Source organism: Flectobacillus roseus, assembly GCF_030056595.1.
GTDB lineage: Bacteria > Bacteroidota > Bacteroidia > Cytophagales > Spirosomataceae > Flectobacillus > Flectobacillus roseus.
The window spans coordinates 1-57,671 of sequence record NZ_JASHIF010000016.1 but is presented as its reverse complement, the minus strand read 5'-3'; the positions used below and the strand labels follow the sequence as shown (position 1 = coordinate 57,671).

Below are 57,671 nucleotides of genomic sequence, written 5' to 3'. Positions count from 1 at the left end.
GTACATAAAATACCTTTTACTTCCTCACTAGGGTCTCCAACGATAAGACCTGCATTATCATAACTTTCTTGTAAGGATAGTGGAGCTAATCGCTCCATATAATTTGTAATATCTTTTATTAAAATCATATTAAGTATGAGTGATGAATTGTGAATTAGAGCTGTACGAAGGATTTCCAACTATTGCGGATTTGGGATTTCTGATTTCGGAAATTAAAGAAAATCATCTTTGTTTTTTACAAAATACAGAAGGTTACAGTTCGGAAATAAAGTAAAATACCTTTGTTTATTATAAAATATAGTAGATTACACTTCCGAAATCCAACATCCGATATCCAAAATAATTGTCTTTATAATCCTTCGTATAAAACTGATATACAATTAAACATTTCGTTGAATCAAATCCCAGAGATTACCATACAAGTCTTCAAATACGGCTACTGTCCCATACACTTCTTGTTTGGGTTCTCTTACGATTTTGATTTGATGTGTTAATAGGTTTTGATAATCTCTTTCAATATCATCGGTATATAAAAACATAAATACTCGTCCTCCTGTTTGATTGCCTACTCTAGTCTGCTGCTCTTCATTGGCTGCTTTTGCTAGTAGTATGGCACATTCTTTGGCTCCTTTTGGTTTTACCAAAACCCAACGTTTTTCTGGGCTCATGACAGTATCTTCGATTAAATCGAAGTGTAATTTTTGGGTATAAAACTCAATCGCTTGGTCATAGTCATCCACGACAATAGCGATATGGGCAATGTGTTGATTCATATCAAGTTGTTTTACAAAAAGCAGTTTAATCTTTTTCGTCACGGGTGAATAAATTCACCTACTAAGTGGAATAACTAAGGTCATAACGACTTAAAGAGTGAGCATTTGTTTCTTTTTCAAAATTACTGGAAAATTCATCTACTTCTATCAACAAAGAAAAAAGGCGAGAAAATCCCGCCTTCTTTAAATCGCCACAAATATATACTGTCAAATGAAGATTTCTAGTCTTGTCTCACGACACTTCCTCCTGAAGTTTTAGCATCTACGACTGGAGTGCCTCTAAAATATACCGAGCTTGCTCCTGATGCTACCACATTTAGATAACGAGAGGCCATTACTCTTACTTTACTAGCTCCAGATACATCTAAGTATGCCTCCTCACTTCTCATCGAAAAACCATTAACTAATGATGCCCCGAATACACCTCCAGAGATCTTTTGGGTATCACCCAATACATCCATAGTAGATGCGCCAGAGAGATTAAAAGTAAAATATTGTATATCAGAGTTTAGGTCTAGGTATGAAGAAGCTTCAAGGCTAACATACATATCTCTTTCATCGAAACCATATACCTTACCTGTGCTTGCACCATACAATTCGATAGAGCGCAATGATGGCATTACGATATCAAAAGTAACCTGATAGCGGTTATTACGTGGATAAGGATAGTTCGCAATTAATACCCCGTTTCGTACATAAACATTAAGGTCATTTATATCTATTGCATCCCCACGTACATAGATACTGAAGGTGTTTCCAGCTCTCACATTTACTTTAAATCCACTACCCATCTCGATACCATCAAAGTTACGGAGACGAACTTCCCTCTGGATTTCTTCAAATCTTGGCCTAATTTCTTCTCCTCGGAGAAAACATCCTGTTAAAGTAAATATCATTAAGCCTATAATGCTTAGGAATAGAGTTTTCATTGAAGTTTTCATATTAACTATACGTGTTTATGCCTTTTTTAAGGGCGTTTTGATTAAGAAGTTTTTCTGAGGTTCATTTGTCTTACTGACAAATCAATCGTATTTTACCCCTAGAATATTTTATACGTTAACATTTCATTAAGAAAAAAGCGGATAGGGGCTTGCTGGAAACTACAAAAAGGCATACTTCTATTACTCAACATCTCAATAATTTTAAATAAGTAGTTTATGAAAGTAAGGCCAAGCGTAGCGATTATCGAAAACAACCACCTACTATTGATGCGTTATGAATATGGTAACGCACATGTATTTAATTTGCCTGGTGGTAACACCGACCCTGGAGAAACACTAGTAAGTACTTTAGAAAGAGAACTCAGAGAAGAGTTAGGAATAGAAATAGAGGTTGGTCCGATGTTATTGACGGGAGAGGTCATTTTACCACAACAAAAAACAGATGTATTGCACTGTGTCTTTATTGCTCAGGTTATTGGAGGAATTCCGATTTTGAATCCTTCAGAGACGAGTGCTTTAGAAATCAAATGGATTCCTCTGTCAGAAATCAATCAGTTGGAAATGTATCCTAACGTTGGAGCAGAATTACAAGATATCCTTTTTCAGAATCAACTAGGAAAATATGTCGGAAAAATAAACCAGAAATGGCACTAATAAGTGTTGAGTTTTGAATTTTGAGTGCGGAGTTGGGACTGCAATAAGGATTTCAATCTATGGCAGATTTAGGATTTCTGATTTCGGAAATAAAGTGAAATACCTTTATTTTTTACAAAATTCAGAAACTTACACTTCCGAAATCCAACATCCGAAATCCGAAATAGATGGCTTTACAACTCCGCACTCAAAATTCAAAACTCCTTAAGGTTATAGTCCTAAGATTTTTCCACCATCTACAGGTAAGCTTACTCCTGTAATATAAGATGCTGCTGCTGAACATAGAAATGCTACGGCAGCACCAAATTCCTCTGGTTCGCCAAATCTTTTAGCTGGTATATCTACCTGTAAAGCTTTTTCCACTTCTTCTCTCGTCGCCCCAGTGGTATTCATTCTTGATTCTATTAAAGAATCCAATCTTGCAGTTTTGGTCGAGCCAGGCAATACATTGTTGACGGTAATTCCAAAAGGCGCTAATTCGCCTGCCAAGGTTTTTGCCCACGATGCTACAGCTCCTCTAGTGGTGTTAGATACGCCAAGTCCACTAATAGGCTGTTTGACCGAGGTAGAGATAATGTTGACTATTCGACCAAATCCTGCTTTTTTCATAGAAGGCACACATGCTTGCACGAGAATATGATTACAAATAAGATGATTTGAATAGGTTTGGGTAAACTCCTCAATCGTTGCTTCTAGGATTGGACCTCCTTTGGGGCCTCCAGTGTTATTAACTAGAATATGTACCTCTGGAAATTGTGCTAAATGTTGCTTTACACCTGCTTTGACTTGTTGAGGATTGGAAAAGTCAGCTACAAAATAGCGATGTTGCTGTCCTAGGCTTGTGTCCAAATCGAGGATTGCTTTTTGTAAGGATGTTTCGTTACGAGCAACCAATGTTACATTGGCTCCTAATAAAGCTAACTCTATTGCCGACGCCTTGCCTAATCCTTGTGTACTTCCGCAAACAATGGCATTTTTATTTCTTAAATCTAAATTCATTCGAGTTTCCTTTTAGTTACAATTTATGATGCTGAAATTAGCATTCGTAGTTTTTTGTTACAAATGCAGATATACGCATTGTTCTTTTTACAAAACAAAAACTGTTAATTTTTCATTATGCAGTAAAGACACAACGCATTGAGTTTTCTTGAAAAATCTCAAAAAACCTTAATTCTCTACTGAAACCCAACTCTCTCTTGCCCTATGCCAGACTTATCATATCGAAGCAATCAGCCCGAACTCATCGACGATTTTGAGCTTGATAACGATGCTCTTCGCCAAAACTTAGAAGAATTGGCGCTCATCAATCAATATCTTGGGGGTAATCAGGTTACTATTGGTGGACTAAAAGCTTTATTGAAAAATCATGATAAATCTAAAGCAATTGTAATTGGCGATTTGGGCTGCGGCGGTGGAGATATGCTGAAATTAATGGCTCGCTGGCTTCAAAAAAAGGGATATAAAAGTAAGCTCGTTGGTATCGATGCCAACGATTTTATGATTGATTTTGCCCAAAAAAGAACTCAATCTTTTCCCGACATTAGTTATTTACACGAAAACGTTTTTGCTGAAAGTTTTCAACAACATACTTTTGACATTGTAGGGATGACGCTTTTTTGTCATCATTTTACAGACGAACAGCTCATTCGACTTTTTGAATTACTCAAAAAACAATGCCGTTTGGGTTTTGTCATCAATGATATTCATCGCCATTGGTTTGCTTATCATTCGATTGCTTGGATTACTAAGCTTTTCCTCAAATCTTATCTTGTGAAGCACGATGCCAAACTATCGGTCTGGCGAGCCTTCAAAAAGTCGGAGATCGTTTCGTTACTTGAAAAAGCAGGCATTCATCATTACCGTATTCGCTGGCGCTGGGCATTTCGTTGGGAAATTGTGGTAGTGACTCCCCAAGAATAATTTTTCCAAAACCAAAACCCTGTTGGAAAGTTATACACTAAAAAACATATTGAAATGAGTATTATAGTTTGGTATCGCAACGATTTAAGAGTACACGATCATGAGCCTTTGTGGAAAGCTTCTCAAAAAACCACAAACGTATTCCCTGTATATATTTTTGACCCTAGGCAATTTGAAGAGCTCTCTATTGGTTTTTCGAAAACAGGATGGCTTAGGACGCAATTTTTAATAGAGTCTGTTCAAAACCTTCGAAAAAACCTTCAATCAATTAGCTCTGGGCTAATTGTTAGGGTAGGGAAGCCTGAGGAAATTCTTCCTAGACTAGCTATTGAATTAGAGGCAGAGGCAGTCTATTGCTCAGAAGAAGTAACATCTGAAGAAACTAGCGTAGATGCCCAAGTAGAAGACGCCTTGAAAGCAATGGGAAAATCTATGTCCTTTTTTTGGACTTCTACTCTATTCCATATTGATGATTTACCTTTCGATATTGACCAGTTACCAGACGTTTTTACACAATTCAGAAACAGAGTGGAAAAATCTTGTCATGTGCGCTCTTGCTTTGATACGCCTTATGCCCTTTTGTTCAAAACGAATGTAAGTATCGGTACAATGCCCACAGCTGAAAGTTTGTTGGGATACTCTTCCGATGCTACTACTCATTATGTGGGCGGTGAAGATGCAGCCAATCAACGTTTGAAAGAATACTTCTGGGAGCAAGATTTACTAAAAGTTTACAAAGAAACGCGCAACGAAATGCTTGGTATGGACTTTTCCTCAAAGTTCTCCGTTTGGCTAGCCAATGGTTGTATTTCGCCAAGGTATATCTATCAGCAAGTTCAAGAATATGAATATCAACGGGTCAAAAATGATTCAACATATTGGCTAATTTTTGAGCTACTCTGGCGTGACTATTTCCGTTTTGTCTCGATGAAATATGGTAATAGAATTTTTTCAGCAAAAGGTATCAAACAAGATCAGCACGTTCAGTGGAGTCAAAATAAGAGAATATTTAAACTTTGGAAAAATGGAGAAACGGGTATTCCTTTGATTGACGCCAATATGAAAGAACTTCTTGACACGGGATTTATGTCAAACCGTGGAAGACAAAATGTGGCTAGTTTCTTGGTAAAAGATTTAAAAATAGATTGGACTTGGGGGGCTAGTTGGTTTGAAAGCCAATTGCTCGACTATGATGTATGCTCTAACTGGGGCAACTGGAATTATGTAGCTGGAGTAGGCAATGACCCTCGCGAAAACCGTTACTTTAACATTTTGACACAAGCGACTCGTTACGATAGTCAAGGCGAATATGTGAAACATTGGCTACCCGAATTGGCTTCGGTTCCAGCTGATAAGGTTCACTTGATTTCGGTACTGCCACCTGTAGAGCAACAAAAGTATCAAGTACATATCGGCGTAAATTACCCAAAAGCATTGTTTGATGTAAATCGTTGGCGAAAAAAGTAGTTGAGTCGCTTAATAGGATGTTGGCATTTTCTTAAATTCCATATAGACAGATTACCATTCATCCACAAAAAAAGCATCTCAACGAGAAATCGTTTTCGCTAGTCTTTTTTACAATACATTTGATGAAGAATCGATATTAGTACGACATTAGGTTTTGGATAAAGCTTTTTTTTCCTGATATAAAATACTTAACTTGTCAAACCTAAATCGAGACTTATATTTGGAAAGTGCCGTCTAAGTGGCATATCCAATGGGTAACCTATCCACTCGGAGTTTATCCACAATTTTAACTTTAAAATTTACCAAGACTATGTCAAAAGGAACCATCATTGCATTAGTTGTTGCAGCAGTTTTAGTATTCTGGGGAATCGGTGTAAGAAACGGAATGGCTACAAGCGAACAAGATGTAGAAGCATCTTGGGCAAAAGTACAAACTGCATATCAGCGCCGTGCTGACCTTATTCCAAACCTTGTAAAAACAGTACAAGGAGTAGCAAATTTTGAAAAAAGTACATTAACAGACGTAATCAGTGCTCGTGCTAGTGCGACTCAAATCAAGTTAGACGCAAGTGACCTTTCGCCTGAAAACATGAAGAAATTCCAAGAAGCTCAAAGCCAATTGAGTGGCGCACTTTCAAGATTAATGGCGGTAGCTGAAAACTATCCAACCTTGAAGGCGACCGAAAACTTCTCGGAGCTTCAAGCACAATTGGAAGGTACTGAAAATAGAATCAAAGAAGAACGTGACCGTTTTAATGATACTGTAAAGGAATTCAACAATAAAGTGGTAACATTCCCAAACAGCTTGATTGCAGGTTTCTCTGGTTTTAGCAAGAAAGGCTATTTCGAAGCTGATGCTTCTGCTCAAAAAGCACCATCGGTAGATTTCTCTAAATAATCCTCCGAAACAGCTAAATTTAAGTAACTACTCAGCTATACTATTGTTGAGAAAGTGCTTAAATTTAGCTGTTTTCTTTTTTCCAATATTCTTATGCTACTTTCTGAAGAACAACAAAGTATCATTGTCGAAGCTATCAAAGCTGCTGAGAAAGAAACTTCGGGTGAAATCAAAGTTCATGTCGAACAATTCTGCCCAGGAGACGTGCTCGAAAGAGCCAAAGCCGTGTTTGCTCAGCTCGAACTTCACAAAACAGCACAACGAAATGGCGTGTTGTTTTATCTGGCGACCGTCGATCGCAAATTTGCTATTTTGGGAGACAAGGGCATTAATGACGTTGTTCCTGCCAATTTTTGGCAAGACATCCGCAATGATATGCAATCTCATTTTGTCATGAATCAGTTTGCAGCTGGTTTTGCTGTAGGTATTCAAAAATCGGGAGTTGCACTCAAGCAATTTTTCCCATATCAATCGGATGATATCAATGAGATTTCGGATGAAATTTCATTTGGTGATTAATTACAAGTATTACAGCAAAATTAGATTTGAGTTTTTGTTGAAGGCATAAGGCAAAGAGTGTTAAAGTATTTTTAGTAACGATGTATATGTTTTTTGCCGATTGCCCAGAGCCGAAAGCCGTAAGCTAAAAAATTAAATTTTATTTTGCGTACTAACTTAAGTGATTGTGCAGAATTAGATTTAATTAATTGAAGATGTAAAGTATTGGTAATTGAAATTTTACATTCACAATTCACAACTCATAATTCGGCATTCATACTTAAAATGCCATCCTATCTAATCAGTCATGTCTAGAAAAATACAACAATATTTAGCAGTACTTATTTTGTCTTTATCGTTTTTCATCAAAGCGATTGGTCAAGATATTCCTGCACAGCCTAACCCTCCTCTTTTGGTAAGTGATTTTGTCATGAAACTCAAGCCAGAAGAGCGTAACGCATTAGAACAAAAACTACGTGGTTATCGAGACTCCACATCTACCGAAATTGCCATTGTCATTGTAAAAAATACGGGCGAGTCTGACCCGTATGATTATGCTATGAAAATTGCTAAAACATGGGGAGTTGGAGCAAAAAATAAAAACAATGGGGTTTTACTTTTATGGGCTACCGAAACACGCAAAATTCGTATCGTAACAGGTAGGGGCATTGAGGACGTTTTGCCTGATGCTATCTGTAAAAGAATCATCAATACTATTCTTGTTCCGAATTTTAAGCAACAACAATGGTATCAAGGTCTCAATGAAGCTACCGATGAAATGATTCAGCGGGCAAGCGGTGAATTCAAATCTGATGCGACCTCAGATGATGACAGTCCTCTAGGCTTTTTTATCATAGTTATTCTCATCATTGTATTTATTGTCATTTCTATCATTATTTCAAAACGTGGCGGCGGCGGTGGTCGTGGAGGCTACCGAGGCGGTGGCTGGACTCCTCCAATTATCATTACTGGTGGCTCGTCATGGGGTAATCGTAGCGGTGGTGGCGGAGGTGACAGTGGTTTTGACTTCGGAGGCTTCGGCGGTGGTGACTTCGGTGGCGGTGGCGCTGGCGGAGACTATTAAGTAGGAGTGTTGAATTGTGAATTAGGGTTTTAGGAAGGATTTAAAAAACCGTTTATTGGGGATATCAGATGTTAGATTTCGGAAGTGTAATCATTTATGTTTTGTAAAAGCAAAGGTTTTTTTCTTTATTTCCGAAATCAGAAATCCCAAATCCGCAATTATTGGAAATCCTTCGTACAATCCTAATCAAATATCCGACATCCGAAATTTTTTCAATCCTTCGTAGACCACTCGATGGGGAATTTGTAATTTTGTACATAAAATAAAATTATGCGAGAAATATGACTAACCACGGGGTTAGGTGTATCTCTCAAAAATCCCAAATCAGTCTCCAAATTGCCATTAGGCTTCATTAAATTTTTGAGAATCAGTGCTAAAAAATATCATTTCACAAGAGCTTAACGAAGCTCAACTTGTTCTCCAAAAGTTTTTATCGGACGAACATAATATCCAACAAATTGAGGCAGCAGCGCAATTAATGGCTGATGCTATCAAAGCAAACAACAAGATTATTTCTTGTGGAAACGGTGGCTCACATTGCGATGCCATGCACTTTGCAGAAGAACTTTCGGGTCGCTATCGTAACGAACGCCGTTCGATGCCAGCAATCGCCATTTCGGATGTTTCACATATTTCTTGCGTAGGCAATGACTACGGTTTTGAATATATCTTTTCTCGCTTTGTAGAAGGCTTAGGCAATGCAGGAGATGTACTTTTGGGCATCTCAACGAGTGGCAACTCTGCCAATGTGATTCGTGCCGTAGAAGCTGCCAAGGCAAAAGGTATGAAAATCGTGATTTTATCAGGAAAAGATGGTGGAAAGCTAGCTGGACAAGCAGATGTAGAAATCATTGTTCCTCATTTTGGCTATGCTGACCGTATTCAAGAAGTACATATCAAGGTAATTCATATTCTGATTTTACTTATCGAGAAATTGGTTATTGGGGAGTAGTTATCTGTTAGAGGTTAATCGATCATCTAGGACGCTAGCAGTCGATGCGTCATGTTTGCGTCTCAAGCCAAGTGGAATCTAGCACAGTAGCATCAAAAAGCGGTTGGAAAATATTTTCTGACCGCTTTTTTGATACTATGATTTTAGTCTGATACTTCCTTAAACGCAAGCATTGTGTCTCTACTAGTAAAAAAATCACTCATTCGCCAATCACTAAATCAACCGTCCATTTGCTCATTTAACTCACAATTTTTAACTTATAGTTCGTTGTAAAGTAATAGTGCTCCAATTATTCGGTAGCACTTGAAGAAAAAAGTATAATAGTACTTTTATTCAATGAAATAAACATGTTGACTAATGCTTACGGCCTATTGTCTAAAGCATTTGCCGTACATATTTTATCTAACAACTATGAAAAAGCTAAGCCTTACCCTATTGGCCGTCTTAACAGGATTGTTAGGTCTTGCCTATACCTTACCCTATTTTTTCAAAGACCAAATTCAGGAGCAAGTCAATAAAGCCATTATCAAACAAGTGAAGGGGAAAGTCTATTACTCCGATTTGAACCTCTCGCTGTTTCGCCATTTTCCCTATTTAGCTATCAATATCGAAGATTTTGGTATTATAGGTCTTGCCCCATTTTCCCAAGATACTTTGGCTCAAGCGAAGGGTTTTGAGTTATCTTTTGATGTAATGAGTTTAATCAAAGGGCAAAAAATCATACAAAACATCCGCCTTGAACAACCTAAGATTTACCTCAAAATCCTAAAAAATGGTCAGGCGAATTATGACATTTTTGTGCCGTCTAAAGATACGGGTAGTACTTCAGGAAAACCTTCGGAAGGGGTTCAGTTACAAATCCAAAATTGGCAAATTGTAAAAGGAACAATTTTATACAAAGACCTTCAAAAAGACTCCGAAATACTGTTGACAAATATAGAACACAACGGTAGTGGCGATATCAACAAAAAGATTTTTGACTTGGCTACTAATACTGAAATCAATCAGGCCTCGGTAGTTTGGGAAGGGAAAAACTATTTCAATAAACGTAAATTAGCGTGGCAATCATTAATTCAGGTTAATCAATCTGCCAAAAGCTATTCTTTTCAAGATACTCGCATTCGTCTCAACGATTTTGAATTATCATTTTCAGGGAAAGTACAACAACGGGATTCTACCTACACGATGGATGTAGCATTTCAGACTCCTGAAACTAATTTCAAAAACTTGGTTTCGCTCGTTCCAATGATTTATCAAAATCAGTTTGACGACTTGAAAGCAGAGGGCGAAATTCAATGTACTGGACAGGTGAAGGGACTATATTCTTCTCAGTCAATTCCCTCATTTCACCTAAATGTACAGGTGAAAAACGGTAGTTTTCAATATCCTTCTCTGCCAACTGGCGTTAGTCAAGTTTGGGTAGATTGCGATATTAATAACACAAGTAATCAACTAGATAGTACCCAAATTGCGCTTAATCGTTTTGATTTATATTTTGGGAAAAACCCTATCAAAGCAAAAGCTAAAATCAAAGGGTTATCTCGTAGTGTCGTTGATGCTGACGTAAAAGGTGAGTTTCAGCTAGAAGAACTCACGAAATTATTCCCTATCGAAGGAACTCAGTTGAAAGGTCGCTTTGGGGTTGATCTTCATAGTAAAGGCACGTATGATTCGCTTACGGGACAATTTCCAGTAACAAATGCTCAAATGCTTTTAGAAAATGGGTATATCCTTTCAAAGCAATTTGCCAAGCCCATTGAAGATATTCACTTTAAGGCAAACTTAACCAACCAAGATGGAACGCTAAAAAATAGCTTATTAGCTATTCAGGAAGCCACTTTTCACGTTTTAGATGAAACCTTCCAGGCCAAAGGTTCAGTACAAGATTTTGATGCATTTAAGTGGGATATCACTGCTAAAGGCAAGCTTGATTTAACACAAATCACCAAGATTTTCCCTGTAGAAAACACGACACTCAAAGGAAAAATCGATGCGGATATCCGTACGCAAGGGAATCTCAAAGATTTGAAAGCGAAGCGATATGGTAGTTTGAATACAAATGGACAAATGGCCGTATCCAATTTTGAATACCGTTCAAAAGAATTACCTCAAGGTATTAAAATCGATCAAGGGCAAGCGAAGCTTTCACCTAATAGTCTTACTATTACTCAGTCCAAAGGCTATTTAGGAAGTAGTGATTTTGAAGCTACAGGTACAATGAACAACTACGTGGCTTATGCACTGACGAATGATGTCTTGAAAGGTAATTTTCAGATAAAATCAAATCATTTCAACGTCAACGAATGGATGAGTTCTGAACCCAAAGCCACTACTTCGGGTCAAGCACCAAATCCCAATGCACATCCTAGTGTCGTGGAGGTTCCTAAAAACCTACAATTAAGCCTTAATACCCAAGCCAATGAGATAGTTTATGATAAAATGGCCATGAATAATGCCAAAGGTATTATTCGTATCAATAACGGAACTATTCGTCTTGAAAACACCAATTTTGATGCATTAGGAGGACGTTTTGCCACAACGGGTAGCTATGACCCAAGTGATATTGCTCACCCTAAATTTGATTTTGGGTTAAACTTGGAAAAAGTAAATTTCACAGAGGCTTACCAGCATTTGAGTGTCGTGAAATACCTTATGCCTTTAGCGCAGTTTATGGTTGGAGAGGTATCTTCTCAATTTAAAATCAATGGAGAGTTAACACAAGATATGATGCCGAATTTTGCCACATTAAACGGTTCAGGTTTATTAAAACTCTTGAAAGCTAGCTTACAAAATAGTCCATTAATCGAAAAGTTAGTAGCAAATACGAAGTTGACCCAATTAAAAGACCTGCAATTGAACAATGCACTTATGCAGGTTCAAATCGACCACGGTACTCTAAAAATTAAGCCATTTACCGTTAAGTGGAATGACTACGCAGTCAATATTGGCGGACAACACGGCATCGTTGGCGATATGGACTACAAATTAGCCTTCGATATACCTAGTGGCAAAGCTGGTCAAAGCTTTAATAACTTGTTTACACAATGGACAGGAAAAGCCTTAAATAATGTTCCTAGAGTCAAATTTGATTTGTCATTAATAGGCACACTCAAATCGCCTATTGTCCGTTTTGATAACAGCAGTACAGCACAAAATTTGAAAGATGTTGTTACCTCCGAAATCAAATCTCAAATTGATAATGCCAAAAATCAAGCAGTACAACAAGCCGAAGACTTACTAAAGGCAGAAAAAGAAAAGCTTTTAAAAGAAGCACAAGACAAACTTAAAACAGGTCAGGGAGATATTCAAGCGCAAGCCAAAGCAACGGCAGATAGCTTGAAAAAAGCGGCATTAGAAAGAGCCAAAAAGCTATTGGAAACTCAGAAAAAAGGAGTACTTGATGGTATTTTCAAAAAACCTCAACCTGCTAAAAAAGACTCGACAAAATAGATAAAATTTAGTGAATTGTGATTGAGCGAATGAGTGATTATTGTTAATTTCCATTGCACTTTGTTAGACACAATGCTCTGTATCTAAAGAGGATATAGTATCAAAAAGGTGGTCGAAATTAGTTTTTCAACCACCTTTTTCATGAGTAATAAATATTTATTTCAAACTTCATTTCCCGAAGAGGAGAACGTAGCCAAATAAATGGCTAGGCTCTTTTTAAAATAACCCAAAAATTCAAGATGAATGGTAGTAATAATAATTGCTCATCAGAACTGTACGAAGGAATTCTAACTATTGCGGATTGGGGATTTCTGATTTCGGAAATAAAGTAAAATACCTTTTTTTTACAAAATATAGAAGTTTACACTTCCGAAATCCAACATCCGATATCCGAAATAAATGGTTTTTATAATCCTTCGTACACTCCTAATTGCTCATTCACAATTCACTCAATATTATACCTAAAAAAGATTTAACTGTTCATTACTACCCAATTTATCGGTATAATAGTCATTTACGTCTTTGTACTCGTCAGGAAGTTGTTTGCGCGAACAAGTAAGTCCAAAGTGGCTAAATATCTTCTCTAGTTCATCGGCGGCTTTATGTCCAGCCTTATCATTGTCCAGATAAAAAATCACATTCGCACGCTTAAATAGTTTTGCCCAGTCTTTCTTGAAAACATTAGCTGTTCCTAAACTTACGGCAGTTTTGCCAGCCTGCACCAATCGCATACAATCAAAAGCTCCTTCGGTAATATACACATCCTGATCAAGCTTGATTTTGTCTAAAGCATCAGCATTAAACAAGGTAAGAGGATGTTTGTACAAAAACTGATAACGTCCGTGCCCTTCGGGCGGTGGACCTAATACGCGCCCTTGCAAATACACAATTCTTCCATTTCGATAGTATGGGATAATCAAGGGATGTGCATAGAAAATCAAGTTGTTTTTATCATTAAAAAGCCCCGATTCTTGCAAGTCTAGCGTCGAGAAACGTTGTTTGAGATACCAACTCACATTTGCATAATCTTTGACCATAAAAAGCCTAAAATCCTGAATTGTTTTATCTGTAAACCCTCTTGACTTTATATATTCCAGACCCGATTTGGATAGTTCGTTGGAAGGTTGCTGCAAACAACAATCTCTAAATGCTTCATAAATTTGAGAGTGGATTTCTTCTACAGGCTTTTCTTTCTCTTGTAACTTTTTGACATCTACAGTTTGTAATGTATTTTTTGCAGGAAGAGGTTTAGCACTTTTCTGATACTGTTGAGGCGAATATCCAGACAAATACGTCTGAGCCATCGTTTGAATTGTATCTTTAATACTCAACTGTCGAATTTCAGAAAATAGCGTAATAGAGTTACCCGTCTTGGCGCAACCAAAACAGTAAAAGCTATTAGTATGGGGATATAAAACTAGAGATGGCGTATTTTCCTCATGAAATGGACAAACCATACGATTGCGGTTTACCTCCAATCCTAGGTCTTGTGCTACCTCTAATATCGAAACCTGACTTAATTCGTCTAGAACTGTCATAGCTATAGGGGGAATTTTGAAGAAGGGTAAATAGACTTTCAGCCTTTAACAATTTTACTTCAAATATAAAAAAACGACAGCCTCCGTGAATCACAGAAGCTGTCGTTTTTGATATTAATAAGTACTTTCTTTCTAAAACTATTGAAGGAAAGATACTTTCAAGTCGTTTAATCTTGCTTTTACTGAAGTATCGATTTGACGGTCGTTGATACGAAGTACATAACCACCAATCAATTCAGGGTTCACTTTTTCAACCAATTCAACAGTCTTACCTGTAGCTTCAGTTACCAAACGAATGAATTCTGCTTTTTGAGCATCTGTCAAAGGAGATACCGTAGTAACCTCTGCTTTTTGGATACCTTTATAGAGAGCATATTGACGTTGGAACTCTTCAGCGATAGCAGGAAGAAGTTTTTCACGGTTTTTCTTAGTGATAATTTCAAAAATCGAAAACGTTACAGGGTCAACTTTATCTTTGAAGATAGCAGTCAAAATACCTAATTTCTGTAAGTGTTTTACGATTGGGCTTTTCAAGGTTAAAACAAGTTGGCGGTTTTCATCGCAAACTTGGTCGAAGAATTTCATATCTTCATGAACTTTTTCAACTACACCTTTTTCAGCGGCCAAACCAATCAATGATTTAGCATATCGGAAAGCTACACTTTGTTCTGACATTTCTCTTTACGCTTTGAGTTGCGAGCTGTTAAGCTCATCACTGAATTAGTTTAATTTAGCATCAGATAATAAATCCGTAACCAATTTTTCTTGAGCAGAACGATCTGCCAATTGAGTACGAAGAATTTTCTCAGCAATTTCCAATGAAAGAGCAGCAGTCTCTTTCTTGATTGAAGCCACAGCACTAGCTTTTTCTTGTTCGAATGCTACGCGAGCTTTTTCGATTTCAGCGCTAGCTGCTTTTTGAGCTTCAGCTTTAGCATCAGCAATCATTTTATCAGAAGCTTCTTTTGCAGCTTTCAAGATACCATCACGTTCAGCACGAGCCTCAACTAATAACTTTTCGTTACCAGCTTTCAACTCAATCATTTCTTCACGAGTTTTTGCAGCCAAAGCCAAAGCGCTTTCGATAGACTCTTCACGCTCATGCAAAGAAGCAATGATTGGTTTCCAAGCGAATTTTGCTAATACAAAGAACAAAAGGCCGAAAACTACCAACTGCCAAAAGATCAGACCTAAATCAGGAGTAAGTAATTCCATATTAAATAAATGTTTTTGCGATTGAAAAGCAATTCTTGTATTGTGTAATTAGGAAGTGCTTTTATCAGGGTTTACTATATGATTTGGAAAATGAATTTTCTCAAAAAACTTCGTGCTATCGGCCTAATGCGTAATAACACGAAGATAATTTTGTGCTATATCAAAATAGAATAAGATAGAAACTAATTTTCAATCAAACGGCTATTCCGATATCCTTGGTTAGCTACGAATTATTTGTTAGCTACCAAGAAGCAAATAACTGCTGCGAAAAGAGCAACCGCTTCAACGAAAGCAGCTACAACCAACATCGCACCTTGGATCTTGCCAGAAGCTTCTGGTTGACGAGCGATTGATTCCATTGCACGACCACCGATGTTACCGATACCTAAACCAGCACCGATTGCTACTAAACCAGCACCGATACCTGCTAAACCTGTACCTAAAGAAACTTCAGCTAAAATTGACAAAAGTGACATGATTGTTATTTGTTTATGTAAGTGAAAAAAATTATTTACTAATTAAAAATATGAACTTAAGTACTAATGTGCTTTAGGCTATATGCCTTAGGCATTAGGCAAAAAAACTTTTACTATCATATAAGGAATGCTTCTATTCCTTTAGCTTATGGCTTAAAAGCCTATAGCAGATAATATTTCAATTTTGCCAGCTAACTTAAATCTTAGTGATGATCATCGTGGTGATGCTCTTCAACTGCTGAACCAATGTAGCTTGCAGTCAACAACGTAAAGATGAATGCTTGCAAGAACGCTACTAATAATTCGATAATGTTCATGAATACTGCAAATGCACTAATTACTGGTGTTACCATCCAAATTTTCAAGATGAAAATCAAACCAATAAAGCTCAACATGATGATGTGACCTGCTGTAATATTAGCAAACAAACGAATCATTAATGATACTGGCTTTGTAAATACACCGATAATTTCTACTGGAGTTAAGATAACCAACAACCATTTCGGAACGCCAGGCATTGCAAAAATGTGTCCCCAATAAGTGCTTTTACCATTTAAGTTGGTAATCAACAACGTAAGTACCGACAATACTAGTGTTACAGCAATGTTACCCGTTACGTTAGCTCCACCTGGTAATAAACCCAAAAGGTTATTAATCCAAATAAAGAAAAACAAGGTTAACAAGTACGGAAGGAATCTTCTGTAGTGTTTTTCTCCGATGCTGTTTTTAACAACTTCATCACGAATAAAGATGATAATTGGCTCTAACCAAGACTGTAATCCTTTTGGAGCTTTAGTGCCTCTTTCTTTGTAAGCATTACCAACACTGATAAAGATCAAAAGTAATAATACAGCACTAACCAATAAAGAAGCTACGTTTTTAGTGATTGATAAATCCAAAACATGAGAGCCATCTTCAGCGTGCAACTTGCCGTGCTCCAAGATTAATCCCTCATAAGCTACTGGGTTGCCGTGCTCATCTTCCAATTTGCTAGAAGAAAATACTTTTACACCATCTTTCGTATAAGCAATTACAGGAAGGTGAACACCAATGCCATGTGCAAACTCCCATTTGTGGTCGTCAGCAATGTGGTGCATAATCATGTGACCTAAGTCAACTTTGCCTTCTTCGTGTGCTTCAGCACCAGCAGCGTGTTCGGCAGTTGCCTCTACGCCATGAACTGCTACTGTTGAATCAGCCGTAGCGGAAGTTGCTGAGTGATGCTCGGATTGTGCAAATACTGAAGTAGCAAATAAAAATAAAAATGCTACAATATTTGAAAAATATAATTTTCTCATCTCGACGTGGGGGATGAACGTATAATGGTTTATGATTTTGACTTTCTAATTCGTATGCTTTACTCCACCTGAAAATCAACAACTTATACTAATTATTAACACAGGGCCTATGAAAAGTGTCGCAAGTTACGATACAAATCGTAGATTTCAAAACCTGTATAACATAAATAGAGTACAAAAAAGTTGCTAATAAATGTATATATGTCAGGAGTGCTCTTATATATGAAGAATCCTATAAATGCTAGACTCAAAATTAAGCGAGCACCAATACTTCCCATGTAAAACTCAATAAAATGCTTTCGGTCGTTGGCAAAACCTTGCTGCATCAATAAATGATTGAAATAGGAAAGTGTTGCATAAAATGCAAGCATGAACCACTTATCAGCATGAACATATTCTGATAAACCAATGTATGGAGCCAAAAAGAAGATTAGACCAACTATAACAGTCAGTATGATGATGCGTAACATTGTAGGTTCTGAATTTTTCCGCAAAGATACGTAAAACCTTCATTCAGAAATGAAAAAGGGGAATAAATTACTGCAATTTATTCCCCTTTTATTGTATAAGATTATCTTATGGCTTTGAGCTTTTAGCTATGATATTTAAGTTTAAGGAAATACTGAACCTATAAGCTCATAGCCAAGAACCAAATACCTCTTGAATATACTACCTTACCAAATATTCATTTTGAGCAACACCAACTCGCCCTTGATTTGACATTCCTTCCAATTTGATGGTCATATTACCCTTAGCATCGCTATTCCAGAAGCTTGTTGTAGCTTTACCAGAGGCATCTGTCGTGATATTGGCATTCCAATATAATGTTGAGCGATAGTCTGGACGAACGTGCTCTGGCTTAGCTTGCCCATATTGTGGGGCAAAAAACTCTCTGGTCATGGCATAACCCATGCGTTTCTGAATTTTTACACCTTCTGTATTAGACTTGCTCCAGTCATAATTGGCGTTCCCTTTTCTCGTCAATACCGAAACAACCCCATTACCTCCTCTTACTCCAAAAATAGCAGCATCAGCTCCTTTCAATACATCTATACTTTCAACATCGCATGGTGGCAAGGTATTTATCACATCACTACTTACTTGCATACCATCAATCAAAAATAGTGGATCATTAGAGGCATTAATAGAGCCTTGACCTCTGATAAGTACTGAGTATGTACCCATACCTGTTTGTACTACTTGCACTCCCGGAATTCTGCCTTGTAACATTTGCAAGACACTAAACATACCTCCACAAAGGGTATCATCCACCTTGAGTGTATTGCTCGCTTGTCCATAAATTTTACGATTATCCTCTGGTTCTTTTTTGGCAGTTACCGTTACTTCTTGAAGCATTTGTACTTTTTCAGTAATGAGCTTCTTCTCAAGTTCTATGGATTCTCTTGAGTATTTTAAGAAAGTCGCAAAAGCATTTGGGTCAAATATGCGCACCTCATTAGGAATTTGAAGCGGTCTTGTTTTGGGTAACGAAAGAGCCTCGTCTATCGTTAGGGTCAAATTACGAGCACCATTTGCCTTTACAGCCTGAAGATACACATCAACACTATCTGTAAAATCTAAGTTATAAAAACCATATCTTCCCAATGAATCCACACTTGTCATAGCTATAATTGGGTTTTCTTTAGGTTTTTTCAACATTAAAGTCAAAGTAAGTTTATCCGTCACTTTACCATTAGGACGCACTGCTTTACCTGTAATTTCTAATCCTTGCTCAACAAAGTAATCCATTTTAGGTTTGACATCATTCAACATTTGTTGCCAAGTAAATCGGCGCCAACCTTGCGTCATCATTAGCAAGTCAAGATGTAAATGACGGTTTTCTTGTGTGTTGTCAAAATAATATTGTGGTTGCTCTACAGAGCCCTGTATTTGTTGATAATACTGTCCACTCAACGATTCTTTGACTTCTGAGTTTAGCAACACGTAAGTCAATATATTGTCAGCATAAGGCTCACCTTTTACTTGTGAGGCATCAGTAACGGCTACAGAAAAAGTCCCTTGAACAGGTTTGCCTTCGGCGTCTTTTACTTCGATATTCAAATCTACTTTCTCGCGACTTTTATATTCTGCTTTATTCGAAGAAACATTCACCTGTAATGCTCTATTTCCATGCTCAACAAATATCAACCTTTCACAAATGGGTAATCCTTCGGGCGAAAATAAAGTAATCTGCACTACCCCGTCATCAGGAATTTGATTTTTAGGAATATTGGCCACAAAACTCCTACTTGATTCTGAACCTTTCGCAATCATACAAACCTCTCCGCGTTGTTGCACAATGATAGGTAGTTCTTTGTCTTGTCCAGCAGGTTTGGGGCTAGAGTTCTGAATATAGAGTCGGATTTTATCCTTGTAAGTCACATTATCTACACTCATGATGTAGCCGCTTTTTTGAGGTTGGGGTAACTCTTGTTTGATATAGCTCCCATCTGATTTTCTTACATAGGCCGAATAAGTATTATTAGTTTCAGGATGAAAATTGAATACTCCATGCCCTAAATGAGCTGTGCTAAACACCCCAACGGTATCTTTATCATTGGCCAAAACGAAACCTGAGGTTTCGACACCTTTTCCTAACTTATTCACAATTTTGAAGGCTAATCTACTTTCTAGGTTTTCAACCAGATATCCGCCTTCTGGGAAAAAGCTAATAGAAGCCACCTCATTGAGAGCCTGAGCTTTATTTTCGTTCATGGAAGACATATTAGTATTTTGCCATACTCGCACATCTTTTTCAAAAAATAAAGATTCTGAAAAATTTCGCATATAATTGGTGTAGGCTCTTATGCGATAAAGGTCGTTTACAAGAGTATCTGGCAATTGAATATCGCCCACCGAAACGGCCAAAGCTTTTAGCACCTTGTGAACTATGACTTTACCCGTAGCTGGCTGTACCAAATCTACATATAGCACTCGACTCACCGAATCCACGCCATTAGACGAAGCATCGAACAAATAGCCTTTTAGCCACATTGTTTCGCCAGCCATGTAGTATGGTTTATCCAAATGGAGATACACTTTTTCTTGAGGATACGAATAGCGGTATTTAGTTAAAGTAGCACGAAGTTTTTCATAAACAGGTTGCTCTTGTGCATGTGAAGTGTTAGTAAAACACAGCAAGCTTAATAAAGTAATAAAGCAATAGGTTAAATTGTTTTTCATTGCAATTGGTTTGATTTAGAACGGTAAAATGGTTCGAACTAGCGATTTAAAAAAAGAAAAGCGAATCTACAACGATTTCTTGATGACTGGTAGTGTCTGAGGCACAACAAAAAAAGGAAAGCATAATGCTTTCCTTTTTTTGTTGTTATAATTTGTTACTTGACTTCATATTGAAAATTGGCAACCCCGACTCTGCCCAAGTGTGAAACACCTTCTACTTGAACACTCATTTTACCTCTATTATCGCTATTGAAGTAAGTCACAGACGCCTTTCCTTCGTGGTTTGTTACGATATTTGATTTCCAAAAAATGGTAGAACGATAATCTGGATTAACGTGCTGGGGCTTTGCTTCGATATATTGTGGTGACTCAAACTCTCGTTCCATAGCATATCCTAGAAGCTTTACGACCTTTACTCCTGCTGGAGCAAATTTTATTCTATTCACATTATTAACATTACTCGTCCTAGATAGAAAAGATAGAACACCATTACCGCCTAATACCCCATAAATTCCTGCGTCAACGCCTTTTAATACATCTACTTTTTCGATTTCACAAGGTGTAAGATTATTGATCACCTCCAATGAAACTTGTAATCCATCCAACAAAAATAATGGTGTAGCTTTTAGAGCAACAGATCCTTGTCCAAAAATATACACGGTGTAGGTACGTTCACCATTACTGTACACTTGCACCCCAGGAATACGCCCACTAATCATTTGTAGTACATTGAATGCTCCTACACAAATAGATTCATTTATTTTCAAAGTATTTGATGCTTTGATGTATAAATTTCGGTTGTCAATCACTTCTCTTTTTGCCGATACCGTAACCTCTTTTAGTTCTTGTGTCTTGTTGAGAATATCATTTTTTTCGATGGTTAAAGCTTCACGAGTTTTTCTAAGGAAGAACTCAAAACCCTTTTCATCAGGATAACGGATATCTTTAGGAATCTGTAGAGGGGTACTCCAGTACAAATCCAAGCCTTCGTCAAGATTAATACTAATGTTTCGAGTACCACTTCCTTTCAATACCTGAAGGTATGCTTCAGTTGAGTCAGTAAAGTTGAGAGAATTATATTTGAAGTTTCCAGAAGCATCGACTAGAACCGTTTTGAAAACAGGTTCAGTATTCGGCTTTGCCATCATCAAACTCAAATTGATATTTTCTGAGACTTTTCCGTTGGGACGCAAGGCTTTTCCTTTAATAGTCAAACCATCCTCAATATCATACTTCAATTCTGGAAGTGTATTCCCTAACATTTGGTTCCAATTGAACCTACGCCAACCCTGAGTCATCATCAGTAAATCGAGATACCATAATCGATTAGCATTTGATGATTCGAAATAATAGCGAGGTTGCTCGATTGTACCCGTAAGCTGAGTATAATTTCTACCAGAAAATTCTTCTCTAATATCCGAATTGAGTAGTAAATACGTTTTGATATTCTCAGCAAAAGATTCATGTTGTACTTGCGCATCATCTGTTACGGCCATCGAGAATGAGCCTTGTACAGGCTTCCCTTGCTCATCTGTTACTTCTAATTCTAGCTCTGTTTTACCTCTTGTATTATGTTGACTATTCTTACTTTTTACCTTTACTTGTAATTGTTTATTTTGTTCTACAAAAATCAGTCTCTCAGCTAATGGCTTTCCGTCTGGTGAAAATAAAGTGATCTGTGTAATTCCATCGTCCAAGATTTGGGTTCTAGGAATATTTACTGTGAAGCTTTTTTCTGAAGAAGACCCTTTTAGCACCATACAAACTTTTCCTCTTTGTTGAATAATAATAGGGAGTTCTTGCGAAGTTGTGGTAGGACTTGAATTTTGTACAAACAATCTGATTTTATCTTTAAAGGTTACATTGTCTATCGTAATGGTGTAGCCTACTTCCTGTGCTTTTGGTAACATTTGAGAGAAATAACTACCATCTCCTTTTTTAATAAAAGCTGTATAGCTTTTGCCTGCCATTGGCTTAATATTGAATACGCCCATTCCTAAATGAACCGAATGGAAACTAGCGACTGTATCTTTGAGATTATCAAGTACAAATCCTTCGACATCAAAACCTTGCCCTTTTTTATTTCTTGACTTAAATGCTACACGAGATTCTATATTTTCAACAAGATTACCACCTTCAGGAAAAAATAAAATTGTAGCTACAGAAGAGGGCATTTCTGACGTAAATTCTGGATTTCCAGTGCTTGGACTATCTTGGAAAATTTTAATATTTTTCTCAAAAAAAAGATTTTCAGAAAAGTTTCTCATATACTGGGTATACGCTCGAATATGATAAGTATCTGCACTTAAGCTATCGGGTAATTGAAAATCACCCGATGCCACACCCGATGATTTTAGCTTTTTTTGTAGTACTACCTTTCCAGTAGCTGAATGTATTAAATCAACATACAATACGCGACTTGCAGAATCCAATGTATGATAGGAGGCATCAAAAAGATAAGCTTTGAACCAGATGGTTTCACCTGCAACATAGTAGGGTTTGTCGAAATGCAAATAAACTTTTTCTTGTGGATATTGTTCCTGCGTTTTGCGCAAGGTGCTTACAAGATGGTTATAGACGGCGTCAGATTGAGCGCTAACAGATACACCTAAACCGCTAATCAATAGCAGCAAGAGCGAATAGTAAATAATTCGTTTCATAAAAATGGAATGGATTCTATTTTGGTTCGAACTAATAGGTAGGCGAGAAATTACAAAGCTGGCGCCTTCATAATTAGCATTCACTAAATGTACAATTAATTATAAAAATAATTACAACAATCGCACTTATTAACATATCCTTAACAAATTCAACATTCAAATGTGAATCAATCCGTAAAACACTTGCATTTTCGAGATTCTAGCTATTATATTTGCAACATCAAGTCAATTACTCTTCACAAAAGGTAGTAGTTGATTTATAAAGAAGAAGGGAGAGAATAGGCTCTATGAACTTCTGGCAACCTACTGATTCGTAAAGGCAAGGTGCTAATTCCTACCCAATAAGTTAATCATTATTGGGAAATATAAACCAATTACGAAACTAATCCAGCTACATTTTTACATTCTGCTGTTCAGTATTCGTCAGGTTTACGATGTATCGTTTCACTGTCACAATTCATTGTGGCTATATGTCTGTACGCATCCATGAAAAAATTTATTCCAATTACCGTAGGCAACTATCTCGTTGTCCATGGGTATGACGAGCACAATCGAGAAATTATCGAAAGTGTCGAGGTAGAAAGAGCAAGTCTAAAAATTGTAGCAGTCGACCGCATTCAGTCTCTAAGCGAAAAATATATGTTGGTTACAGGGGCATTTGGTCGTTTGATGTACTGGGAATATGAGGAGTCTTTTGAGGAGATTTCAGCCAAACTGATGGAGAACTAAAGAAGTTGGGGTTAATGATGAGTTGTTTCTTTCATTTTTAGGTTAAAACAACAAATCGTATCATTTTCAACTAAATGTTCTCTTCTTGATTCTTTATTATTATCAAAAACAGCATCTCAATTCGTGTTAAATACGTCAATTTTTAAACATCATGCTCCTTTCAAACTCGAAGCAGGAGGAGTTTTGCCAGAAGTTGAATTAGCTTATCAAGCGCTTGGACAGCTCAATACTGACTGTTCGAACGTGATATGGGTATGCCATGCTTTTACAGGTAGCCAAGATGTAGCAGATTGGTGGCAAGGTTTGGTCGGCAAAGGCAAATTGTTTGATCCTGAACAATACTTTATTATCTGTGTAAATGTGTTGGGATCACATTATGGAAGTACAGGACCTCTTTCGATTAACCCAGAAACTGGTGATCCATATTTTCACACTTTTCCAACTATTACGATTCGTGATATTGTCAACTCTTTTGATTTATTGAGAGAGCATCTGGGTATTTCAAAAATCAAAACTTGTGTTGGTGGATCTTTGGGTGGTCAGCAGGCTGTAGAATGGGCTATTTCTCAACCTGAGCTTATCGAAAATTTGATTTTGATTGCGACTAATGCCCAACATTCTCCTTGGGGAATTGCGTTCAATGAGTCGCAAAGAATGTCTATTGAAGTTGACCCTACTTGGACAGAAAGCCACCCTCTGGCTGGTATTAATGGCATGAAAGCCGCTCGTGCAACAGCTTTGATTTCATATCGTAACTACGAAACTTATGGTGTAACCCAAGCACGCCGTGAGGAAGGTCTGGACAAAACCTATCGTGCTGTCACGTATCAGCGTTATCAAGGTGAGAAACTGGCACAACGATTCAATGCATTTTCGTACTATGTATTATCGCAAGTAATGGATTCGCAAGATGTAGGTCGTGGAAGAGGTGGAGTAATTAATGCCCTTGGGCAAGTCAAAGCAAAGACACTTGTTATGGGTATCAAATCCGATGCACTGTTTCCTATTAATGAGCAAGAATTTTTAGCAAAACACATTCCTGACGCTACATTTCAGGCTTTGGACTCGTTATATGGCCATGATGGCTTTTTAATAGAAAATGAATTGATTACAAAAGCCATTAAAATTTGGCAGAAATTTATTAAATTGGATGTCAATCCAATGTACTCTTTCTTCAAGGCTCTTGAAGACCGTCCAAGAACATTAGTAGCTCATGATTAATGAGTTTTGTATAAAAAGTTACAAGCTAGCAACAGCTTCGAAAAAATTGTTTACTACCTGACTACATATATTTTTCTTTACCAAAAAAGCTGGCATCACTGCCAGCTTTTTCATTTTATTTTCTTTCGTAAAACAAAAATCCGTTTTCTTCTTTTATCAATCGTAGATTAGGATGTGCTTTCATGGCGCTATCTGCTGTAATCTTCATCACAAAATATGCAGGTTTGTCCAAATGAGGTTCATTCAATAAGTAAGCCTCTGTTTTAGGTTTCTGAGGTTGCTTTTGGAAATAGAACAATTGTGCATACGATTTAAAACCAATTGGCTCCACATACACATCTTTACCTTTCAATGATTCATAAAAACTTATCGCAGCACGTTGTGAATACCCTTCGATTTTGCTCACTACTACCGCCGAATAACCAAATAAACATAGCGCAGTAGCAATATATAAACCTCGAATATTGCGCATACTCACCATAGCTATTACTGCTACAATATACGCTAAGCCCATGTATTGTTCCCATCCGCCCCACGTAACTTTGGCACTGAGATTTGCCACAGCAAAGTCATCTTTGATATATGGAATCAACTGGGCTGCATACTGACCTACCAATGGTACTGCTGTAAGGGCAATGGCCATCACCAAACCAATAAAGAACAGACCAAAACCCGTGAGTTTTGACCACTTCCAATTACCTGATAGTAAGTTGTTGACATGGTACGCCGCCAAATACGACACAGGAAACCATGCCATTGATGAATAATGAACAATCTTGGTCTTCACAATCGTGAATAAAATCATGACTACCCAAAACAAATAGATCATCCATTTTCTAAAATATTCTCCTTGAGAATTACCCGACCCTGAGGTTCCCAATGCACGAATCGCCAATACTGAAATAGGAAAACAACCTACCAATACAACCACAAAATGATAATAGAATGGCTGTTCGTGTCCAGCATCGCCCGTAGTCAACAAACGAATTTGGTATTGAATAAACTCTACAAACAAACCCCATCCATTTTGATAGATAGATAGTCCAAACCAAATACAAGCCACCAAAAAAGCAATAGCAATAGCCGAGAAAAATGGTTTGATTGCATCTTTCAAGAAACTAGCACTAAAACCATTAACACCCCAATAAGTGAATACGGTAAGTCCCCATAATAAACCACCGACAGGTCCTTTGGTTAGAATTGCCAATCCTACAAATAGCCCCGAAAGTAAGCCGTAAGTCTGGCGTTTAGATGTATTTTGATTTGTAGAAACACTTTGAGAGAAATACCAAACGCCCAAAAAGATAAATAGGTTGAACGTAGGGTCGATAATGCCTGATTTGAAATATAAATGTGGCGTAAATGAGCCCAAATATCCCAAAGCCCACAACAAACCAAACTTTTCATTATAGAGTTTTCGTCCAATTCGATAAAACACCAACAGGGTAATAATACCGATGATGGCATTAGGAAAACGCGCACCAAACTCTGGTGCAAATCCAGAATTTGGATCAAATACATTAAATGCCTTCATGGCTAAGACCTGCATCCAGAAAAACAAAGGAGGTTTTTCCCAAAATGGCATATAATTAATTTGCACAGTAGCATAGTTTCCTGTCAAAATCATTTCTCTTGCCGATTCAGCAAAATTGATTTCATCCCAGTCAAATAAATGGGAGCTACCAATAAATGGGATAAAAAAAACTGCCCCTAGAGCAGTTATTAATATGTAGGATAAATGTCTTGTTTGCATAATAAATCGTCAATCGCAATGGTGATAACGTTTTGGCAAAAGTAAAAAAAATAATTGTTTCGTCTATACTTTCTAAAAATCGACAGATCAATAATATTCTTTTGCCAAAAGTTAAAACTATGGCTTAGCATTCTTCGCAGCCGCTAAATTCTCTTTTACTAGACCTAACAATTGGCTTTTAGGATAATCTTTTATAAAATCATTCAATGCTTTTACATAGCCATCAAAGTTTTGGGTTTTAGCCAATAGTAATGCTTTCAAAAAAGCCAATTTATCCTCTGTATGGCTATTTGGATATTCTTTCAAAGCCGTATCTACAAATGATAAAGCATCGGCAAAATTGCCTTGTTGATAATATTGGTATGCTTCGGTATAAAGCTTTTGAGCTTCCGTTTCTTTGTCTGAGCTTAACTCTACAATATTTTCACGGCTTAACATTCTTGCAAAATACGAGTCACCAAACTTATCAAAGAGTGATTTTCTGTAGCCTGCTTTTTCTGTTGGATTATTTTCGTGTAATAAATACAAAAAGTACAGTGCCTCTGGTTCATGAATTGAATTTGGGTATTCGGAAAGTAGTTGTTTGAAGGTCGAAATGGATTTCTTAGGCTCATTTAAACTCAACTTAAAGATTTTACCCACTTCAAACATCGCATCTTGTCGTTTGATTTGCGAAGTTTCGAGCGCCTTTGCACTGAATGGAATCTTGGTTTTCATGACTGCTTTTTCGGTTGCTAATTCTTTGTCACTTACCCCTTCGATTGTATTCTTTGAGGAAGATGTATTTTCAGTGCTTGAAGTATTAAAACTAGCAAAAGATGCGGCATCGTCACGACTACTTCTACGCCAATTGTCTTCCAGAGGTCGATTTCCCCAGCGATTCATAAAATTGGTACGACCTTGGCTTACCAACATAGCATTAGAAAAATACCAATCTGTTTTACCTGTTGTGGCAAATGGGTCTTTAGTTGCTGTGGTGGAACCAGCTACAATTTCTTTTGCTTTTGCCAAATTTGCCAACTCTTGGGCCTTCTTCAAGCGAATAGCTCTTTCCAAAACTTTATCCAATTCTGCTGGAGTAAGTTTCGAAAGCTTTTGTAAAGAATCCTCTGTTTTGACAATATTCATTTGCTTCACAAACTCTCCAAGTACCTGTTGTTTTTGCTTTACTTTCGCAAAAGCAGCATCAGTATTAGGCAACAGCGACAAGCAACTATCATAATACGCAAAAGCCGTTTCATACTCAGCATATTTGTCATAATACAAATCTGCCAACGTCAAATACGTATAAGGCAATTGTTTTGTATCCTTGCTGATACTGGCAGATTTTTTCAATAAAGCAATTCCTTTAGCAGTGTTGCCTTGGCGCATTTCTGCCGAGGCCATAGCTTCATAAATTTTATCTGATAAATCTTTGTTCTTGCTATCTTTTAATAATTTATCAAAATTGCCCTTCTGATTCATGACCAATGCGCTATTCAACGAGGCATAGAATCTTAAATCGTACGAAGGTCTGTTTTTGGCAACCTTTGTAAAACATTCACTTGATTTAGGAAATTTTTCCAATATCTCATACATCTGACCTGCTACGTAATACAATCTGGCTTTTTGCTCATTTTTAGGAAGCAATGGAAATGTTTCTTCCAAAATAGCTACAGAAGTAGCATATTCCTTTTTAAGTTGATGTAAATACGCTTTTGTTAGATAAAAGTTCGCTGTATTATTTTTGTTCAAATCCTCCTCTCGTAGTAACTCAGCAACTCTCAAAGCAGTAGTAAACTCACCTTGTTCGACATAAGCACGCATCAGTCCAATCAGCGCTGCCTGACGAGCGTCATCATCTTCGGCTGTTGTATTGACATATTTAAATGTTTCTATCGCATTTTTATAATCTTCTTGTATTAAGCGAGCTTGCCCTATGAGTACATAGGCATCGTCGAGCCAACGAGAGTTTTGGTGTCTCTCGGCCACCATTGATGCTTTTTTGATGACGGCAGCCAGTTCAGCTGAGACGGTGCTAGCTACGACCGAATCGATAGGCAATAAAACAGGAAGAATTTGGGCGTAATTATCGTGACGGTCTTCAAATAGCTTTTTTTCGGCCTCAAACAATTTTTGATTAGCTTGAAAAAGCGCGTTGTATTTGGCATTAAGATTATGGAATCCCACGCTGATAGGCGAAGAGCTATATTGGGAGCATCCTCCTAGGCACAAAAATATGGCAAGTACTAAAAGTAACGGTATTCTATTCATGTGAAGTAGCTATGCAGAAAAACTACAATGATTTGATTGATTCCCCATCCAAAATACAAATATAGGTCAATTTGGTGGTTCTTAAGATAAGATTCAAAGTACTCAAAACAATAACCCAAGTTAATAGAGCAAGTCTATCTTGAATAACAAGGGGTTTAACGCAAAATAACGAGATTTTATTATCAGATTCCGTGCCAATTAAGTATTTTTGTTACAGGTATATCAAACATTCGTTTTTGGATTTTTTTATTATATCCCAACGGAAAAGTACCATTCTATTTTCGACGTCGAACAACCTTTTTTCTTTACTTTCATGTCAAACGATTCGCCAAATTCCAACAAGTATATGCGCTATATGGGAGCAGGAAGCCAAATGCTTATCACCATTGCGAGTGGCGTACTGTTAGGCAACTGGCTTGATAAAACCTTCCATACCACTACTCCTTGGTATTCTATTGGCTGTTCGTTGCTATTCATTTTTGCTGCGATTTATTTATTAATTCGTAGTCTTCCCAAAGAATAAGATCGTATCGCAAAATTATGTTTTGATTCTCAATGAGTTTGTTGACAATTTATTGAAAAACAGCAAATTTTGTACTTTAATTATGTTCCTTCAGATAGTTTTTTCCGTTTAAACTATAAAACAGGTCTGTTTTTGTTTAAATGAGTATTTCATATTTGATAATCAGATACCAACCAAGCCTTTACTCAAAATACAAAAAATAGTAATAGTTAGTTGGTTATTTACAGATTGGTTAGCAATTAAAACGCTTATAGCCAGTCAAATTTTCCAGAAAGTAGAAAACATTTTCTATATATCCCTAAAATCATTTTAAAGCCAGTGGACGAGATTAGAAAGAGATTTATCCAAGGATTCATTATCCTTATCGCCATACTTTACATCGGAAGGCTATTTTATTTGCAAGTTATTGACGAGACTTACAAGTTAGATGCTCAAAACAATGCTATTCGTAAAATTGTACAAGTTCCTTTCAGAGGATTGATTTATGACCGCAACAAAAAGTTGATTGTCTATAATACCCCTGTGTATGATTTGTACATTACGCCCAAAAAAGCACATGTTCAGGATACTTTAAAATTCTGTAGACTTTTTGACATTACCCGCAGTGAGTTTGATAGCTTAACTCATTTGGCGAGAATTTACTCACCTGTACGCCCTTCTCTATTTTTACGTCAGCTTTCCAAAGAGGAATATGCACGTGTGCAAGATGCTATGGTAGATTACCCAGGGTTTTCTTTCCAGATTAGTTCTTTGCGTACTTATCAATCAAAAGGTATGGCAAATGCCTTAGGGTATGTTGGAGAAATTAGCCCTGAGCGCCTCTTGAAAGAACAGGAAAAAGGTAACGAATATTATCGACAAGGAGATTATGTGGGAGTTACTGGACTTGAAAGATTTTACGAAGATGAACTGCGAGGACAACGTGGTGAAAAATACGTGATGGTCAACAGCCGTGGCGTGGAAAAAGGTCCTTTTAAAAATGGAGAATTTGATAGAGAACCTGTTGCTGGCAAAAATTTGATTTCGTCGGTAGATATTGCTTTACAAGATTTTGCTGATAGTTTGATGCAACACAAAGTAGGAAGTGTGGTGGCAATTGAGCCATCCTCTGGCGAAATCTTAGCGATGGTATCGGCTCCTACTTATGACCCTAGTAAACTATCAGGAAGGACTTTCTCAAAATACTTCCAAACGCTCAACCTTGACCCATTACACCCGCTTATCAACCGCCCACCGAGTGCTTATTATCGTCCAGGTTCGACCTTTAAGTTGATCCAAGCTTTGATTGGTTTGCAATTGGGAGTAATTAGCCCAAGTACAGGGTTTGGTCACGCAGGTGTACCAATGAAGTGTCACTGTGGAGGTACATCTTCATCGATTCAGTTAGGTATCAAAAACTCTTGTAACCCTTATTTCTATAATGTTTTCAAAAGAATCATTTATAACAATAAGGAGCAAAATCTTTTCAAAAAATCGGCCGTTGGTCTTCAACGTTGGAATGACATGGCTAGCAAGTTTGGTATTGGACAAGAATTAGGGATTGACTTACCAAACGAAACAAAAGGAAAACTGCCAAGTGTCGAGTATTACGACAAAGTATATAAAGGCCCTCTTCGTTGGAAATTTTCTAATATCTACTCTGTGGGTATTGGTGAAGGGGAGATTGTCATCAACCCACTCAAAATGGCTAATGTGGCTGCTATCATCGCCAACCGAGGTTGGTATGTTCGCCCGCACCTTGTAAAAGGAATTAATGAAGCTGGAAACATCGATAACAAATACAAAGAGCATATTTCAGTAGGTATAGATCGTCGCCATTTTGAACCTGTTATCGAAGGAATGGTTGGCGCGGTAAATGCAGGTACTGTGGCTGCCGAAGCACGCCTAAGCGATATTCAGATTTGTGGTAAAACAGGTACATCTCAAAATAAACATGGGCAAGACCATGCTATTTTTATCGCTTTTGCTCCAAGAGAAAATCCTAAAATTGCTATTGCTGTATTTATCGAAAATGCAGGTTTTGGAGGAACACACTCGGCTCCTATTGCATCGCTTTGTATTGAAAAATACTTGAAAGGCAAAGTAGAACGTAAAGCAATGGAAACTCGATGGATGAATAAAAGCTATTTGGCCAATGTGTTGAGTGCAAAAAGTGCTTCAGCTAAACCAAATAAAGAGGTAAAAGCAACGGTAGAAAAAGATTCGACTATCGAAGACTATCAACTACGCAACCTGAAAGAAGAGTTATTCAAACTAGATCAGGCGAATAAACCAAAAGCGCCTGTATTTAAGATTCCGATGCAACCACAAGCGGTTTTACCTAAAAATCAGAAAATAGTACCTAAGAAAACACATTAAGATTAGAAGAGTAATTAGGGCTGAAAGATTTCAATTCATTACAGATTTGACATTTCAGAAAAATAGGAAAATGGAAAGTAGGTTACATTTCCGCAATTCGATATCCGAAATGATTTCAAAACCCTTTACTCAAGTGTACCAAACAAATTGATTTAGCATTTCTAAGAATAAGACCTTGAAAAGAGAAGAACAAATATCGCGCAACCTCGACTGGGTGACCGTGTTAATATATATACTTTGTGTTGTAGCAGGCTGGCTCAATATTTACGCGGCAATTTATAATCCTGAGCACCCAATTTGGATTTTTGATGACGGTTTCTTTGATACCAATTCAGGAAAACAACTCATTTGGATAGGAACAACAGTTCTGCTCATAATTGCCATTTTGGTAATCGACCATCGTTTCTACGATACTTTTGCTTTTCCTATTTATGGATTTTTCCTATTCATGTTGCTGGCAGTACTCGTAGTAGGAACAGAGGTGAAAGGCTCGCACTCTTGGTTCAGGATAGGCTCTTTTCAGTTACAACCTGCCGAGTTCTCTAAAATGGCAACCTGCTTGGCACTGGCAAAATATTTGAGTACGCCACTCACCAATCTATCCAGATTCAAAGACCAGCTCAATGTAGCTATCATCATTGCAATTCCGCCAATATTGATTTTGGCGTCTAACGAAACAGGGGTTGCTTTAGTTTTTGCCTCATTCTTGATTCTATTGTACCGTGAGGGGCTTCCAGGTATGTATCCTGCTATTTTCTTAGCGGTGGTAACGCTATTTATTTTATCTCTCATTTTTGAGGAATGGCAGATTTATATCGGTTTAGCGGTAGTGTCTGCTTTAGTTGTTTGGGCAATGCCTCGTTATGAACGCAAAACCAAAAATATATTAGCTATTCTAGGTGTAGCCTTTTGTATGGGTTTGTTTGTGACAGGCGTAGATTGGGCGATTAATAATGTGCTAAAAGAACACCAGCGTAATCGTATCCGAGTTTTAGTTGACCCTGACTTTGACCGTAAGAAAACAGGTTATAATGTTCGTCAAGCCAAAATTGCGATTGGCTCCGGTGGGTTGCTTGGTAAAGGATATTTGCAGGGAACACAAACTAAGTTTGACTTTGTACCCGAACAAAGTACCGACTTCATTTTCTGTACTGTAGGTGAAGAGTTTGGTTTTGCAGGAAGCCTAACTGTTGTCGGTTTATTTATTGGCTTGATGCTACGGCTTATTTATCTCGCAGACCGACAGAAATCCCGATTTGCGCGAGTCTACGGATATGGGGTCGTCTCCATCATATTTTTCCACTTTCTCGTCAATATCGGTATGACTATCGGTTTGATGCCAGTAATTGGAATTCCGCTGCCATTTTTTAGCTATGGAGGCTCATCTCTTTGGTCGTTCTCTATTTTATTATTTATTTTTCTAAAATTAGACGCCCATCGTTCGCAAATGCTTTCAAGATGGTAAAATAGCACTTCATACAAAAACTACCGATTATCTAGATAATCGGTAGTTTTTTTGTTATAGACTATTAAAATTCTTATTTTCGGAATGAATCTTTCCTTTACATAAAACCTATCTCTATGCAGGAAACTACTATTTCAAAAAATGCCAAACTGTTAATCCTTGTAGCTTCTCTGGGCTATTTTGTGGATGTATATGATCTCATTCTTTTTGGGGTAATTCGAAACGCCAGCTTGGCCAGTCTCGGACTTGATAAAGATGGGCAACTGTCAGAAGGGCTTCGCCTACTTAACATACAAATGGCAGGTATGCTTTTGGGTGGACTTATTTGGGGAATTTTGGGTGACAAGCGTGGACGTAAATCTGTCTTATTTGGCTCTATTCTGTTGTATTCCTTAGCCAATGCTTTTAATGGAATGGTACAAGATTTAACCGTATATGCTATTCTAAGATTTTTGGCTGGTATTGGTCTTGCAGGAGAATTAGGAGCTGGAGTAACTTTAGTGAACGAATCTTTACCAAAAGAAAAACGAGGATATGGGGCCTTATTCATTGCAGGAACTGGGGCTTTAGGTGCCGTAACAGCTGCCTACATAGCCAGCTTGAGTACCGACCCAGAATGGTGGCGTATGACCTATTATATCGGCGGTGCTATGGGGTTAGCATTATTGCTATTGCGTATTGGTACCATGGAATCGTCATTATTTCAAAACATTGAAAAAAGCGCCCCGAAAGGCAATTTTCTTAGCCTATTCACCGATTCAAATAAACTCAAAAGATATATCTACTGTATTTTGATTGGCCTTCCTGTTTGGTACACGGTAGGTATTCTCGTACTGGTGGCACCTGAACTCAGTAAGGCTATTGGCGTGCAGGGTGAAATTAAAGCAGGCACTGTTGTAATTTTATGTTATGCAGGGCTCTCATCTGGTGATTTTCTTAGCGGACTCGTAAGTCAATTTTTACAAAGTCGTAAAAAGACGATTTACTGGTTTGTAGGCTCTAGTATAATCCTGATGGGCATCTATTTACTCGTCCATGGACTTAGTACTACGATTTTTTATTTCCTATGTTTTGCTTTGGGCTTTTCTGGAGGATATTGGGCGGTATTTATCACTATGGCGTCAGAGCAGTTTGGCACTAATATTCGTGCAACAGTGACTACAACAGTACCCAACTTTGTTCGCGGGGCATTGATTCTTATTACCTTAGGGTTTAAGTTTTTGATGGGTCATGTAGGGTTAATTTATGCAGCCTTGATAGTGGGGTGTATTTGTAACTTCGCTGCTCTCTGGGCATCTTATATGTCTGAGGAAACATTTGATAAAGATTTAGATTTTATCGACTAGATGTAATGTAGATAAAATTTATTGGACACCTATACCTTTTACCAATAAAACTCTTGATTTTAGTCTTGAAAAAGAAGATGTTTACAGCCTAAATCTTGCAATATGGCTCTTATTTCAAAAAAGAAACTTCCATTCAAAATCAATCTTCAGCTCAGAAAATATTTGATTAAATATGGGCGTGAGATAACTATGCCTTTACAATACGCTGACTTACTGAGGTTTGAAAGTTCCATAAACCTTTATGATAAGTTTGGGAATGACACACTCTGGCAAACAGTCTTTTATCCACATAGTGACATAGATTTTGTGTATGAAGGGTTAAAAAAAATCTATGCCGATTTACGAACCGATGGTGACGAAAAGGTAATTAAACACCTCAACGTAGATAGAATTGATTTGTGTACCTATGGTAACACACAGCCATTTCGCATTCGAATTGTCAACAAGATGAACGATAACTTCGACTATTTCTATGTCAAGCGTGCAGATTCCTCGCGAGTATATGGCATGGAACTAGAACACCTTCTTTCTCCTAATAGAATGAGTTATCTGACATTCGAGGATACAGTCGTAGAAGAACATATCATTGGTATTCCTGGAGATTTATTCTTTAAGCAACTACCTAGTTATGAAGAAGTAAATTACCGTCGATTGGCCAAAGAGTTTGTGAAGTTTAATGAACGATGTTTTGTAAAGCTATTGGGCGATATGCATTCATCAAATTTTATTATTGATATTACCCCCGATTTTGAAGAAGTATTTTATCGTATTCGAGCCATCGATTTTGACCAACAAAGCTACGAAGGCAAACGTTCGGTATATATGCCTCAGTATTTCAAGCAAAACTATCCTTTAGTCGAAATTGGAATGAAATATATGACTTCGGAATCTGTTCAGCAATACCAAATTGAAGAAAGATCGCTCATTGCAGGAAGATTGAGGGTAGAGCAACAGAGGATGTACGAGCTGATGTCAGTAATGGCGAGAGATGAAATTGCTTCTGTAGATAATACCGAATCACTCAAGAAAGAACTAGCGAGATGGTATCAATCAGACAGATTTCTCAAATGTAAAACCATGGGCGAAATCGTTTGGGCAAGCCTAGAGCAAGTCCTGATTCATTAACAATTGAGTGAGTTGAGATTGAGTGAATGAGTGCTTATTTTAATAGTTTCAGCATTCTTATATCAAACATGAGTCATTCCAAATTTTAAGATTGGGACTATCCTACAAGTTTTCGTCAAAAAAGTGGTCGGAAAATATTTTTTGACCGCTTTTAGATGCTACCATGCTAGATTTTGCTTGGCTTAAGATGCAATCATTGCGTCACTACCGATGTAATAAAAATTTAACATAATCACTCATTTACTCAATCTCAACTCACTAAATTAAGAATAAATATACTTACTTGCTTTTAGTAATTCCCAAGGCTAGCAACACCCAGCCTACCATTAGGCATGTACCTCCGATTGGGGCAACCGCTCCCCACATAGTGACTCCTGTAGCACAAATCATGTACAAGGCTCCCGCAAAAATAATTGTCCCTACCAATAATGCATTGCCTGCATATCTTACAAAAGCATGCTTGAATGTTCCAGACAATATTCCTACAGCCAACAACCCCAATGCCCCATACATTTGGTAGCGAGCAGCCGTTTCGAAGGTTTCTGTTCTACCAATCGCCTCTAGGCTTGCTTTAAACGCGTGTGCTCCAAATGCACCAAGTGCAACAGATAGGGCAGCTAAGATAGCCCCAACTTGTAAAAAAAACTTATTCATATCTTCATGATTTATTGTCCAAAATTACCATCTATAATTAACACCTCTGCACATTCGTGGGATATTTGTGCAGTTCATAAATAATAAGGCCTCAATTGATACAATAGTTCATCAATTCATAGGATAATTTGTGTGTTGGTGAGCTACAGGCATATGTCGATATTCAACTTCAATATTAAAATGTAATTTTGTAATGCAATTACATCCTTACTCAATACCCTTAAATATCTGACCGCCTAAGAAATCATAAAATGAGACAAATTAGCTTAAGTAGTTTATAAACATTGTGATTCGTTTAAGTACTCGACATTAAGATTATCATTAATACCGTAATTCGTCTAAGTTAAAGAATTTTTAATTCTTACTTTTTGAAAATTATACAATTCCCAAGATGTGCTCAAAACTTGAGTATGTCTTGGGAATTTTGTTAAATTCCCTTCTTCTATATTTCATTTTCTAACAAAAATCCCGTAAGTTGCGATGTAGAAAACCATTCTCATGAATTGTTTTTCCAACTTTTCGTCAATTTTAGCCAAACCTTTCCTAATTGCATTCTAGAAGTCGCCGTACATTCTAGCCAATTTAACAACAGAATAATTCACCTAATTCATGACAGTTTATCGATGTGTCATTTTAGAAGACGATGACATCGCTCAAAAAATTTTAGAAACCAACATCAAGAGGTTACCGCATCTTGAAATCGTTCAAGTTTTTAGTAATCCCATTGAAGCCATTCCTTTGTTGCATCAAGGAAAGGTAGATATTCTATTTTCTGATGTTGAAATGCCCGAAATTTCTGGATTAGATCTCATTAAAACGCTTGAAGCTCCTCCTCAGATTATTCTTACTACGAGTCATTCCGATTATTCTATGGAGGCTTTTGATGTAGGAGTAACAGATTATCTACTCAAACCCTTTAGTTTTGAGCGATTCCTAAAAGCTGTTAATAGAGCCATTGACAATATCAATATCAAGAATAAAGCTTCTCAAAAACCTGTTGTTCAGGAAGAACAAATTATTTTCTTAAAAGCAGGCAGAGAATCCTTAAAGTTCTTTGTAAATGACATTCAGTATATCGAAGCATTAGGCGCTTATACTCGAATTTTTAGTAAAGAGAAGCCTGTGCTAATCAGTGAGTCGATTTCCGACTTACAAATTAAATTACAACCGCTCAACTTTATTAGGGTACATAAATCATATATAGTGCCTCGTTTCAAAGTAACAGGAATATCATCTCGACACGTAATTTTGGATAAATTGAAAATCCCATTGGGGGTATCATATCGAGAAACTATAGAAAAGCTTTTCGAAGAAAAATCTAATTTATAAAAAAAGGGTTCTGCATACACAGAACCCTTTTTTATGGCTAATTGAATCCAATCAATTACAAGCTTTTCAAATCAAAACCTTCCATAAAGGCTGTTGTGAATTGACCAGACTTGAATCGTTCATCATCCATTAATTTGATATGGAAAGGAATCGTAGTTTTGATACCATCGATTACAAACTCTTGCAAAGCACGTTTCATACGCAACAATACCTCTTCACGGCTCTGACCCGAAACAATTACTTTCGCAATCATAGAGTCATAGTTTGGTGGAATTGTATAACCAGCATACACATGGCTATCGATACGTACTCCGTGGCCTCCTGGTAAGTGAAGATTTGTGATTTTACCTGGCGAAGGACGGAATCCATTCGCGGGGTCCTCAGCATTGATACGACATTCTAAAGCATACAATTTTGGCGTATAGTTTTGTCCTGAAATAGGTACACCAGCTGCTACTTTAATTTGTTCTTTAATCAAGTCGAAATCTGTAACTTCTTCAGTGATTGGGTGCTCTACTTGGATACGAGTATTCATTTCCATGAAATAGAAATCACCATGCTTATCCACTAGGAATTCAATTGTACCAGCACCTTCATATTTGATAGCAGAAGCCCCTTTAATTGCAGCCTCACCCATTTTCTCACGAAGTTCTGGAGTAAGTGCAGGCGAAGGAGTTTCTTCACAAAGTTTTTGGTGACGACGTTGAATAGAACAATCACGCTCAGAAAGGTGACATACTTTTCCGTATTGATCTCCTACAACTTGTATTTCGATGTGACGAGGTTCTTCCACATATTTTTCCATGTAGATACCATCGTTTCCAAAAGCGTTGGCTGCTTCCATTTTGGCATCATTCCAAAGCTTTTCGAACTCATCTTCATGACGGATAATACGCATACCACGACCACCACCACCAGCTGTAGCTTTGATAATAACAGGATAAACGATGTCTTTCGCAATACGCTTAGCATCTTCTACTGTATCAATCAAGCCTTCCGAACCTGGAATTACAGGAACACCAGCAATTTTCATGGTAGCTTTCGCAGTAGCTTTGTCACCCATCAAATTGATTTGTTCTGCAGTAGCACCAATAAATTTGATACCATATTCAGAACAAATACGAGAGAACTCAGCATTTTCTGACAAGAAACCATATCCTGGGTGAATAGCATCAGCGCCAGTAACTTCGGCTGCTGAAATAATCGCAGGGATATTCAAATACGACTGACGGCTTGGCGGTGGGCCAATACACACAGCTTCGTCAGCAAATTTTACGTGAAGGCTTTCACGGTCAGCAGTAGAATAAATCGCTACCGTTTTGATGCCCATCTCCTTACATGTTCTAATGATGCGGAGGGCAATTTCACCTCTGTTGGCGATAAGTATTTTCTTAAACATTCTTTAGCTTTAGTTATAAACTCAACTAAACATCTTTATCGATGTGTTATTGCAACAACAACTCACTAATCGATAAGAGAGTTTTTGACTTATTGAAAAATAAAACCAAATAGATGGGGTAATTCAATATGGTTGGCTTATTGTTCAACTACGAAAAGCGGTTGGTCAAACTCAACAGGTGTTGCGTTTTCTACCAATACTTCAACGATACGACCAGATACTTCTGATTCGATTTCGTTAAACAATTTCATAGCTTCGATGATACAAACTGGCTTACCTTTTGTCACTTCTGAACCAATTTCAACGAATGATGGAGAGTCTGGGCTAGAAGAACGGTAGAATGTACCAATCATTGGAGACTTGATAGTCACACGGTTAGAAGCTGCTACTGGAGCCGCTGCAGGAGCTGCTGGAGCCGCCGCCGCAGGAGCTGCAACTGGAGCTGCCGCTACTACTGGTGCTGGAGTTGCTACCACTTGTTGCACCACTGGCGCTTGACCATAACGCTTTACTGAAAGTTTCAACTCAGAAGTTTCGATGTTTACCTCATCAAGAGTTGATTGAGCAATAAAATCTAATAGCTTTTGGATTTCTTTATTTTCCATTGGAGGTTGGTGTTACAATGTCTAATTGATAAATTTTACGTATAAGGGAATTTCAGATAAGTAATTGTTTTCAAGAATACATCTCACAAAAAATTAAGGCCGAAAAAGGACAGTGTCCTATAAATTCAGGACTAAAGATACAGTAAATATAAGTATTTTTAGTTGAGCCAGTAAAATCTTGAGGAGTAAAACTTTATTGAAAATCAATTACTTATCGAAGGATATTATTTTACTCTTTCTACATATTCATATGTACGAGTATCTACCTTGATTTTCTCATCGTTCTGAATGAATAATGGTACAGTGATCGTAGCACCAGTTTCAACAGTGGCAGGTTTTTTAGGAGAGTTGGCTGTGTCACCTTTGATACCCGGTTCGGTATAAGTAACAACAAGCTCTACAAATAGAGGCATTTCGCAAGAAATAGGTTGCTCTGTTTCTGCGTTGATCAAGATTTCAACCAACTGACCTTCTTTCATAAGGTCTGCTGCTTCTACCATCTCTTTGTTTAAGGTAACTTGTTCGAAGTTTTCGTTATCCATGAAAGTATAACCAAATTCTTCTTCATACAAGTATTGGAAAGAACGACGCTCTACACGTACAGGGAAAATTGCTACCCCTGAGTTGAATGTGTTATCGATTACCTTTCCTGAAGTCAATGATTTCAATTTTGTTCTTACAAAAGCAGGGCCTTTGCCTGGCTTTACGTGTAAAAACTCAACAACTGAAAAAAGATCGTTGTTAAATTTGATTACTAGTCCGTTTCTGATGTCTGCAGTAGTTGCCATTTTTTCAATTATTTAGAAAACAAGAAATAGCATAAGCAATTTTGCTTTCTGAACACTAAATAGTTACAAATTTGATAATTACAAAAATTTGAATGTGCAAAATTACAAAAATGTTCTCTGAACTTAGCACAAAAAAAAACAGTAAACTACCCAGTTTAGTGAAATTTAGCTAGGAAGTTTACTGTTTTGATACTTTAGTACGCCCATTTGAGGTAAACACTCCCCCAAGTAAAGCCTCCACCAAATGCAGCAAGAATAAGATTATCACCTTTTTTGAGCTGACTTTCATAGTCCCACAAACACAAAGGAATGGTAGCGGCAGTGGTATTTCCGTACTTATGAATATTGAGCATTACTTTTTCAGGACCAACACCCATTCGGTTGGCTGTAGCATCAATAATTCTTTTATTGGCCTGATGTGGTACCAAAAAGGCTACATCATCACCAGAAAGATTATTACGCTCCATAATTTCGGCTGAAACATCTGCCATACGAGTTACGGCAAACTTAAATACAGCTTGACCTTCCTGATGGATATGATGCCATTTATTATCAATGGTTTCGTGCGTTGGAGGATATGCACTACCTCCACCCTTCTGAATCAAGTGGCTAGCACCTGACCCATCAGATTTTAAGATAAAATCTTGAAGGCCTAAACCGTCTGAACTAGGCTCAAGCATTACAGCACCTGCACCGTCACCGAACAATACGCAAGTAGAACGGTCTGTGTAGTCAACAATAGCTGACATTTTATCGGCGCCTACAACAATCACCTTCTTATAACGACCTGATTCAATAAACATTGCACCAGTTACCAAGGCATTCAAAAAGCCTGAGCAAGCAGCTGCGATGTCGTAGGAAGCATTGAATGAAATACCTACTTTATCACAAATCAAGTTGGCTGTTGATGGGAAAAAATGATCAGGGGTTACTGTAGCGCAAATCAACAAATCTACCTCTTCAGGTTTCGTATTGGTTTTTTCCAATAGTTTCCTTACAGCTTCAGCTCCCATGACCGAAGTACCTTGACCTTCTCCGCGCAAGATGCGGCGTTCTTTAATACCTGTACGGGAAATTATCCATTCATCAGTGGTATCAACAATTTTTGCTAAGTCGGCGTTAGTTAAAACTTCCTCTGGCACATACCCCTGAACGCCTGTAATTGCTGCAATGATCTTTGTCATGTTCAATAATATAAATAGTGCCCTGCGAACTAGCGTCATGTGAAGTGCCTTCAAGCACAACACGGTAGTTGGCAGGAACACTCACTATGCACTAAGTGCTTCTTTGATCTTTTCTGTAACTTTAGATTCTACAATTTTAGTAGAAAGATGAATCATATTTTTGATAGCTTTGGCCGATGAAGCTCCATGAGCGATGATAACATTGCCATTTACTCCAACGATTGGACTACCTCCTACTGCTTCATAATTTGTTTTGTCAAGGAAACTTGTTTCAACTCCTTGATCTTTCATTATGCCGTACAATGATTCACCCATTTTCAAAAGAATATTTCCTGTAAAGCCATCTGTAACAATTACATCAGCTTTACCCTTGAAGAAATCTTTTCCTTCGATATTACCAATGAAGTTCATTTTAGCATTTTCCTTCATTAGTTTGTGAGCTTGTTGAGCAATGAGCGAGCCTTTTTCGGCTTCTTCGCCAATGTTCATCAAACCTACTTTAGGGTTTTCTTCTCCTGTGGTAGCTTGGTAATAAATAGAACCTAACAAGCCGAATTGCTCAAGCATTTCAGGTTTTACGTCAGCATTTGCACCAATATCTACCATTACGGCCATTTTGCCGTTGGTTTGAGGCGCAAAGCCAGCGATTGCTGGGCGCTGAACACCTTCAATTGCCTTTATCGAGAAAAGTGACCCAACCATCATCGCACCAGTATTACCTGCTGAGCCAAATGAATCGATTTCACCTGTCTTTAAAAGTTTAAACCCAACTCCGATGCTGGAATTGGGTTTAGCTTGTAAGGCTTTTACAGGATGCTCACCCATTTCAATTGTTTCGTTAGCCTCCACAATTTTAATGTTTGATCCCGTATAATTTTGTTTATCAAGAACTGTTTGAATTGCCTCTGTTTGACCAATCAATACGATTGTCACACCTTCGGGCAACTCATTAGCTGCTAATACTGCTCCTTCAACTATGGCTTGCGGGGCGAAGTCGCCGCCCATTGCATCAACTCCTATATTCATTGGTTATTTTTGTTTACGCAAAATTGGTAACTGCAAAAATAGCATTTTAAGAAGTTGAAAACAGTATTTTTTTGTGTTTTTTATATATTAAAAAACACACTTATTAGCTATACCCCTGATAATCAGAAACTTTAGCCTATTTAATACCTAAAATATTGTGTCAATTACGCTTGTGCAGCATAACCTTCTACTACCATTTTACCTTTGTAGTAAAGGTTACCTTCGAATACGTGTGCACGGTGACGCAAGTGAATTTCGCCAGTAGTTGGGTCTACAGTGATTGCTTTTGGAGTAGCAAAATCATGTGAACGTCTCTTATCTCTGCGAGTTGTCGAATGTCTTCGTTTAGGATGTGCCATTTTCTTATTTCCGTTATTTTGTTACGTTGTTACTTAACTTATGTATGAGAGCTTCTTGCTCTAAAATTAATTTTGATTATTTTTCAAATTCTTCAATATAGCCCAACGTGGGTCTATTGGCGCTTCTGAGTTGTCGTCTGAACTTTCTTCATCTTCTTCCTCTTCATATTCTTCTTCGTCCTCGTCATCATCGTCCCCACCTCCTGTGGTATAAACAAACTCTCCTTCTTCATCTTCCCAAAGCAAATCGTCGTCATCCAAATCTTCATCATCTTCATCTTCCTCGTCGTACCCTTCTACTTCTTCTTGAACAAATTTGGGGTGCAATCTCTTTATTGGAATTTCTAAAAAGATGAAGTCGAATATATCTTGCGCAACATTAATCTGTTGTACATGGCGATCAATTAACATCAGTTCATCTGTAACTTCTTCTGTTCTATCTGCAAACTTCAAAATCATTTTTTTTGTGATGCTGATAGGATAATCAAACTGTTCTAGGCTTCTATCACAGGTCAATTCTACGACTGCTTCAATTTCGTAAAGTAACTGAATCATCGTTTCTGATTTATCTAAAGTTACTTTTGCTTTGAAGTTTCCTTTACCGATTTCATCTTGCTCAAACTCAGCAAAAAACTGATTGTCGCCCTCAAACTCATGCACATACTGCTTGTTGTCGAGGCGAAAAATATCAATTTTATAATTTGCTAAATAATTCTTTTTCAAGGCTTTCAATCAAATAAAGGTCTGTCCAACAGACGCGGTTTGGATACTCTATGTCACCGTGCACGCAGTATTGTACGCATGCTTTTGAGCTAACCTAAAGCTAGGTTATCCCGAAAAGACTGCAAAATTAGAGACTTTTTTTGAAAATGACAACAATTCGAAGCAATACTTTTGAGAAAAAGATTTTTTATTAATTCTCAGGCAATGAACCACTTACTATACTGATAGGTTCAACCATATTTGGTCTACTATCAAAACAGGGGAGTTTGAAGGAGGCTCAATTTTTACGAACTTTGCAGTTATGAAAAATCTTTTGAAAAATAATCTCTCTTTTTTTGTTCCTTTTATACTAATGTGGCTTGTGTGCTTGGGATGGGTTTTACAAACGCCAAAGTTTGAACAAATGGTTTGGATTAACTCTCATCGCACTATTTGGTCAGATACTTTTTTCTGGTGCGCTACTCAGTTGGGGGAAGGATGGTTTTTTGTTACCATGATTTTGGTTTGGTTAGTATTCAAATACGAACAAGCATTTATAGGAGTTACAGCATTTGCAGTCAGTACACTCATTTCACAAGGTTTAAAATTTTCGTTTCAAACCTTACGACCAAGTGAGTTTTTTAAAGATGTATCATACCCATGGAAATACGTGAGTGGCGTTGAGCTTCATGGATTCAATAGTTTTCCATCAGGTCATACGACCAGCGCATTTTGTATTTTTACGCTTTGGGTATTTTTTGCCAAAAAGCCGATGATCAATCCTATATTTCTTACCTTGGCAATCACAGCAGCCTATTCTAGACCTTATCTTTTTCAGCACTTTCCTGAGGACTTATTAGGAGGTTCTATCGTCGGAATAATCAGTGCTATTTTAGCTATTAAAATCTATCAAAGGTATTTTGAAACTAAATACCCTCAATTGAGTCAAAAAGGTTTATTGGTAAATAGACATTGATATTTACGAAAGATATCTTTCTAGTAATTATCCATTTACTCAATAATTATGACAGATTCGAATACTTTTCTGCCAAATCAAGCGTATATGTATTAAATTTTTAAATTTGTAAAAGCGAATTTCCCTAATTGCTGATTTTAGATAGTAGATTTCGGAAGTTAAGAGTCAACTTTCAGAAATACTTCCCTATTTAAACATTTCCAACTCATATAAACGACTCAAGTCATAATTATTAACCCATGATAAAACTCCAACCCGGTAAATACCAACGTACCATTCAAAGCCTCTGGAAATGGTCTATTCGTGGTTTTATTGCACTTGTTTTATACGTTCTAGCTGTTAACTATAACTTCTTCTGGTTGTTTGGAGGAATGCCTAGTCTCCAAGAACTCGAAAACCCTAAAAGCCAATTAGCCTCCGTTTTGATTTCAGAAGATGGCGTTGAGCTTACCAAATATTTCAGAGAAAACCGTAGTCCAGTAGAATTTGAAGAGCTTTCGCCCAATATCATCAATGCTTTGATGGCAACAGAAGATGCTCGTTTTGCTAAGCACTCTGGTATAGATTTGCGAAGTACATTCCGTGTTGTGACCAGCTTTGGTACGGCAGGTGGTGGTAGTACCATTACACAGCAATTAGCCAAAAACCTTTTCAATACTCGTAGCGCAGAATCGGCTGAAGAGGGCATGGAATATAAAGGTCTATTGATGCGTATTCCTAAAATAAGTACTGTAATTGCCAAAACGAAAGAATGGATTTTAGCCATCCGTTTGGAAAGTAGATATACCAAACAAGAAATCATGAAAATGTACCTCAACGAGGTGGAGTTTGGTAATAATGCTTATGGAATCAGAGTAGCTTGTAAGACCTATTTTAGTAAAGAAGTAGGCAATGTAAGTGTCAATGAAGCGGCTACCTTGATTGGTATGTTACAAAACCCTAATCTTTACGACCCAAGAAGACGCCCAGAAAAATGTTTGATTCGTAGAAATACTGTTTTGGCACAAATGGTGAAGTATGGGTATCTACCAGAAGCTGAAGCCCAAGACCTTCAAAACCAAGCAATATTATTGAAATTCAAAGTTGAGAACCATAATACAGGTTTAGCTCCTTATTTTAGAGAAGCTATTAAAAAGCAGTTGGTTGCCATTATTGAAGATCTCAATCAAAGTCGTGGCGATGACGAACAATTAAATCTCTATACCAGTGGGCTCAAAATTCATTGTACGCTTGATTCACGTATGCAACAGTATTTTGAGGAATCTATTCGTGAACACATGATGGCTCAACAAAAGAAGTTTTATGAGCATTGGAAAGGTCGTAATCCATGGGTTGATGAACACATGCGTGAAATAAAGGGCTTTTTGAAAGATGCGATGAAACGTACCGACCGCTACAAACAACTGATGGAGGAAATGGAGGGAGATGAAGAAAAAGTATGGGAAGTTCTCAACAAACCTGTTCGCATGACAGTGTTTTCATGGCAAGGAGAAAAAGACACAACTCTTTCACCGATGGATTCATTGAATTATTACAAACGAATCTTGAATGCAGGAGCTATGGCAATGGATCCTAATAATGGTCACGTTAAAGCATGGGTAGGTGGTATTAATTTTAAGTACTTTAAGTATGATCATGTTCGTCAGAGTAAGCGCCAGCCAGGCTCTACCTTCAAACCTTTTGTATACGCCTCTGCTATCGAAAGTGACATTGTAACGCCATGTGATTATGTTGTGGACGAACCTGTTACCTTCGGACAGGAAGATGGTATCATGAAATCTTGGACACCACAAAACTCTGATGGTAAATACTCGTACCAAAGTATGTCTTTGCGTAGAGCAATGGCGCGTTCTATCAATACTGTTTCGGCAAAACTGATGAAACAACTAGGGCCTCAAAAAGTAGCAGAGTTTGCTCACCGAGTTGGTATTACAAGTCCTTTGAACGAAACACCAGCCTTATGTTTGGGTGCCAGCGAGGTCTCAATATTTGAGCAAGTAGATGCTTACTGCTCATTTGTGAATGAAGGCTATCGTATTGAGCCTCTTTTGATTCTAAGCATTGAAGATAAAAATGGGAACGAACTTCGCCGTTTTGAAACAACGACGAAACAAGTAATGAATAAAGAAACTGCCTATAAAATGGTACATATGCTTCAGGGTGCTGTTCAAGAGCCTGGAGGTACTGCTGAAGGGTTACGTCGTTATAGCTGTGCGCAGGGCAACGAGATTGGCGCTAAAACAGGTACTACATCTAACTATTCGGATGGATGGTTTATGGGCGTAACACAAAATTTAGTTGGCGGTGTATGGGTAGGTGGAGATGACCGTAGTATTCACTTTCGTAGTATTAGTTTAGGACAAGGTGCAAAAATGGCTATGCCTGCGTATGCTATGTTTATGGATAAAGTATATGCCGACCCTTCGCTTCGGATTGCAGGATATAAAAAAGGGCCATTTAACAAGCCTGATGGGGTAGATATTAACTGTTATGCTGCGCCAAGTGATTCAACGCAAGTGCAACCACCAACAGTAAAACCTAAAGATGAAGATGGTTTTTTGAATTAAAATAGAAAAGGGGCTTACGCCCCTTTTCTATTTTAATCTAGTTTAACATTCGTTTCTGACCCTTTTCATTCATTGCTTGTGCTTTTATGACATCACTTCCTACCATGAGTTTATGAGCCGATTGTGACAAGAATGATGAGCCATAAGGAATTTCTACTTTTCGAGTTTTACCATTTTTAAGACTCAATAATGCACTATTTTCATTTGGTGCTAGTTTGAACATCTTGTATGGCTTTGTACTTTCAAAAAACTTCAATTTATCTCTATTTTGAGATGTAACAGTTAACAAACTTCCTTTTGCTGACTGAAGTTCTACTAGTGCTTTGGCATCTCCAGTTACACGATAACCGCTTTGATTAATTGGTAGTACTGTAAACCCTCCTTTACCATCGCCTTTTAGGATATTTCCCTGAGAGGCATCCATACGTCCAACCGTTAATTCTGTCGCATAATCATTTCCAGTCATTAGCACATCCAGATTACCATCTTGGTCAAAATCTTGTACCACCATCCCAAATACGGGAGCAAATTGTACTTGTATCGGCAACTCTTTTATCTTAAACTTACCATTTCCTTGGTTTTCGAGATAACTAGTTTTCATCCAATTGGCCTTTAGGATAATGGCATCTTTCAACTCTTCAGGTTTTAATACTTCATTGATGGTAGCTTTGGCATATTTCGCATACGAATCAAAACGTTGACGAGTTTGGATAAACTGCTTGGCTAAATCATCACGAGTATTAAATGGAAATTCCTTACGCACGCCATCCAAATCTTTGTAAAATACCGTCGGAATAGCATCATAATGTCCATCGTTATTAAAATCTTTTGCATAAACCGTAATAGGATTGGAATCAGAAGCACGATTCAAGGAGTTTAGCCCTAGGTTACCCGCCACATAATCCATATCGCCATCATTATCAAAATCACCTGCGCTAAGGCTATTCCACCAGCCTTTATAAGACTCTATTCCTGTTTCTTGTACCGAAGTGAGCCTACCGTTTTGGTTTTTCAAGAAAGTTATTGGCATAAACTCACCAGCCAACGCTAAATCCATCCAACCATCATTGTCATAATCAGTCCATAAGGCGTCACAAATCAGACCTATTTGATTTAGTTGAGGTGCCACTTGCGCCGTAACGTCAGTAAATTTCACCTGAGGTGCTTCATTACGGAGAATATAGCTATTAACGGGCTTTGGATATGCCCCTGGCTCTACCCTCCCCCCGATAAACAAATCCAAATCGCCATCTCGGTCATAATCTACAGCTTTGATACAAGAACCACTTTTTAGTAAAGCAGGAATAGCTTGATCGGCAGACTGAAAATGTCCTTTTCCGTCATTGATAAACAAATGGTCTTTATAGTTTTGGTCTCCCGCAGGGAACTCATAACTTCCACTTACTACGTACAAGTCTAAATCTCCATCTTTTTCTGCGTCAAAAAGTAATACTCCCATATCTTCTGAGAGTTTTTCTTTTCCTTCAAGTCCCGGCAAAAAGTCTTTTACTTCAAACTTACCTGTAGTATTTTGCAACAAAAACCGTCCTTTATACTGGCTTGCCCCACCTACAAAGATATCATCCAATCCATCGCCGTTTACATCTCCCACAGCTAGTGCTGGTCCAAATTGAGAAAACTTATGAGGCAATAATTTTTGTACGTTAAAATCAATAATATCCTGTTCTTGATGAATGTATCCAGTATTGATTACATCTGTTATATCTACTAACAATGGATTTACAGCCTTCTCTTTTTCATCGGGTAATACCTGAGCTTGGGCTTCGTCTACATACAAAGTTTTATTCGCTTTAACATTTTTAAAAACTTGTCCTTTACCATTTTGCCATATCACTCTTACCTCTTTTACCGTTTGAGTTTTGCCCAAACCAAAATGTGCTGTAGGGTCTACACTAGACAAATACCCACGATATGGTGTGTATTCGTATACTTGCTTTTGATCATTTGCGTACGAAATTTCGACCCATGCACCGTAGCCTTGAACATTATCCTTACCACCTTTAAGTTGTACTTTTAGGTAGTTGCTTTCATTTGGTTTTTGCTGAACCACGTTATTTCTAAAAACAGATGCCGAATCATTGATATTATTCACAATGTAATCCAAATCACCATCATTATCTAAGTCAGCATAGGCTGCTCCATTTGAGAAACTAGGCTCTGTAATACCCCATGACTCCGTCACCTCTTCAAACTTTAAATTACCTTTATTTTTATACGCAAAGTTTTTGATTTTAACAGAAGGAATCGAGTCCAACAACATCATTCGTGTCATAATACTCGACATAGACGCACGATAGGCAATGAAGTCTTGGTCGGTAACATCGCGAGGATATCCGTTGGTAATAATAATGTCTCGAAGACCATCATTATCAAAATCTGTAACCATCGGAGTCCAGCTCCAATCTGTTTCGGATACACCTGCCAAAAGACCAACCTCGCTAAATAATGGACGCTGAGAATAAGGATCTTTTCCCAAATTAACCTGAAGCGTATTTCGCGGATACTGATAACCATAACCATATTGCTCATTATTTTGATAAGTCACATAGTTATTGGCAGGCGTCATCATTTTTTTACGATAATTAGACTCTGGCATCATATCCAACGCAATAATGTCAACCAATCCATCATTGTTGATATCGCTCACATCATTTCCCATCGCAGAGTAAGAAGTATGTTTGAAATACAAACTTGCTTGATCGGTGAACGTACCATCATGATTATTGATATAGAGCAAATCATTGGTCAAATAGTCATTTGTTACATAAATATCCTTCCAGCCATCGCGATTAATATCAGTGATATTGAGTCCCAAACCGTATCCCTCAATCTGAATTCCTGCTTGTTTAGACACATCGGTATAAACTGGGTGTTTTTTTATAGGATCCCAATCATTTCTATAAAGTCTATCGGTTCTTTTCGAAGAACCATCTACAATTTTTTCGTGATACTTATTCGGGAAACGGGTATCATCCATTTCGTTGACAAGTACATAAAGGTCGAGGTCACCATCATTATCATAATCAAAGAAAGCAGCATTGGTAGTATGAGTTGTATCAGCAATACCATATTCCTGTGCCATCTCTTTAAAAATAGGTACATTATTTTTATCTACACCTTGGTTTACATAGAGTAAATTTGCTCGTTCTGAAGCTACTTTTTTAGCTGTAGCACATACATAAATATCTAATTTGTTATCATTATTAATATCTACAATAGCTACCCCCGAACACCATTTTTTTGCGCCATCTACACCTGCTTTTGCAGTAACATCGTCAAACTTAAAATCACCTTTATTCAAGTATAATTTATTGCTTACCATATTTCCAGTAAAATAGACATCAGGCAAACTATCGTTATTAAAATCACCCACTGCAACACCCCCACCATTGTTGATATATTCGAAAGTAAGAACATTCATCGTATCACTCTCTGTAATTCTATTTGAGAAGGTAATACCTGTGTCTTCTGCATTGAGTTGGGTAAACAATGCGCCATCATTAGTACACGAAACTTGCCAAACAACAGGGAGTAAACAGATACAAAGTCGTAATAGTTTTTTCATGATATTGAGAGTTAAATCTTATAAAAAAAGAGATGGCAATATATACCATCTCTTTTGTATTAAAGCAATTTACAATTGGTTAAAATTAATAACCAGGGTTTTGCTTCAAGATATCTTTACCTTGGATATCGATTTGAGTTTGAGGGATTGGAAGATACTCGTTTTTGTTAGCTGTAAATTTAGCTCCACCAAACATAGTAACTAAGAATTTAGATTCATACGCTAAGTATGTATTCAATTCTGTAGCAGCTTCACCCCAACGAACTAAGTCAAAGAATCTGTGACCTTCACCTGACAATTCAAGTTTACGTTCGAAACGAACAGCTTTACGAGCTACAGCTTTGTCAGTCCATGCTGTGTTATACAAGCTGATTACATAGTTAGCAGCAGGCTTACCAGCTTTTGTTACAAAACCAGAAGGATTTGCGGCACGAGCTCTTACTCTGTTAACATACTCACGTGCTTTTTCTAAACTACCTACTTCAACTTCTGCTTCAGCAGCCATTAATAATACGTCAGCGAAACGGATAATTGTGTAGTTCATTGTAGCATAACCGCGAGTCCATGAGCTACCATCTGTCAATGTGTTCTCTTGAGTTTTGTAGTAAACATATTTTTTAGGAGAGTATGGACCAGCATAAGGTTGAGAACGAATCCAATCTTTACCTGGGTGATCCTTCCAGTCTAAGTAAGGAATACCACGACGTCCGATTGAGTGGTCAATACGAGGATCTAGATTACCTTTATCTGGAGTAAATGCTGCATTTGATTCAATGCCATAGTCATTTACTAACTGATTACTTCCTGTATTATAAGAACCATCTATTAAAGGTAAACCATTAGCATCTGTACGGAATGAATTTGCCAAAGAGAAACTTGGTTGGAAGAAACCACAACAGTTACCAGGACCGTCAGCACCAGTGTTATAAGGATAGTTCAAATCGTCCCAAGCATTTGAGTTGTTTGTGTTACCAGTATTCATTGATGTTTGTACTGCAAAAACTGACTCTTCGTGGTTATCATTCTCAGCATTGAAAATGTCCGCATACTTAGCAACTAACGCATATTTTTTACCATTCGTTGTTTTACCGTTAGCAATCACTTGGTCAAAAATAGCCTTAGCCTCTGTGTATTTCTTCTCAAACAAATATGTTTTTCCTAAATACGCGGCAGCAGCCCATTTGTTAACACGACCTGCCTGATCAAGCGTTTCAGGAAGGTTATCCATACCTGCTTTGAAATCAGCTTCAATTTTATCCCAGAAATCAGGAGTATTTGCCACTTTTTCAATACCCGTACCATAATCTTTTGTTTCATCGATATACGGAACACTATTGAATATTTTTTTCAATTCAAAATAGAAGTGGCCTCTTAATACTTTTGCTTCTGCAATAATACGTTTTTTATCAGCATCTGAAAGGTCAGTAGAAGCTGTTGCTAAACGGATAGTCGAATTTGCACGGCTAATACCTTCATATTTTGCATTCCAGCTACCATTAATATCTCCGTCTGTAGCTGGTGCTTCATAACGTTGAATTGGGTTGATGGCTGTATAATCACCAGGGTCAGTACCTTTATTGGCATCACCACCCAAAATAGAACCATATACCCAGTTGTTTGGACCAGCGAAACGAGTATAGCCTTTGCCAGCTAACATTGCATAGGCTCCCAATAAAGAGCCTTCAACCCCAGCTTTAGTACTTAATTGTGCCTGTGCCAATGATCCCGTTGGTAACACTGTCAAGAAAGTATCTTCTTTACATGAGAATACCAAAGTAGTCAATGTCAAAGTAGCAACGATTGCTTTTTTTGCACTTGAATATCTTTTCATAAATGGATTTCGATTTAAAATTAGAATTACTTTTTGTTGGTATTCTTGAACGATTAGAATCCTAAGTTCAAACCAACGTTAAAGCTACGAGTCACAGGATAGTTACCAACATCGATACCGAAGTTTGTATCCACTGCACCACCCACACCAGGGTCAAGACCCTTGTATTTAGTGATTGTGAAAATGTTGTTAGCTGATACACTGATACGAGCTCTAGAAAGACCTAATTTTGTAAGAGCTGCTTTTGGCACATTGTAGCCTACAGATAGGTTCTGCATTCTCACATAAGAACCGTCTTCTACGTACCATGAGTTAGAAGCACCACTTGTTGACAAGTTAGATGCACTTTCCCAAATTGGAGCTAGAGCGCTGTTGCCTAATGCTGGAGTCCAAGAATCTTTCGCTCTTACGCCTTTACCAGAACCTTCAAATGTTCCGAAGAAGTCAGTAAACCACTTCGACATATTGAAGATTTTACCACCAAGTGAAGTGTAGATATAAGTAGAGAAATCGAAGTTTTTATATTGCAACCCAATATTAATACCACCTGTATAAGTAGGTACTGGACTACCAATGAATGTTCTATCATCTGGCGTGATTTTACCATCTCCATTGAGATCCTTGTATTTGAAACGACCTACACCAGCACCATCTTGAGCAGGAGAGCTTTTCACTTCGTCAGCACTTGCAAAATATCCAATCACTTCATATCCGAAGAATGATGAAATACTTTGACCTACAGCGTTACGAATTGGAGAAATACCACGGTATGCATTTCCTTCAAAATATTTTACATTGGGAGCTAATGACGTAATCTCGTTTTTCAAGAATGAGCTATTCCAAGTCAAATCGTATTTCAAGTCTTTAGTTAACTTACCTTTATTGATGATCTGGAAATCAATACCTGAGTTCATCATACTAGCAATGTTTACAGACGGAGGTGATGCTGAAGAACCAACTACCCCAGGAAGAGGAACTTGGAACAACAAGTCTTTCGTATCTTTTCTCCACCAGTCAAAAACTACTTCGAACTTACCATTCAACAGGGTTGCATCAAAACCAATGTTTGTTGTAACAGCAGTTTCCCATTTAGCATCTGGGTTACCAATACGAGAACGATAGAAACCAGCGTCAGCACCATTGTTAGTGCCTGAGATTGGGTAGTATGATGAACCTTTGTCCGAAGCATACAAAGAATACTGGTTATTTGGGTCTACGTTGTTTGAGTTACCCATTTGACCCCAACCACCACGGATTTTCAAGTCTGAGATAAATGGAATATCCTTCATGAAATCTTCGCTTGTTACACGCCATGCAGCTGAAAATGCAGGGAATACACCGATACGGCTATTAGCACCAAATCTTGATGAACCATCACGACGAACCAATGCAGTAACATAATATTTATCATTAAAGCTGTAGTCTACTTTACCAAATAGTGAGTAGAAGTTTACACCACTAAACAAGTTAGAGTTTACCTGAGGGTTTGAAACTACTGACAAGTTTACATAGTCCAAGTCCATAGAGAATGGGTTGATACCAGATCCTGAGATAGCTCTACCTTTTCCTGTATTCAATGCTTCGATACCACCAAAAATTGTTGCTGCATGTTTGTCAACTTTCAACTTATAACTTGCTGTATTTGTGAATACCCAAGAGAACGCATAACCTGAACCTTCGCTAAAAGTATTTGATGCCTCTGGTTCTGAATCACCTAAATATTTATAGTTATAATCTCTGTAAGCATAATTATTGTACTGACCACCGATACTTGAGCGTAATGTTAAATTATCGATAGGATCTACTTCCACATAAATATTACCAAATCCATTCGCGTTGAAATTGCCATCATTACCATTATTCAACAACAAACGTCTAACAGGGTTACGAGGGTTGTTAAAACCTGCAGCGATTGTTGAAGCAAAGTTTCCTAATTCATCATAAACTGGAATAACTGTTGGCATACGATAAGCAGAAAGAACTTCTGACTCAGAATCTGCGATACCTAAACCATTGTTTCCTCCAGCTTGTCCAACTACAGCACGATAAGTAAACTGTAAATTTTCACCTATTCTTACTCTTTTTGACAAGTCGAATTCAGTATTAGCACGGAACGAGTAACGCTTATAATTGTTTGATAACAAGATACCATCTTGATTTTGCATTGATAAGCCAATGTAATATCTAGATGTTTCTGTACCTCCACTAAAACCTAGGTTATGTCTTTGAATAGGAGCTGATCTAGTGATTGCTTGATACCAGTTTGTTCCAGCTACATTCGGTTTAATTAAGAATGTATTACCCGGATTAGCAGCATAAGCAGCTCTTATAGCATTGATATCTACTGTTCCACGGATACCTGATCCATAGCCAGTTGCATATAAGTAATCTGGTAGTGTCGCTTGAGCAGAAGTACCATATTGAGGGTGGTTATATTGTACTGCTGTACCATTAGCCGCCGCATTATTTCTGTAAGCTTGTTGAGTCCAATCAGCTTGCTCTTGAGGAGACAACATTTTAGGAGCTCCTGCCACGTTAGGATCTGTAAAACCGAACAAACCATCGTAGCTTACTTCCATTTTTCTAGCTTTTTTAGTGCCTTTCTTTGTAGTATATACGATTACACCGTTAGCTGCACGAGCACCATAGATAGAAGCTGCTGCCGCATCTTTCAATACAGTAGTAGTTTCAATATCACCTGGTGATAAAAAGTCTGTAGAACCTACAGGTACACCATCAACTACATACAAAGGTTCGTTACCACCCAATGCGCCAAAACCACGCACACGAATGATTGAACTTGTACCAGGTTGACCGTTTGTAATAACTGTTACCCCTGATACACGACCTTGCAATTGTTGCTCTACGTTACCTGATGGTACTGCCGTTAAGTCTTTTGCTTTTACTGTCGAAATCGCAGCGGTAGATTCTTTTTTGTTAGTCGTAGCATAACCTGTAACGATTACCTCTTCCAAAGCAGAAATATCTTCACTTAAAGTTACACTTATAGAAGATTGTCCACCTACGCTAACTTCTTTAGATTTATAGCCAATACCCGAGAATAAGAGTACATCACTTGAAGATTTTGAATTGATAGAAAAACTACCGTTAGCATCCGTAGTAGTACCCGTACGAGTACCTTTAATCATAATACTCACACCTGGGATACCTTGGTTGTCAACACCAACAACCTTTCCTGTTACTTTTTTGTCTTGAGCTACTGTTGAAACAGCATACAATAGCATTACACTCAAGACACAAACATGCTTGAAATAATTTAGTAATTTGTTTTTCATATAATTGGTTTTTTGGATAATAATGAACTGAAAACGATTAGTTACGATGTGCCTTTACTGTCTGGTGGTGACCTCCTTTCTTTAATTTGAAACTGTGGATTTTTTTTAGTTTTTTTTGAATTACTCCAAAAATTAGAAAAATACAATAACAGAATAGTGAAAATGCAGTGTCTTCATATAATAGTGTTAGAAAAATACAAGTTCTACCGTGTTCTGTACTGTTCTATGAAGTAAAATTCTATATAATATTTTTTTCATGCAAATATTTCTTCATTTTTTTATAAAAAACTTATTAGTTTTACCACACATAATTGCTTTATCGATTGTCACACTTATTCTACTTAAGTTAATCGCACCACCAAGCAAAATTTTCATATCAGCAATTTCCTGACTAACTTGGTCTATTATCCATTTTAGGCACTAGGACTGGAATCATTTATTATTAAAGATGGGCAAATATTTACAAATAGAGCCAAACGCTCAAAAACCCAAATACCAACAACTCATTGATGATATCATTGAAAAAATTCAGAATGGCACCCTACAACGTGGTGACCAACTGCCTACAATCAATGAAATCACTCAGTCACTGGGTGTTGCACGTATGACTATTATTAGAGCTTATGAAGAATTGAGAGAACGTGGTATTGTGGCGGCTCAACATGGAAAGGGATATTTTGTAGCGTCAACTGACGTGCAAACGACTATGCATGTGTTTGTGCTATTTGATGCGATGAATGCCTACAAAGAAACCTTGTTTCACTCGCTCAAAGAAGCACTAGGCGATCATGTGTCTATTAATTTATTTTTCCACTATCATGATATAAAAGTATTTGAGAATGTACTTGTTAACAATATAGGCAACTACAATTTTTATATCGTCATGCCGCACTTCAATGAGGATGTATCGCATATTGTAGGACAAATACCAAAGGATAAACTATTGGTTTTAGATATTGACATAGACGAATTTGACAATGACTACGCAGTATTGTATCAAAATTTTGAAGAAAATATCTACTCTGGTTTACAGGAAGCGCTACCACTTCTTAAGAAATACAAAGCAATTACACTCTTTCTCAGTAAAAACCAATTTCAATATACTCCTAACGGTATTACCAAAGGATTTAAAAGATTTACCAACGATTTTGGCATCGACTCCCGCATTATAGATAACCTCGAAGTCGATTGTATTGAGGCAGGACAGGCTTATATTCTTTTTCTCGAAAGTGATATCATACGCTTTATGAATCATGTCAATAAAAAAGGTCTAAAACTAGGAGAAGATGTTGGTCTATTAACTTATGACGATACGCCTATCAAACAAATTTTGGGAGAAGATGGTATAACAACTATCTCAAATGACTTCCAAAAAATGGGGAAACTTGCAGGAAGAATGGTTCGCAATAGACAAAAAGGAAAAGTCGCAAGCCCATGCTCACTTATTGTTCGTGGTAGTTTATAGATATCGAAGTCATCTTGACTTTTGGTAGAATTGCTTAAAAATAAAAAAGGTTGCTGATATTTGTTTTGCGAACCATACCAAGCAACCTTTTATGTACTACGTACTCAGCAAAGATATAATAGAA

At 37.5% G+C, this 57,671-nt stretch carries 43 protein-coding genes, 1 pseudogene and 1 riboswitch (1 of these 45 running past the window's edge); of the genes and pseudogenes, 19 read left to right on the top strand and 25 right to left on the bottom strand.

The window, feature by feature from the left end; genetic code table 11:
- From QM524_RS17445 to QM524_RS17435, 3 genes are all read right to left on the bottom strand, one after another.
- Positions 1 to 128 carry the beginning of a Nif3-like dinuclear metal center hexameric protein gene (locus QM524_RS17445; RefSeq protein ID WP_283345556.1) on the bottom strand. It extends 970 nt beyond the left edge of the window, so the window shows 128 of its 1,098 coding nt (coding positions 1-128); it begins with the start codon at positions 126 to 128; its stop codon lies beyond the left edge, outside the window.
- A 252-nt stretch (positions 129 to 380) separates the two neighbouring features.
- On the bottom strand, positions 381 to 773 hold the full coding sequence (locus QM524_RS17440; RefSeq protein ID WP_283345555.1) for a VOC family protein: 393 nt from the start codon (positions 771 to 773) through the stop codon (positions 381 to 383).
- A gap of 221 nt (positions 774 to 994) precedes the next feature.
- Complete coding sequence (locus QM524_RS17435) at positions 995 to 1,702, bottom strand: GIN domain-containing protein (RefSeq protein ID WP_283345554.1); 708 nt, start codon at positions 1,700 to 1,702, stop codon at positions 995 to 997.
- Positions 1,703 to 1,930: 228 nt separating this feature from the next.
- On the opposite strand from QM524_RS17435, the gene QM524_RS17430 reads away from it, so the two are divergent.
- Positions 1,931 to 2,368 carry an NUDIX domain-containing protein gene (locus tag QM524_RS17430; RefSeq protein ID WP_283345553.1) on the top strand — a complete coding sequence of 146 codons (438 nt, stop codon included), beginning with the start codon at positions 1,931 to 1,933 and terminating at the stop codon, positions 2,366 to 2,368.
- 210 nt (positions 2,369 to 2,578) lie between these two features.
- On the opposite strand, the gene QM524_RS17425 is transcribed toward QM524_RS17430, so the two are convergent.
- The gene (locus QM524_RS17425) at positions 2,579 to 3,367 is read right to left on the bottom strand and encodes an SDR family oxidoreductase (protein ID WP_283345552.1); all 789 of its coding nucleotides are present in this window, start codon (positions 3,365 to 3,367) and stop codon (positions 2,579 to 2,581) included.
- A 204-nt stretch (positions 3,368 to 3,571) separates the two neighbouring features.
- Here QM524_RS17425 and QM524_RS17420 point away from each other — a divergent pair, with 204 nt between their 5' ends.
- From QM524_RS17420 to QM524_RS17390, 7 genes are all read left to right on the top strand, one after another.
- Positions 3,572 to 4,288, top strand: coding sequence for a methyltransferase domain-containing protein (locus tag QM524_RS17420; RefSeq protein ID WP_283345551.1), 717 nt, complete (start codon positions 3,572 to 3,574; stop codon positions 4,286 to 4,288).
- 54 nt (positions 4,289 to 4,342) lie between these two features.
- Positions 4,343 to 5,755 carry a DASH family cryptochrome gene (locus QM524_RS17415; RefSeq protein ID WP_283345550.1) on the top strand — a complete coding sequence of 471 codons (1,413 nt, stop codon included), beginning with the start codon at positions 4,343 to 4,345 and terminating at the stop codon, positions 5,753 to 5,755.
- Positions 5,756 to 6,065: 310 nt separating this feature from the next.
- Complete coding sequence (locus QM524_RS17410) at positions 6,066 to 6,653, top strand: LemA family protein (RefSeq protein WP_095161326.1); 588 nt, start codon at positions 6,066 to 6,068, stop codon at positions 6,651 to 6,653.
- Positions 6,654 to 6,746: 93 nt separating this feature from the next.
- Positions 6,747 to 7,172 (top strand): TPM domain-containing protein, encoded by a 426-nt coding sequence (locus QM524_RS17405; RefSeq protein WP_095161325.1) that lies wholly within the window; start codon positions 6,747 to 6,749, stop codon positions 7,170 to 7,172.
- Between the two features lie 286 nt (positions 7,173 to 7,458).
- Positions 7,459 to 8,235, top strand: a complete 777-nt coding sequence (locus QM524_RS17400) for a TPM domain-containing protein (RefSeq protein ID WP_283345549.1) — start codon at positions 7,459 to 7,461, stop codon at positions 8,233 to 8,235.
- A 370-nt stretch (positions 8,236 to 8,605) separates the two neighbouring features.
- Entirely contained in the window at positions 8,606 to 9,187 is a 582-nt protein-coding gene (gene lpcA / locus QM524_RS17395) for a D-sedoheptulose 7-phosphate isomerase (RefSeq protein ID WP_283345548.1), read from the top strand.
- A 411-nt stretch (positions 9,188 to 9,598) separates the two neighbouring features.
- Positions 9,599 to 12,637 (top strand): AsmA family protein, encoded by a 3,039-nt coding sequence (locus tag QM524_RS17390; protein WP_283345547.1) that lies wholly within the window; start codon positions 9,599 to 9,601, stop codon positions 12,635 to 12,637.
- Between the two features lie 461 nt (positions 12,638 to 13,098).
- Here the strand turns inward: QM524_RS17390 and QM524_RS17385 are convergent, their stop codons facing one another.
- The 8 genes from QM524_RS17385 to QM524_RS17350 form a co-directional block, all read right to left on the bottom strand.
- Positions 13,099 to 14,175 (bottom strand): CHC2 zinc finger domain-containing protein, encoded by a 1,077-nt coding sequence (locus tag QM524_RS17385; protein WP_283345546.1) that lies wholly within the window; start codon positions 14,173 to 14,175, stop codon positions 13,099 to 13,101.
- A 138-nt stretch (positions 14,176 to 14,313) separates the two neighbouring features.
- Positions 14,314 to 14,850 (bottom strand): ATP synthase F1 subunit delta, encoded by a 537-nt coding sequence (gene atpH / locus QM524_RS17380; protein WP_095161320.1) that lies wholly within the window; start codon positions 14,848 to 14,850, stop codon positions 14,314 to 14,316.
- Positions 14,851 to 14,895: 45 nt separating this feature from the next.
- Positions 14,896 to 15,390, bottom strand: coding sequence for a F0F1 ATP synthase subunit B (gene atpF, locus QM524_RS17375; protein WP_095161319.1), 495 nt, complete (start codon positions 15,388 to 15,390; stop codon positions 14,896 to 14,898).
- A 230-nt stretch (positions 15,391 to 15,620) separates the two neighbouring features.
- Positions 15,621 to 15,866, bottom strand: a complete 246-nt coding sequence (gene atpE / locus QM524_RS17370; protein WP_095161318.1) for an ATP synthase F0 subunit C — start codon at positions 15,864 to 15,866, stop codon at positions 15,621 to 15,623.
- A 203-nt stretch (positions 15,867 to 16,069) separates the two neighbouring features.
- Positions 16,070 to 17,164, bottom strand: coding sequence for a F0F1 ATP synthase subunit A (gene atpB, locus QM524_RS17365; RefSeq protein WP_283345545.1), 1,095 nt, complete (start codon positions 17,162 to 17,164; stop codon positions 16,070 to 16,072).
- A gap of 107 nt (positions 17,165 to 17,271) precedes the next feature.
- Positions 17,272 to 17,634, bottom strand: a complete 363-nt coding sequence (locus QM524_RS17360; RefSeq protein ID WP_283345544.1) for a hypothetical protein — start codon at positions 17,632 to 17,634, stop codon at positions 17,272 to 17,274.
- A 199-nt stretch (positions 17,635 to 17,833) separates the two neighbouring features.
- The gene (locus tag QM524_RS17355) at positions 17,834 to 20,347 is read right to left on the bottom strand and encodes a TonB-dependent receptor plug domain-containing protein (RefSeq protein ID WP_283345543.1); all 2,514 of its coding nucleotides are present in this window, start codon (positions 20,345 to 20,347) and stop codon (positions 17,834 to 17,836) included.
- Positions 20,348 to 20,502: 155 nt separating this feature from the next.
- On the bottom strand, positions 20,503 to 23,007 hold the full coding sequence (locus QM524_RS17350) for a TonB-dependent receptor plug domain-containing protein (protein WP_283345542.1): 2,505 nt from the start codon (positions 23,005 to 23,007) through the stop codon (positions 20,503 to 20,505).
- Positions 23,008 to 23,261: 254 nt separating this feature from the next.
- A riboswitch (SAM riboswitch) is annotated at positions 23,262 to 23,379 on the top strand.
- Between the two features lie 114 nt (positions 23,380 to 23,493).
- Between QM524_RS17350 and QM524_RS17345 the strand changes: the two genes are divergently transcribed.
- A complete protein-coding gene (locus QM524_RS17345) occupies positions 23,494 to 23,736 on the top strand; it encodes a hypothetical protein (RefSeq protein ID WP_283345541.1) in 243 nt (80 codons plus the stop codon).
- Positions 23,737 to 23,859: 123 nt separating this feature from the next.
- Positions 23,860 to 24,957 (top strand): homoserine O-acetyltransferase family protein, encoded by a 1,098-nt coding sequence (locus QM524_RS17340; RefSeq protein ID WP_283345540.1) that lies wholly within the window; start codon positions 23,860 to 23,862, stop codon positions 24,955 to 24,957.
- Positions 24,958 to 25,072: 115 nt separating this feature from the next.
- On the opposite strand, the gene QM524_RS17335 is transcribed toward QM524_RS17340, so the two are convergent.
- Together QM524_RS17335 and porW are read right to left on the bottom strand one after the other, a co-directional pair.
- Positions 25,073 to 26,710 carry an ArnT family glycosyltransferase gene (locus QM524_RS17335; RefSeq protein ID WP_283345539.1) on the bottom strand — a complete coding sequence of 546 codons (1,638 nt, stop codon included), beginning with the start codon at positions 26,708 to 26,710 and terminating at the stop codon, positions 25,073 to 25,075.
- Positions 26,711 to 26,827: 117 nt separating this feature from the next.
- Positions 26,828 to 28,963 carry a type IX secretion system periplasmic lipoprotein PorW/SprE gene (gene porW / locus QM524_RS17330; protein WP_283345538.1) on the bottom strand — a complete coding sequence of 712 codons (2,136 nt, stop codon included), beginning with the start codon at positions 28,961 to 28,963 and terminating at the stop codon, positions 26,828 to 26,830.
- A gap of 313 nt (positions 28,964 to 29,276) precedes the next feature.
- Between porW and QM524_RS17325 the strand changes: the two genes are divergently transcribed.
- From QM524_RS17325 to QM524_RS17305, 5 genes are all read left to right on the top strand, one after another.
- Complete coding sequence (locus tag QM524_RS17325; RefSeq protein WP_095161649.1) at positions 29,277 to 29,486, top strand: AtpZ/AtpI family protein; 210 nt, start codon at positions 29,277 to 29,279, stop codon at positions 29,484 to 29,486.
- A 318-nt stretch (positions 29,487 to 29,804) separates the two neighbouring features.
- The gene (gene mrdA / locus QM524_RS17320; RefSeq protein ID WP_283345537.1) at positions 29,805 to 31,844 is read left to right on the top strand and encodes a penicillin-binding protein 2; all 2,040 of its coding nucleotides are present in this window, start codon (positions 29,805 to 29,807) and stop codon (positions 31,842 to 31,844) included.
- Between the two features lie 175 nt (positions 31,845 to 32,019).
- The gene (gene rodA / locus QM524_RS17315; RefSeq protein WP_095161309.1) at positions 32,020 to 33,309 is read left to right on the top strand and encodes a rod shape-determining protein RodA; all 1,290 of its coding nucleotides are present in this window, start codon (positions 32,020 to 32,022) and stop codon (positions 33,307 to 33,309) included.
- 116 nt (positions 33,310 to 33,425) lie between these two features.
- Positions 33,426 to 34,655, top strand: coding sequence for an MFS transporter (locus QM524_RS17310; RefSeq protein WP_095161308.1), 1,230 nt, complete (start codon positions 33,426 to 33,428; stop codon positions 34,653 to 34,655).
- Positions 34,656 to 34,757: 102 nt separating this feature from the next.
- The gene (locus QM524_RS17305) at positions 34,758 to 35,780 is read left to right on the top strand and encodes a hypothetical protein (RefSeq protein WP_283345536.1); all 1,023 of its coding nucleotides are present in this window, start codon (positions 34,758 to 34,760) and stop codon (positions 35,778 to 35,780) included.
- A 279-nt stretch (positions 35,781 to 36,059) separates the two neighbouring features.
- On the opposite strand, the gene QM524_RS17300 is transcribed toward QM524_RS17305, so the two are convergent.
- Positions 36,060 to 36,434, bottom strand: a complete 375-nt coding sequence (locus tag QM524_RS17300; RefSeq protein WP_095161306.1) for a DUF423 domain-containing protein — start codon at positions 36,432 to 36,434, stop codon at positions 36,060 to 36,062.
- Positions 36,435 to 37,043: 609 nt separating this feature from the next.
- On the opposite strand from QM524_RS17300, the gene QM524_RS17295 reads away from it, so the two are divergent.
- Positions 37,044 to 37,763 carry a LytR/AlgR family response regulator transcription factor gene (locus QM524_RS17295; protein WP_095161305.1) on the top strand — a complete coding sequence of 240 codons (720 nt, stop codon included), beginning with the start codon at positions 37,044 to 37,046 and terminating at the stop codon, positions 37,761 to 37,763.
- Between the two features lie 55 nt (positions 37,764 to 37,818).
- On the opposite strand, the gene accC is transcribed toward QM524_RS17295, so the two are convergent.
- From accC to QM524_RS26035, 7 genes and pseudogenes are all read right to left on the bottom strand, one after another.
- On the bottom strand, positions 37,819 to 39,162 hold the full coding sequence (accC, locus tag QM524_RS17290) for an acetyl-CoA carboxylase biotin carboxylase subunit (RefSeq protein ID WP_095161304.1): 1,344 nt from the start codon (positions 39,160 to 39,162) through the stop codon (positions 37,819 to 37,821).
- Positions 39,163 to 39,299: 137 nt separating this feature from the next.
- Positions 39,300 to 39,767, bottom strand: coding sequence for an acetyl-CoA carboxylase biotin carboxyl carrier protein (accB, locus tag QM524_RS17285; RefSeq protein ID WP_166549955.1), 468 nt, complete (start codon positions 39,765 to 39,767; stop codon positions 39,300 to 39,302).
- Positions 39,768 to 39,991: 224 nt separating this feature from the next.
- Positions 39,992 to 40,555, bottom strand: a complete 564-nt coding sequence (gene efp, locus QM524_RS17280) for an elongation factor P (RefSeq protein ID WP_095161302.1) — start codon at positions 40,553 to 40,555, stop codon at positions 39,992 to 39,994.
- Between the two features lie 194 nt (positions 40,556 to 40,749).
- Complete coding sequence (locus tag QM524_RS17275; protein WP_095161301.1) at positions 40,750 to 41,739, bottom strand: beta-ketoacyl-ACP synthase III; 990 nt, start codon at positions 41,737 to 41,739, stop codon at positions 40,750 to 40,752.
- Positions 41,740 to 41,823: 84 nt separating this feature from the next.
- Positions 41,824 to 42,765 (bottom strand): phosphate acyltransferase PlsX, encoded by a 942-nt coding sequence (gene plsX / locus QM524_RS17270; RefSeq protein ID WP_095161300.1) that lies wholly within the window; start codon positions 42,763 to 42,765, stop codon positions 41,824 to 41,826.
- 164 nt (positions 42,766 to 42,929) lie between these two features.
- A complete protein-coding gene (gene rpmF / locus QM524_RS17265) occupies positions 42,930 to 43,124 on the bottom strand; it encodes a 50S ribosomal protein L32 (RefSeq protein ID WP_095161299.1) in 195 nt (64 codons plus the stop codon).
- Between the two features lie 267 nt (positions 43,125 to 43,391).
- Positions 43,392 to 43,679 (bottom strand): annotated as a pseudogene (locus QM524_RS26035) (YceD family protein); the annotation flags it as partial.
- Between the two features lie 469 nt (positions 43,680 to 44,148).
- On the opposite strand from QM524_RS26035, the gene QM524_RS17255 reads away from it, so the two are divergent.
- Together QM524_RS17255 and QM524_RS17250 are read left to right on the top strand one after the other, a co-directional pair.
- Entirely contained in the window at positions 44,149 to 44,802 is a 654-nt protein-coding gene (locus QM524_RS17255; RefSeq protein ID WP_283345534.1) for a phosphatase PAP2 family protein, read from the top strand.
- A gap of 239 nt (positions 44,803 to 45,041) precedes the next feature.
- Positions 45,042 to 47,369, top strand: a complete 2,328-nt coding sequence (locus tag QM524_RS17250; RefSeq protein ID WP_283345533.1) for a penicillin-binding protein 1A — start codon at positions 45,042 to 45,044, stop codon at positions 47,367 to 47,369.
- Positions 47,370 to 47,406: 37 nt separating this feature from the next.
- Here QM524_RS17250 and QM524_RS17245 read toward each other — a convergent pair whose 3' ends face one another.
- From QM524_RS17245 to QM524_RS17235, 3 genes are all read right to left on the bottom strand, one after another.
- Positions 47,407 to 50,955 carry an FG-GAP-like repeat-containing protein gene (locus tag QM524_RS17245; protein ID WP_283345532.1) on the bottom strand — a complete coding sequence of 1,183 codons (3,549 nt, stop codon included), beginning with the start codon at positions 50,953 to 50,955 and terminating at the stop codon, positions 47,407 to 47,409.
- 85 nt (positions 50,956 to 51,040) lie between these two features.
- Positions 51,041 to 52,786: a RagB/SusD family nutrient uptake outer membrane protein gene (locus tag QM524_RS17240; RefSeq protein ID WP_283345531.1), complete on the bottom strand. Its 1,746-nt coding sequence runs from the start codon at positions 52,784 to 52,786 to the stop codon at positions 51,041 to 51,043.
- A gap of 53 nt (positions 52,787 to 52,839) precedes the next feature.
- Positions 52,840 to 56,082: a SusC/RagA family TonB-linked outer membrane protein gene (locus QM524_RS17235; protein ID WP_283345530.1), complete on the bottom strand. Its 3,243-nt coding sequence runs from the start codon at positions 56,080 to 56,082 to the stop codon at positions 52,840 to 52,842.
- 448 nt (positions 56,083 to 56,530) lie between these two features.
- Here QM524_RS17235 and QM524_RS17230 point away from each other — a divergent pair, with 448 nt between their 5' ends.
- On the top strand, positions 56,531 to 57,547 hold the full coding sequence (locus QM524_RS17230; RefSeq protein WP_095161293.1) for a GntR family transcriptional regulator: 1,017 nt from the start codon (positions 56,531 to 56,533) through the stop codon (positions 57,545 to 57,547).
- The last annotated feature ends 124 nt before the right edge of the window (positions 57,548 to 57,671 follow it).

Coding starts and splice junctions, on each gene's coding strand:
- QM524_RS17355 (WP_283345543.1), bottom strand. CDS start 20,347: ATGAAAAACAATTTAACCTATTGCTTTATTACTTTATTAAGCTTGCTG.
- QM524_RS17430 (WP_283345553.1), top strand. CDS start 1,931: ATGAAAGTAAGGCCAAGCGTAGCGATTATCGAAAACAACCACCTACTA.
- efp (WP_095161302.1), bottom strand. CDS start 40,555: ATGGCAACTACTGCAGACATCAGAAACGGACTAGTAATCAAATTTAAC.
- QM524_RS17235 (WP_283345530.1), bottom strand. CDS start 56,082: ATGAAAAACAAATTACTAAATTATTTCAAGCATGTTTGTGTCTTGAGT.
- QM524_RS17440 (WP_283345555.1), bottom strand. CDS start 773: ATGAATCAACACATTGCCCATATCGCTATTGTCGTGGATGACTATGAC.
- accC (WP_095161304.1), bottom strand. CDS start 39,162: ATGTTTAAGAAAATACTTATCGCCAACAGAGGTGAAATTGCCCTCCGC.
- QM524_RS17250 (WP_283345533.1), top strand. CDS start 45,042: ATGATAAAACTCCAACCCGGTAAATACCAACGTACCATTCAAAGCCTC.
- QM524_RS17420 (WP_283345551.1), top strand. CDS start 3,572: ATGCCAGACTTATCATATCGAAGCAATCAGCCCGAACTCATCGACGAT.
- QM524_RS17415 (WP_283345550.1), top strand. CDS start 4,343: ATGAGTATTATAGTTTGGTATCGCAACGATTTAAGAGTACACGATCAT.
- QM524_RS17230 (WP_095161293.1), top strand. CDS start 56,531: ATGGGCAAATATTTACAAATAGAGCCAAACGCTCAAAAACCCAAATAC.
- atpB (WP_283345545.1), bottom strand. CDS start 17,164: ATGAGAAAATTATATTTTTCAAATATTGTAGCATTTTTATTTTTATTT.
- QM524_RS17240 (WP_283345531.1), bottom strand. CDS start 52,786: ATGAAAAGATATTCAAGTGCAAAAAAAGCAATCGTTGCTACTTTGACA.
- atpE (WP_095161318.1), bottom strand. CDS start 15,866: ATGTCACTTTTGTCAATTTTAGCTGAAGTTTCTTTAGGTACAGGTTTA.
- QM524_RS17310 (WP_095161308.1), top strand. CDS start 33,426: ATGCAGGAAACTACTATTTCAAAAAATGCCAAACTGTTAATCCTTGTA.
- QM524_RS17400 (WP_283345549.1), top strand. CDS start 7,459: ATGTCTAGAAAAATACAACAATATTTAGCAGTACTTATTTTGTCTTTA.
- porW (WP_283345538.1), bottom strand. CDS start 28,963: ATGAATAGAATACCGTTACTTTTAGTACTTGCCATATTTTTGTGCCTA.
- QM524_RS17335 (WP_283345539.1), bottom strand. CDS start 26,710: ATGCAAACAAGACATTTATCCTACATATTAATAACTGCTCTAGGGGCA.
- QM524_RS17295 (WP_095161305.1), top strand. CDS start 37,044: ATGACAGTTTATCGATGTGTCATTTTAGAAGACGATGACATCGCTCAA.
- QM524_RS17405 (WP_095161325.1), top strand. CDS start 6,747: ATGCTACTTTCTGAAGAACAACAAAGTATCATTGTCGAAGCTATCAAA.
- QM524_RS17305 (WP_283345536.1), top strand. CDS start 34,758: ATGGCTCTTATTTCAAAAAAGAAACTTCCATTCAAAATCAATCTTCAG.
- atpH (WP_095161320.1), bottom strand. CDS start 14,850: ATGTCAGAACAAAGTGTAGCTTTCCGATATGCTAAATCATTGATTGGT.
- QM524_RS17350 (WP_283345542.1), bottom strand. CDS start 23,007: ATGAAACGAATTATTTACTATTCGCTCTTGCTGCTATTGATTAGCGGT.
- QM524_RS17410 (WP_095161326.1), top strand. CDS start 6,066: ATGTCAAAAGGAACCATCATTGCATTAGTTGTTGCAGCAGTTTTAGTA.
- accB (WP_166549955.1), bottom strand. CDS start 39,767: ATGGAAAATAAAGAAATCCAAAAGCTATTAGATTTTATTGCTCAATCA.
- QM524_RS17360 (WP_283345544.1), bottom strand. CDS start 17,634: ATGTTACGCATCATCATACTGACTGTTATAGTTGGTCTAATCTTCTTT.
- rpmF (WP_095161299.1), bottom strand. CDS start 43,124: ATGGCACATCCTAAACGAAGACATTCGACAACTCGCAGAGATAAGAGA.
- QM524_RS17325 (WP_095161649.1), top strand. CDS start 29,277: ATGTCAAACGATTCGCCAAATTCCAACAAGTATATGCGCTATATGGGA.
- QM524_RS17345 (WP_283345541.1), top strand. CDS start 23,494: ATGAAAAAATTTATTCCAATTACCGTAGGCAACTATCTCGTTGTCCAT.
- QM524_RS17255 (WP_283345534.1), top strand. CDS start 44,149: ATGAAAAATCTTTTGAAAAATAATCTCTCTTTTTTTGTTCCTTTTATA.
- QM524_RS17425 (WP_283345552.1), bottom strand. CDS start 3,367: ATGAATTTAGATTTAAGAAATAAAAATGCCATTGTTTGCGGAAGTACA.
- QM524_RS17390 (WP_283345547.1), top strand. CDS start 9,599: ATGAAAAAGCTAAGCCTTACCCTATTGGCCGTCTTAACAGGATTGTTA.
- plsX (WP_095161300.1), bottom strand. CDS start 42,765: ATGAATATAGGAGTTGATGCAATGGGCGGCGACTTCGCCCCGCAAGCC.
- atpF (WP_095161319.1), bottom strand. CDS start 15,390: ATGGAATTACTTACTCCTGATTTAGGTCTGATCTTTTGGCAGTTGGTA.
- QM524_RS17275 (WP_095161301.1), bottom strand. CDS start 41,739: ATGACAAAGATCATTGCAGCAATTACAGGCGTTCAGGGGTATGTGCCA.
- QM524_RS17435 (WP_283345554.1), bottom strand. CDS start 1,702: ATGAAAACTCTATTCCTAAGCATTATAGGCTTAATGATATTTACTTTA.
- QM524_RS17385 (WP_283345546.1), bottom strand. CDS start 14,175: ATGACAGTTCTAGACGAATTAAGTCAGGTTTCGATATTAGAGGTAGCA.
- QM524_RS17245 (WP_283345532.1), bottom strand. CDS start 50,955: ATGAAAAAACTATTACGACTTTGTATCTGTTTACTCCCTGTTGTTTGG.
- QM524_RS17300 (WP_095161306.1), bottom strand. CDS start 36,434: ATGAATAAGTTTTTTTTACAAGTTGGGGCTATCTTAGCTGCCCTATCT.